Origin of the sequence: Corynebacterium sp. HMSC056F09, from assembly GCF_001815785.1 — a bacterium.
Taxonomy (GTDB): Bacteria; Actinomycetota; Actinomycetes; order Mycobacteriales; family Mycobacteriaceae; genus Corynebacterium; species Corynebacterium hiratae.
This window is the reverse complement of the sequence record NZ_KV821896.1, coordinates 1-54106: the sequence shown is the minus strand read 5'-3', so window position 1 is coordinate 54106 and position 54106 is coordinate 1. Positions and strand designations below refer to the sequence as shown.

Genomic DNA, 54106 nt, shown 5'->3' with positions numbered 1-54106 from the left:
GTGATGCGCTACCAACTGCGCTACATCCGCGTGGCAAGCCGGAGCTTGCCACGGAGCCCGCAAGGAACTCCTTGTGCGCGATACTGGGATTGAACCAGTGACCTCTTCCGTGTCAGGGAAGCGCTCTCCCACTGAGCTAATCGCGCATATGTATTTATCAAGACCCTCCACTCACTTATGCCAAAAAGTTTGGCGTCAAGAAAGTCTCGGAGCGGATGACGAGACTCGAACTCGCGACCCTCACCTTGGCAAGGTGATGCGCTACCAACTGCGCTACATCCGCATTCGAAACCAGGCCCGGTTTCTAGGACAAAGTCCTTGTGCGCGATACTGGGATTGAACCAGTGACCTCTTCCGTGTCAGGGAAGCGCTCTCCCGCTGAGCTAAACGCGCTCGCAGCGCCCTGTTTGGGCGCCAGCATTTGAGGTGGAAACGGGAATCGAACCCGTGTGCACGGTTTTGCAGACCGTTGCCTCACCACTCGGCCATTCCACCGTGGCGATACCGCCTCACACACTACATGTGCCGGAGCGGATGACGAGACTCGAACTCGCGACCCTCACCTTGGCAAGGTGATGCGCTACCAACTGCGCTACATCCGCATTGCACGTTCCCGGCCGGTATGCCGTGGTGCGAGAAGAAACTTTATCGTGCGCCGCCGTAGTTTCCAAATCCGCAGCCCACGGCACTAATCCCCAGACTCCCCAAAGCCTGCGGATTACATCAGTGTGATTGAGACTGCGGTTACAGCGAGCGGCAGCGATGGCAACAGGAAGCCCTGGACCGACTCCACCACGACACTAACACCCACACATACAGCTTAAAGCGCGTTTGAGCTGGACGATTAGGGGGTTACTACACGCGCGGTGTACCTTAAGTGCTGCACCGAGGTTCTATAGCTCAGTGGGAGAGCGTTCCGTTCACACCGGAAAGGTCGCTGGTTCAATCCCAGCTAGAACCACCATCATAACTGCAGGTCAGAGACCTGCAGCATGTGGCACAAGCCTTCGCGTGGATACTATGTGGATTATAAATCTACATTAATGGTTTCTCGCGGGGGCGTTTTCTCATTGTGCCTCATCTTGGCCACAAGGGCTAGACGAAAACCTCGACGCGTTGGGGACACGGCACGGTTACACAAGACTGCATGACATTGAACCTGTCCCCCTCGCACACTTATCCGATTGCTCCATAAGGGTTCGATAGCAACAAGTGCAGGAATAGGGTGATTTTATGCGGTTGCCAAAGTGCGGCCCGGCCTGGGCCGGTGCCTTGATGGGTACCTCGATTGCATCGACTTTGTCGGGGTTGCATGGTTTAGGCGTAGCGCAGTTCGTCTTCGCTTTTATCGCAGCGGTGCTGCTGGTGATTGTTACCGCGGGGACGAAGAATGAGCCTCCCCGGCACCAGAACATGGCGGCGTGGGGCATGTACACGATGGGGCTGCTGGCGTGCGGCTCGGCATGGACCGCGCTTACCGGAAGCGATGCCTTCCAGTTGGCAAGTTGGTGGATTGGTGCACCGCTATCGGTGGTGGTCTGTTTGTGGCAGCTATGGGGGTTGTTCAAACAGCCGCACCTCTACGACAAGCCCGCTTTTCCTTGGGGCCTGGCACTTGTTTCTCCCATGGTGGCGGCGACCTCCGCAGGTCAGTTGGCTATGAACCACGGGCAGTTCTACCACTTTGCCGGCGAGCTATGCTTCTTCCTCACGTTCATCACCGCAATTCCACTATTCGCCTACTGTTACTGGTCCCTTGTACAACGCCGAGAAAGGCCGCGCGGGGCAGCTGCAGGTACAGCGTGGATCCCGCTCGGCGTGGTTGGACAGTCAACGGCAGCCTCGACACTGCTTTTTGACGCCCACCTCTACGGCATCATCATGTTCACCATTGGAGCACCCTGCGTCGCATTCGCAATGTACTGCTTCTACCGAGCGGTCTTCGAGTGGACTCCCTACAGCCCCGGCTGGTGGGGCTCGACCTTCCCGGTCGGAACACTGTGCCTAGGTTCATGGAATGAAGGCTGGCACCGGTTGTCCTTCGTTCTCTTGGTGCTCTTATTGCTCCATTGGGGAGCCTGCGCGCTGCGCTTCGGCACATGGCGGCTCCAGCGCGCCTAATGGCATGAGATCCACCTCCCCAGGCGGTAACCGCCCTTTGAGGTACCGTGGGGCGCCATGAGTGAGACTGCGCTGACAGAACGCCTACTGGGGCCAGACCGAGAAGGAATCCGCTTGATTGCGGTGAGTACGCTCCACGGCTCCGCCACCATCGATGGCACTTCCGGCCCCATGGGTAACGACACTGACGCCGAGCTCTTCGCGGCTTTACGCGAGTGGGCCGATATTGCCGTCGTCGGCTCAGCCACGGTGAAGGCGGAGGAATATGGGCCGTCGACAAGCACGCGCCTCGCCGTGCTTAGCCACTCCCTCGAATTTGCCGGTTTCGAGGATTTCATTGCCGCAGGCCCCATCGTGCTTACCCCGGCAGAGCGCGCGTCTTCGCCCGAGGCACAGCGCTTGGCCGACGCCGGCGCCGAAGTCATCAGCACAGGTACCGGAACCATGAGCGAGGCTGTTTCAGCTCTTCACGCTCTAGGCGCGCGCCGCATCAGTTGCGAAGGTGGCCCATCCGTTTATTCCGCCTTTATCGCAGAGAGCCTCGTCGACCAGCTTTATCTGACGCTCGATCCGCACCTTTCCCCTTCCGTCGAAAAGCCCGTCGTCGACGGCGAGGCCACCTCCCCCGCACTCAAGCTCGAGCTGGAGAACGTCGACACCGTCGACAGCACGGTGTTTCTGCGCTACCGGCGCGCACAAACCCCGTAAACTTTGCTGCCGTGACTTCTCCGGCTCCCTCATTCCCAGCTTCCGCGCGACTGTGGACGGCCGCCGCCTGGCCCGCCGCCATCGTCTTAGTCCTTCACCGCGTGTTCGTGCTCGCTGTTAACGGCTCGGTGACTGATGACTTCGGCACCGTCTACCACGCGATCCGGAGGTTGTGGGAAGGCAACCCGGTTTATGAACAGAACTATTCCTTCGTGGAACCGCTCTACCTGTATAACCCAGGGGCCACCGTCCTGCTATCTCCCTTAGGGCTCGTGTCTGAGGAACACGCGCGCATCGCCTTCATTCTGGCCAACGCCGCTGCCATCGTCGCTGCCTTGGCTCTGCTGACCCGCTTCGTAGGTCACAGCCTGCGGGGCCCGCTGTTACCGGTGAGCATCGCCGCTGCCTTCGCTACCGAATCAGTCATCAACACGTTGGTCTTTACCAACATCAATGGCTTGTTGCTGCTCGCGATGGTGGCGTTTCTGGTCTTGTTGGACAAGCACGGATGGGCCGCCGGGCTGTGCATCGGTCTGGCAATTCTGGTCAAGCCACAATTTGCCCCGCTGCTCTTCCTCGCCTTGGTGCGCAAACGCTGGCTCACCTTAGGTCTGGGTGTAGCTGTACCGCTGGTAGCCAACCTTGCAGCTTGGCCGTTCGTCCCCGGCGTGGAGGGCTTCCGCGCCAACCTTCTTCCTTACCTGTCCACCACGCGCGACTACGCCAACGCCTCATGGCCGGGCGTGCGCGCTTACTTCGATCTCCCCGGCGTCATCTACTACCCCATCTGGATCCTTTTCGCGGCGCTAGCCGCAGTGGCGATCCTCGGTCTGCTGCGCTGGCGCGACAGCGAGCCGACCTTCTGGGCGCTGAGCACCAGTGGCGCCATCATGGTCGGCATCTTCTTCCTTTCCTCCTTGGGACAGCAGTACTACTCCATGTGGCTTATCCCAATGCTGTTTACGGTGGTGCTGGGCCGCTCGGTCTTCCACACGTGGGGAGCATGGTTGGCCGCATTTTTATTCTTGGCGCCGCTCGAGTGGACGTCGTCCAGCATGCCCACCGCCGCGCACTGGATGAGCGTGTTCATCGCCACCATCGGGTGGGGCCTGCTCATCGTCGTGACCGCTGCCTCCGTGGCCGGCTGGTGGAGCGCGGAGCGAGGGGCTAGCCGGCAAGCTCAGTCGAGCGATAAGATTCCCGCATGACTGATTACAAGCTCATTGCCGATACCGAATGGCGCAAGCGCCTGAGCCCTGAGGAGTACCACGTCCTGCGCGAGGCCGGCACCGAGGCACCGCACGTCGGTGAATACACCAACACCACTACCGAAGGCGTGTACTCCTGTCGAGCCTGCGGCGCCGAGCTCTTCCGCTCCACCGAAAAGTTTGAATCGCACTGTGGCTGGCCGTCCTTCTTCTCCCCCTTGGCTGGCAACGCCGTCATTGAGCGCGAAGATAATTCACTGGGCATGCGCCGCATCGAAGTGCTGTGCGCCAACTGCGAATCCCACCTTGGCCACGTCTTCGAAGGCGAGGGCTACGATACACCGACGGACCTGCGCTACTGCATTAACTCCATCTGCCTCAACCTAGAAGAAAAGCCGGTCGAGGACTAAACCTTCAACCGGCTTCCGGCGCTATCGCGACTCTTTAGGGCAAAATCGCGATGAGCTCAGCCACGTCCTTCACGCGGCGTCCTGTGTGGAAGGGGATCTCCTCGCGCACGTGGTGACGGGCCTCGGTGTAGCGCATGAGGTACATCAGGTCCACGATGCGGTGCAGTTCCGGAGCCTCAAAGGCCAGAATCCACTCGTAGTCACCCAGTGCGAAGGCCGGCACAGTGTTGGCGCGGACATCCGGGTAGTCGCGCGCCTGCATGCCATGCTCCATGAGGATGCGGCGGCGCTTTTCTTCATCCATGGTGTACCAGTCGTAAGAACGCACGAAGGGGTAGACAGAAATCCACTCTCCGGGCTCCTCGCCCATAATGAAGGACGGCAGGTGGGACTTGTTGAACTCCGCCGGGCGGTGCAGTGCATTGCCCACCCAGGTCACCTCGGAGACCTGGCCCAGGACGGTCTCGCGGCGGAAGTCCGCGAAGGCCTTCTGGATGTCGGCGAATTCCTCAGCGTGCCACCAGATCATGAAGTCAGCGCTCTCCCGCATTCCGGACAGATCGTAGATACCGCGCACGGTAACCACGCCTGCTTCCTCGAGCTCAGAGAAGAACTTCTGCGCCTGCGCGACGATCTCCTCGCGCTCAGTGCCCAGCGCCCCCGGGATGACCTGGAACACCGCGTGCTGCGAGTAGCGCTGGACCTTGTTGAGCTCGGCGAAGTTGACCTTCGACATGCCTCTCTCCTTTTTTCAACCGACAAAGTTTCTTATCCATCATAAGTTGGAGACGCCCTCGCGCGCCACTAGCCTTTCGGCGCGCCTTCCACCGCCACACGGGCGGAGCTTATACCTTGATCCCCGTGAGCAATTCCGACGTTTCTTCGCGCAACCTTGCAGGGGCACCGACCAACCTGCACGATCGCGCCGCCGCCTCTCCCGCCGAATCGCGCCCCGCAGAACCGAGCACTCCGGCTGCCTTCACGGAGGCCGTCGAGTCCCTCCACGCTGCGCAGCTGCGCCCAGAAATCACCTTGGGCACCATCCGACCCCCGCAGCGACTGGCCCCGTTCAGCCATGCCATTGGCCTGGAGGTTGAGCGTCACGAGCAGGAGGAGGCTATCCCCACCGACTCTGAGGGTGATGCCTTCGGCCGCCTTATCCTGTTGCACGACCCAGGCGCTGAGGAAGCCTGGGAAGGTGCGATGCGCCTGGTGGCCTACATCCAGGCAGACTTGGAGGATGCCGTAGCCGGAGACCCGCTTCTTCCCGACGTCGCCTGGGAGTGGCTCACCGAATCCCTCGACGTGCGCGAGGCAACACACACCAACCTCGGAGGTACTGTCACCTCGACTGCTTCGGTGCGCTTCGGCGAGATCGGAGGCCCGCCGCGAGCCTATCAGTTGGAAATGCGCGCGTCCTGGACTGCAGCCGACCTGGATCTTGCCCCACACGTCGAGGCTTTTGCACAGGTGCTTTCTCTCGTCGCAGGCCTGCCGCCCGAGGGCGTCACCGAGCTCGGGCGCTAACATGAGCGAACTGCGCCAGGTCCCCGCCGACGGCACGCCAAAAGTCCTGCTTTCTCCCCGTGAGTTCCAGGCGGGTGCTGCGCGCCTGGCCGCGGGGACTGGACCCTTCGCAATTGATACCGAACGCGCGTCGGCCTACCGCTTCGATGACCGCGCCTTTCTAGTGCAAATTCGCCGGGAAGGCGCAGGCACGCTTTTGTTTGCCCCGGAGAATCGTCGGCATGAACTGAGTTCCGCGCTAGCGCCGGTGCTCAACGGCCAGGACTGGGTAGTCCACGCCGCCCCTTCCGATCTCCCCTGTCTGGCCTGGCTGGGGCTACACCCCGGAACACTGTTCGATACCGAGCTTGCCGCCCGCTTCGCCGGTTTTGCGCATCCCAACCTGGGGGCGATGGTGCTGGAGCTGTTCGACGTCGAACTGGAAAAGGGTTACGGCGATTCCGATTGGTCCCAAACACCCATTCCCCGGACATGGCGCAACTACGCGGCGCTCGACGTGGAGCTGCTCAACGAACTTGCTGTGACGTTGCGAGACATCCTTGCGGAAGAAGACAAACTCGACTGGGCCTTTGAAGAATTCGACCGGATCGTCGACGAGCATGCCGGGATTACCGGCCCTGAGCCTCGAACGTGGCGGGAGCTGAAAGGTGTGTCTTCGCTACGCACACGCGAACAGCTCGCCGTGGCTCGCGAGTTGTGGCAACGCCGCGAATCCATCGCACGTTCCCAGGACATCGCCCCCAACCGGGTGCTGCCGCACCGCGTGCTCGTGGACATAGCGCGCCGCGTGCCTCGCACCCCGCACGACATCAATCAGATTAAAGGTTTCCCCCGCCGCCGCGGTGGGGCTACGTTGCGCTGGCTCGATGCCGTCACGACTGCGCTGGATAGCCCGCGCCAGGAGTGGCCAAAGCCGCTGCGCAGCCCCCGCCCGGTGCCCTCCAAATCAGTATTTAACCGGGATTTTCCCGAGCTGTGGCAGCTCTACTGCGAGATCCGCCATGACTTCGAGGACCTCGGTGACGAACTGCGCATGAGCTACGAGCTGATCCTCAAACCCAGTCTGATACGTACAGCGGTGTGGGCAGCGTTCGGGCCCGAAGGCGGCGTCGCGGGGGAGATCGCAAAAGATGCCGATATCCCCGATTTCCTGCGCTCCCAGGGCGCGCGCGACTGGCAAGTCGAGCTGGCCACGCCGCTCCTGCAGCGCGGGTTAGCCCGGATGCGCCCTACTCCCCCGCGCTCTTAGCAGACTCCTCAGCATCGCGTGCAGCTACCCACTCACGTACTGAGTTCGCGATGCCTTCCGGGGTCAAGCCAAAGTCCTCGAGGATTTCTCCACGGCTGGCATGCTTGGGGAAGCAGCCGGGTACGCCGAGCCTGTGTACTGGAGTGTCCACATCGGCGGCGTCGAGGGCCTCGGCCACCATGGACCCCACACCGCCCCGCAGGATGCCATCCTCCACCGTCACCACGAGATCGTGATCGGCCGCCAACGCGATGATGGATTGCGGTACCGGTACCGGCCAGCGCGGGTCCACGACGGTCACGTTGAAGCCTTGGGCTTCGAGCAGCTCAGCTGCACCCAGGGAACGCGCGCTCATGGCACCGATGGCGACGATAAGCACATCAGTAGCCTCCTCCGTAGCGGCAGCAGCATCGGAATAGCTCAGGATGTCTACCCCGTCATCGAGCCGCTTGAGTTCGTCGCGGTCATCAAGGAGGTTGCCCTTGGGGAAGCGCACCACGGTCGGGCCATCCTCGATTGCGATGGCTTCTTTAAAGAGTTCCCGCAGGCGGGCACCATCGCGCGGGGCGGCGATGCGCATGCCGGGGACGATGCTCATGAGCGCCATATCCCACACACCGTTGTGTGAAGCACCATCAGAGCCCGTGACACCGGCGCGGTCGAGGACAATGGTCACTGGCAGCTTGAGCAGCGCAATGTCCATGATGACTTGGTCCACCGCACGGTTGAGGAACGTAGAGTACACCGCCACCACCGGGTGCATCCCGGCCAGCGCCAGACCGGATGCAGAAGCCATGGCATGCTGCTCAGCGATGCCGACATCAAAGAAGCGCTCCGGGAACTCCTCTTGGAAGGGAGTTAGCCCCGTCGGCCCAGCCATGGCGGCAGTAATGGCGACGATGTCCTCGCGGGCGTGGCCGGCCTTGATCAATTCTTCCGAGAACGCCGCAGTCCACCCCGGTTGCTTCTGTCCCTTGGATACACCGGTGACCGGGTCGATGGCGCCGGTGGAGTGCATCTGGTCCTTCGGCTCGTTGACCGCAGGAGCAAAGCCATGCCCCTTCTCGGTGACCGTGTGCACGATGATAGGACCGTCATAGTCGCGGGCGTAGCTCAGCGCCCGCACAACTGCCTCAATGTCGTGGCCGTTAATCGGGCCAATGTACTTGATGCCCAGCTCCGGGAACATCTCCGTCGGCATGACGGTCGACTTCACACCCTCCTTGACCGCGTGCAATGCATCAAAGGTGCGCTCGCCTACCCAGCCCATGGACTTGAGGCGCTTCTTGCCCAGCGCCATGAACTCGTCGTATCCGTGCTGCGCACGAATGCGCCCCAGATTCTCTGAGAGGCCGCCGATCGTCGGCGAATAGGAACGCCCGTTGTCATTAACGATGATGACAACGTTGCGGTCCTTATCGGCAGAAATGTTGTTGAGGGCTTCCCAGCACATGCCGCCGGTAAGGGCGCCATCGCCCACGACCGCCACGGCATTGCGGTGGGATTCACCCCGAATCTTGAAAGCCTTGGAGAGCCCGTCCACCGTGGATAGCGCTGCCGAGGCGTGGGAGGATTCGGTCCAGTCGTGTTCTGACTCTGCGCGGTCCGTGTAGCCGGACAAACCGCCTTTCTGACGCAGCGTATCGAATTGGGAGGCGCGGCCCGTGAGCATTTTGTGCACGTAGGACTGGTGTGACGTGTCGAAGACGATGGGATCCCGCGGGGAATCGAAGACGCGATGGATCGCCACCGTGAGCTCCACGACGCCCAGGTTAGGGCCTAGGTGGCCGCCTGTAGCGGACACCTTCTCAATAAGGCGCTGACGGATTTCCGCCGCGAGCTCAACCAGTTGCGTCTTGCTCAGGGCTTTAAGATCGCCTGGTGATTGAATGGAATCCAGAATGCCCATAGAGCTTGCCTTAAACCCCTTCATCGATCGTTTTCTTCTTTACCACCGTACCCGTTGACACGCGTGACGCGTCAATCATTGCCCGACCACTCCCGCGGCGCCCCCTGTGCGCCCTAGGCCAGTGGAACCAGGAGTGCCAGGGTTTCAAAGTGATGCGTTCCGGGGAAAGCATTCACCATGGCGAGGCGCTTCGCGCGGTAACCATGCTCCGACCAAGCAGCCAAGTCCCGGGCGAACGTAGCGGGATCGCAACCGATATGCAGGATGCGTTGCGGCTTTGCCGCGGCGACAGCGGCCACCACGTCGTTGCCAGCACCGGTACGCGGCGGATCCAAAATCACCGACGCCGGCTGCGGAAGCTGGCTGGCCACCTGCTCCACCTTGGCGGTGCGGAAGTGCACGTCAATGCCTGCGAGCCCCGGCTGCGGCGCCGCTGCTGCGGGCGAATAATCGACGGAATACACGGCCGTGTGCCCGCCCTGGGGTGTGGTGACATCTGCGAGCGCGGGAACGAACAGACCAACGCCGCCATACAGATCCCAGGCCACTGCATGTACAGCGGGCTCGTCCGCTGCCTCAGGTTCACCGCCGTTCCCGTGGCCTTCTGCGCCGAGCCACTCGCGTGCAAGGCTGGTGTAAACGTCCGGTGCTCCGACGTGCGCCTGCCAAAAAGCGGTGGGCGGGAAGCGGAACTCGTGGCCGTCAGCACGCTGCACCACATTCTCAGTTGGCGCCTCGATGACCTCTCGAATGGTCTCGATTCGCCGCCCCCGCGGCGCCTTCCGGGTTTCCACGACGTGCCTATTGCCGTCGCTATCCATGACCGCGATTACCTCTGCACCTGGATTAAAGGTACGGGCATCAGGCCCCACTAGGCCGTCGACGAGCCCCGGAATCAGCTGGCTGCACGCAACGTCGGTGACGAGCTCCGTGGAGCCACGCTTGCGCAGACCAGCACGGCCCTGCTTGTCGACGCCCAACCGCACCCGCGTACGCCACCCGCGATGCGGTGCCACATCGATGGTCTCGACGTCGGGAGCATCCTCGATGTGAGCCACGCGGCGCAGCTGATCGAGCAAGACTGCGACCTTGATGTCTGGCTCCGCCGCGGGATCGAGCTCAGCGAAGTCACAACAGCCGGCGCCACGCTGCGCGGCCGGGCACGCAGATTCGACACGGTAGGGCCCAGGTTGTACGACGGAACTCAGCGCGGCTTCCACAAAGGACTTCTTCACCTTGGTCGCAGTTACCGTGACATGGTCGCCGGGGAAGGCACCCGGGACGAAGCACACGCGCCCGTCGGGGGCCGCCCCGATTCCGACACCGCCGTGCCCCATACGTTCGATGGTGGTGTCGAATGACTGCCCTTTGCACAGGCTTCCGGCAGCGGCGCTCTGATCTTTCGCAAAGTTGTGATCAGTCGCGGTCATGGATCTTCTCCTTAGAGTTGTCGCCGCCCTGCGACGTAGTGTCGCCGCCCTGCGCTTCCTCCACGGCGGCATTCGCGCGGCGCACCATCCAGATAGTGAGGAGGGTGACGATACCCGTTAACGGCCAGCCCATGAGAATGCGGACGATACCAAGCGTTGTGGTGGCATCGGCATCGTAGAGCGCGCGTTGCACCGCAAAACGGGCGATGAACACCGTCGCCCATCCGGCGGTGGCATAGGCATAGGAGCGTCGCGCCCGTGGCACTGTGCGCCACCCCATGTCCTCACCGTTGAGGCCTTTCCATACCACGCCGACAAGCGGCCAGCGCAGAATAATGGAAACGATCGCGACGATGAACAGCACGAGCGACATCCAAATTCCGTAGAGGAAATAGCCTTTGGCATCCCCGGTAAACCACGCGATTCCGGCGCAGATGGCCACGCCCAGCAGACCAGAAAAAGCTGGTTGCAGGGTTTCCTTGCGGGCCAGGCGCCACAGGCTGATAGCCAGCGCCACGCCCAGTGCCGCAACAAGCGCCGGCCCCAACCCCCAGACGTTGTTGACCGGGATGAGAACCAGCACGGGCAGGGTCGCAGACACCAGCCCGGTCAGCCCACCCATCTGGTCGAGCAACGACGGCTCCGGATCAGCTTCTGGCGACACCGTCGCTTGTTCCGCCGCCATGTCGGCGCCAGGATTCGAGGATGGCTCAGGGGCAGGTTCAGTAGCGCGCTCGGCGCTATCGTGGTCATGCGCAGACGCCGGGGTGCGGTAAGGCTCGCGCTCTTCGGGAGTAGGGCTGGTCACGTGCTTAAGGGGTCCTTTTCGGTAGTGCCGGAGGGGTCTGGCCGGCAGGCTGAAGTGCGCTACTTGTTCTCGTTGTCTTCGAGGTCGCGCAACTGCTCGCGGGCCTGGGACTCCGCGGTCTTCTCTGTATCCGTGGCCGTGTCCGCTGGCGCTGCACTATCCGCGCTGTCTGCCTGCGCGGCCTGCTGCTGGCGTTCCTTCAGCGCCTGCTGAACTTGCTCAGCCAGCTGCTGCGGAAGCGTGACAGGCAGGGAGCTGCCAGCCAGGATGGGATCCTCACCGCGGTAGACAAAGGTGCGGGCAACGACTTCGCGCCCTAGCTGCGCCAATTCCTCTTCCTTGCCGGCAGGTGCAGCCAGGGTCAAGCGGTACATCCACCGCGGCCCCTCCACACCGATAATGCGTATGCCGCCTTTCTCGCTGCTGCCGACGATCTCAGAACCCCACGGGCCATCCTCCGGGTGGGCAGCAAAACCATCGGCTTCCAAGCCTTTGATGATGTCCTCCGCAGACTCCGCCCACTGCCCCGGCGTGCGCGGCGCGGCAAAGGCCACTGGGGTCATGCGGCCGTGTGGGGTGAGAATGTGGAGCATGCGCGGGCCTTCCTGACCCATCTCCACCTGGACCTGTGAGCCCTTCGGCAGCGGGATGCGCAGTGAGCCCAGATCTAACAGGCCTACGGAGAAGTCCTCAAAGTTAAACTCAGCGATGTCGACATTATCCCCATCGTAGGGACCCATGTCGCCGTTGATGGCATCGTGAGCCACAGCCTTCACGGCTAGAGAAGCTTGAGCATCATCTTCATCCTCACGGACAAGACCAGTGGTTGGCTCGGGAGCGGCCTCAGTGGCGCCATCGTTTGCGTTCTCCGCTGCCGGGTTCACTGTGGTGGTGTCCTCGGCCACGGCCTCGGTAGCCGCCTCTTCCTGGTGGACGGCAGAGTTCTTCTTCTTTTTTCCAAAGGGCCACATCGCCATAGTTTAAGCCTTCCTCATTCCGTGTCTGCTTTGTTGAACTTAGTTAACGCCGGTTGATCCATACCCGCCGTCGCCACGAGCGGTGTCATCAAGTTCCTCGACTTCCTGGAAGCCCACCAGCTCCACGCGTTGGACAATCAACTGCGCGATACGCATTCCCCGCGTGACCTCAAAGGTCTCCTCTGGGTCGTGATTAATGAGGCATACTTTAATCTCACCGCGATACTCGGCGTCGATGGTGCCGGGGGTATTCACGACGGAGATGCCGTGCTTGGCCGCCAGGCCCGAGCGCGGGTGGACCAAGCCTACCGTGCCCATCGGCAGGGCAAGGGCAATGCCCGTACCGACAAGAGCGCGCTCGCCGGGCCGCAAAGTAACGTCGTGAGCAGCGTAGAGATCCGCGCCCGCATCGCCGCCGTGAGCGCGATGCGGTAGCGGAAGCTCCTTATCAAGGCGCTTGACCTGAATGTCGCCGAAGGGACTAACTGGATCTACGAGAGGGTGTTGCTCATTCACGCGGCCCAGCCTACCTTGTCCCCTCCATCCCCAACCGTCAGGGCTGGAAGCCGCGTCAGCCTGGCAGCCGCGCCTACTCTGCGTGTTGGGCTCTCCCCTTCCCCGACGGCTAGACTCGAAGGTCATGACTTCGAGTTCTTCGTCTGCTTCCCCCTCGGCACCAGCCGCTTCCCCAGTGATCCTCTACCGTGAGCGCCAATGGGTGCCGTGGTACTGGTGGCTGATGACGGCCTTTGTTGTAGCGATCTCCACCGCCACAGTCAGCCTCAACCGTGGAATCATGTGGGTCATCGTCCCCGCCATCCTGCTCAGTGCCATCGCCGCGTGGGTCCTGCTGACATGGTCCAACACGGTGGTGCAGGTGGAACAGGATGCCGACGGCACACGGTGGCTCACCGTCAAGGACGCGCAGCTGCCGAACGATGTTGTCGCCCGCAGTACCGCGGTGCCGGCCACTGCACGCCGCAACGCGCTCGGTCCACAGCTCGATCCGGCTGCCTTCCTCGTCACACACGGCTGGGTACCCGAACACGTCATGCTCGTCCTCGATGACCCCGAAGATCCAACGCCCTACTGGCTCATCGGATCCACCAACCCCGAAAAACTCCTCGCAGCCTTTGTCCCCGAGCAGGCCGCAGCAGCTACAAGGCGCAGCAATTAAGGCTTGAATTAAGGCCTCAGCCACGCCTCGGTGAAACTGGCCTACTAGGCGCAGTCCATGCAGATTGGCTCGCCGTCCTCTTCATGGTCAAGGCGCTTGTTGGACTGCACCAAGAAACATACAGAGCAGGTGAACTCGTTTTCTTTGCGCGGAACGACGGTGACGTTGAGCTCTTCACCGGTCAGGTCCACTGACGGCGGTTCGAAGGCCTCGACGATTTCTCCATCGTCATCCATGCCATTGTTATCGCTTTCAGCCGCCTTCAGGCCCTCGAGGGAATCGGCCTCGAGGTCGTCTTCAGCGCGGCGACGCGGTGCGTCATAATCCGTGGCCATAATGCTTGCCCCTGTGAGTCAGATCGATAGGTATGTGTATTTATCGACGGCATCCTAAACCAGACTGGCCTCTGTGTCACACTCGCCCCGCCGCGGGGGCACCAAACCCTGCACTATCCTACCCCCTATTACTCCTCCTTCACCCCTGTGACCTGCTGATTCCAGCTCTATAGCGGGCCGCAAGAATTTCATCACAGTCTGTGCTTACCGCCAGCCCAAAAAGCGCGTCACGCACCGCAAACCGCACGGCACTACCGCTACTGCCCTTTTCATCCCTCGGATCATGCCGCATCATCGCGCGGGCCCACATAGACTGTCGGTATGACCGCCCATGAATCACAGCACCAGGACACGAAACCGAGCCCGCAGCACGAAGGCCACGCCTTCGGCATCGATGTTGGAGGCTCTGGCATCAAGGGTGCCGAAGTCGACCTCGCAACGGGAGAGTTCGTTGGTGACCGCCTCAAGATTGCTACTCCCCAGCCCGCAACGCCGGACGCCGTCGCCAAGGTGATTGCCCAGATCATCGAAGAGAAGAACTGGGACGGTCCCGTCGGCATTACCATGCCAGCGGTGGTAAAGGACCAGGTAATCCGCAGCGCGGCAAACATTGATAAATCCTGGATCGGCACGGATGCACAGGAATTGTTGAGCTCATACCTCGACGTTCCTTTTACCGTGCTTAACGACGCCGACGCGGCCGGCCTCGCCGAGGTGGCTTATGGCGACGAGATTGCGCGCTCCGGCCCCGTCATCTTCCTCACTTTGGGCACTGGTATTGGTTCCGCTTTCCTGCTAGATGGCCAGCTTTTCCCCAATACGGAGATTGGGCACCTCATCGTTGGCGAGAAGGAGGCGGAGCACCAAGCTTCTTCAGCCGTCAAGGACCGCGAGGGGCTCAAAACCAAGCAGTGGGCGAAGCGCGTCAACCGCGTACTCCACGAGTATGAGGCCCTGTTTAACCCTTCAGCCTTCGTCATCGGCGGAGGAATTTCCCGCAAGTTTGACAAGTGGGGAGAGCACCTCCGCATCGAAACGCCCGTCGTTGCAGCTCAGCTTCGCAATCGCGCCGGTATAGTAGGCGCAGCCATGGCAGCACAAGAAGGTATTCGCCCATAAGGCAACCGGGGGCCAGCATTTCCGAGTTGACCCCAGTCACCGCCTAGTGCAAGAAATGATCTATACTGGGCTGTCGATTATCCAATATCCAGCGGCGCGCCTCCCCTGCTCATCTCGGAGGCGGGCTAGCATCGGGGACTAGTCGCGACTAACTTGCGCGTCCCCATAGTTTCCACTCAGAGAGCAAGTCGAAAGGGCGTACGTGGCAGCCACTGATTCTTCAGACCAGGTACTCGGCGCGGGCGAGAGCACCTCCGAGGCATCTGCACCTGCACAGAAGACCGCCAAAAAGACGGCAAAAAAGACCGCTAAGAAAACGGCCAAGAAAACCGCGAAAAAGACAGCCAAAAAGACAGCCAAGAAAACGGCTAAAAAGACGGCCAAGAAGGCAACAAAGAAGACCACCCGCAAGTCTGCACAAAAGGCCACAAAAAAGGCGGCCAAGAAGACTGTGCGTAAGTCAGCAGCCACAAAGGCAACGTCGCCTGAAGCTGCCAAGTCTTCCGAGGATCTCGCCGAGGATCAGACCGACGAGTTGGACGCCGACACCACTGACGATGCCGATATCGATTTCGATCCGGACAACGCCGAGATGGATGATGAAGACGAGTTCGGCGACGACGATGATGACCTCGAGGGCGACGACGCTGATGAGGACGAGGACGATGGTTCCTCGGTCTGGGACGAGGATGAGTCCGCAGCCCTGCGCCAAGCCCGCAAAGATGCGGAGCTGACCGCGTCGGCAGACTCTGTCCGCGCCTACCTGAAGCAAATCGGTAAGGTCGCCCTGCTCAATGCCGAGCAAGAGGTCTCCCTCGCCAAGCGAATCGAGGCTGGCCTCTACGCTCAGTACCGCATGGATGAGATGGAAAAGGCCCGTGCCGAAGGCGACAAGGCCGCCAAGCTTTCCCCCATGGAAAAGCGTGACATGCGTGCCATCGCTCGTGATGGCCGCAAGGCGAAGAACCACCTTCTCGAGGCAAACCTGCGTCTCGTGGTGTCCTTGGCCAAGCGCTACACCGGCCGCGGCATGGCCTTCTTGGATCTCATCCAGGAAGGCAACTTGGGTCTCATCCGCGCTGTTGAGAAGTTTGACTACACCAAGGGCTACAAGTTCTCCACGTATGCCACCTGGTGGATCCGTCAGGCTATTACCCGCGCGATGGCAGACCAAGCACGCACCATCCGCATTCCTGTGCACATGGTCGAGGTCATCAACAAGCTGGGCCGCATCCAGCGAGAGCTGCTGCAGGATTTGGGCCGCGAGCCCACGCCGCTGGAGCTGGCGAAGGAAATGGACATCACCGAGGAAAAGGTGCTGGAAATCCAGCAGTACGCTCGTGAACCCATCTCCTTGGACCAGACCATCGGTGATGAGGGTGACTCCCAGCTGGGTGACTTCATCGAGGACTCCGAGGCCGTCATTGCTGTCGACGCGGTCTCCTTCACCTTGCTGCAAGACCAGCTGCAGGACGTGCTCACGACCCTGTCTGAACGTGAGGCGGGCGTGGTTCGTCTGCGCTTCGGCCTCACCGATGGCATGCCGCGCACTTTAGACGAAATCGGCCAAGTCTATGGTGTCACCCGCGAACGTATTCGCCAGATCGAGTCCAAGACCATGTCCAAGCTGCGCCACCCTTCGCGCTCCCAGGTGCTGCGGGACTATCTCGACTAAGCCCGCGGACACGACAGTGGCGGCGAGGAAAGATTTCCTCGCCGCCACTTTTCTTTATGTATCAGGGCTCTGGGTTTCCTAGCAGCTCTAGGGATTGAGTCCCATGACCACCATCATGGCCATGGGAACGAACGGTGCGATACAACTCCAACAGAATCCGATGATCATCCCGGACACTGTGATGCCGGTTCGCCTATGCTCCGGGCTTCGCCCTGATCCGAGGATGAGCGCCACGATCCCCAGCCCCACCGCGCACCATCCGGTAAAGATCGTCAGCATCGACGACAAGAATCCCACTGCACCCCACAAGAGTGTCAGTACGATGATGAAGAGTGGCGGAAGCACCGCCAGCCCCAGTACCCACGGCGCGAGGGGGTTCGGCGTGGAAGGGTGTTCTATCGGAGACGTGTACGACCCCGCAGAGGAGTAAGGGGAAGTATTCGGATAAGCCTGTACGTAATCGGGCTGGTTCATGGATTCCCCGCTTTCAAGAGAACTCAACTAGGACGCTGCCTTTACCTTATTCGAAGGCATTGGAAGCGTCCTTTCATGCGGGGGACGGTGCCCGCACGCCGCACCATTCGGGGCACGCTTCTAACCGTCGAGCCCCAGCTCGATGGCCGTGGCAATCCGGTCGATGACTTCCTTATCGGAGATATCTCCGCTAATGGTCACCGATGCGCCCTGGCAAGCACCGAGCGACATCAGCATCATCGCGGAGTCTGCCTCTACTGCCTCACCGTTATAGGTAAGGACGATATCGCCCTCTGCTTCAGCCGCCATTTCAGCGATCTTGGACGCGGGACGAGCATGTAGTCCTGCTTCATCGGCAATGGTCACAGTCAGCGAGTATCGATGTGGATCTTCCTCTTGGTCTTGCTCGCGCACAGTCCCGGGATCAGCAGGCTGCTGAGGAGTGAAAGCCTCGATAGCTCGTCTAGCGGCGTCAGCAACTGCCCCCAGATCATCGCCTTGCTGGGCGGCGGTTGCCGCAGCGATAGTGGCCTCGACCAGTGGGGCATCAACGAACAGTGCTTGCTCTTCGTCCAGAAACTCCAGAACCGATTCGACGGTCATCGTTGCCGAGCCCAAGTCCGTGAGCACAACAACGCTGAGACCTTGACCTATGGCGTGGCTGATAGCGCCTTCGATGAAGTCATAGGACGTTCCGATACTGCCGTCTTCCAAGCCACCTGCAGGAAGGATGGTGACATCAGCGGCCATCTGGGCGGCGAGCTCAGCCAATCCTTCTGCGAGCTTCGCGGAATGCGAAACGAGAACGAGTCCAACGCGCGGCTGTGCCATGCTCTACGCCCCCTTCCCAGTAGTGTCGGCGGCGTCAGCAGCCGCAGCGAGGAAAAGCGCCGAGGAGGCGGCACCCGGATCCTTGTGCCCGGCAGAACGCTCGCCCAGGTAGGAAGCGCGTCCCTTAGTCGCAACCATCGGGATAGTAGCGTCCGCGCCGGCTGCGGCCGCGTCGGCAGCCGCGCGCAAGACCTCGGCGGGGCTCTGTGCGGCATCGGCGGCGTCGCGGGCAGCGCGCGCCGCTGGCGCCCAAGCATCGACCATGGTCTTCTCCCCTTCCGTTGCTTTGCCGCGGGTCATGATTCCCTCGAGGGCGGCCTCAATAAGCGCAGCCGTCGTAGAAGCATCAATGTCACCGGTGCCGGCGGCCTTCGCCGCACGCAAGAAGGCGGTGCCCAACAATGGGCCGGAGGCTCCGCCGACGGTGGACATGAGAGTCTTCGCGGTTAGTTTGAGTACATCAGCGACCGTTGAGTCATCCGAAGAGATATCCGCAGCAACCTTGTCGACGACGGCGCGGAAACCACGGTCGACGTTTTCTCCATGGTCGCTATCGCCGATGGCACGGTCGAGCTCGATGAGCTCCTCACGGTGTTCACGCGCGGCTTCGGCACAGCTTTTCATCCATTCCTGTGCCCACGCGCTTGAAAGAGTTTCAGAATTCGTCATAGTTAGATTGTTACATTCCTTGGCGTAGTGCGGAGGTGTGGCAGGGAGCGTCGAAAAGCGCGAGGTCCTCGTCGTCCGCTCGCATGACGGTAACAGAGCACCCAGCCATGTCCAGGCTGGTGACGAAGTTACCCACGAGGGAGCGCTCAATGGCGATGCCAGCCTGCTGGAGACGCTGGGCCACGCGGCGGTAGACCACGTACAGCTCAGAGGCCGGGGTGGCGCCCATGCCATTGACGACGACGATGGTGCGCTCCCCCTCGCTCAGCTTAAGATCTGCCAAGACGGGGTCGAGTAGGTGATCAGTAACGTCATCGGCAGAAACCAGTGGAATTTCCTTGCGGCCCGGCTCGCCATGGATACCCACGCCGAGTTCGACTTCGTCTTCCCCAAGGTCGAAGGAGGGCTTGCCCACGTGCGGCACCGTGCAGGCGCTCAGTGCCGCGCCCATGGTCGCGGTATTCTCCACTACCTTCTTAGCCACCGCTGTCACCGCAGCAAGATCATCGCCGCGCTCGGCTGCGGCACCTGCCAGCTTCTCTACCAACAAGGTTCCTGCCACGCCGCGGCGTCCGGCGGTAAACGTAGAATCCTCCACCGCGACATCATCGTCGACGATGACCTGGCTGACCTCAATATCATCGAAGTCAGCCAGCTCGGCTGCCGTATCAAAGTTGAGAACATCGCCGGTATAGTTCTTGACGATGTAAAGAACGCCCGCCCCAGCACTTACCGCTTCGGTGGCTGCTTGGATTGCATCCGGTGTAGGCGACGTAAACATGGCGCCCGGCACCGCCGCGTCCAGCATGCCGTAGCCAACGAAACCCGCGTGCAAAGGCTCGTGCCCAGAACCACCACCGGAGACAATAGCCACCTTGCCGTGTTCTTTCTTCTGTGCGCGGGCAACAAACAGCGGTTCCGTGTTGCGAGTCACAATGTCACCGTGGGCTAACGCGAAGCCTTCTACTGATTCGGCTACTACGTTGTCCGGCGAGTTGATGAGCTTTTTCATCATCCATCTCCTTAGGTTGTCTTTGGCCTAGAGCACTCTTCTCACAATGCTGCCGAGCCTACCCTTCGCTGCTGGATGTTTCGCTGAAACCGTTGCGCCAACACCGTGGGCTACGCCCCCCTTGCTTAGCCCTGCGCTGCTTTGCGGACTTGCAACGCACCAATAAAACCGAGCCCTAAGAACGCAACTGCGGTCAGCAATGACCAACGCGCTGCATCACTCATACCGTCGCTGAGTGCTCGGACCAACACGGCAGTCTCCTCTCCGAAGGGACTGGCGGCACCCTGCGCACGCAGCCCAGCGATACTCGACCCAGCCGATTGACGCGCTGCTTCCGCTATTCCTTCCGCAGCCGGACCATCGAAGCCAATGGTATTAAGCGCCTTCGGCAGAGACAGCGCTAGCGAGACGGAAAAGACCGAACCGGAAATCGCGGTTCCCAGGGAAGAACCAATTTGACGAACTGTGCTCTGTGTCGCGGAAGCTTGGCCTGAGTTTTCCACGGGGATGTCACGCAAGACGGTTCCGGTTAACTGCGCAGAAGCGAATCCTAGGCCCACTCCATAGATCACAAGCGGCAGCGCGATGAGCCATCCGCTGGTGTCGGGACCGAGAATTAACGCGAGTATGAGAGCACCGACGACCTCGAGGCTCAGGCCGATGAGTACGGTGCCAGGGGCGCCGAAGCGCCCAGCGACGTGGCGTGCAGCTGCACCTGAAATGAAGGCTCCGACGGCCATCGCCGCGAGCACAAGGCCGGCAGACATTACGCTTAAGCCCAACGCATTAATGAGGTATATCGGCAAGACGAAGATGATGGCGAACTCCCCGATGGCTACCGCACCGGCGGTGGTATTTCCCCACGAAAACGTAGAGTAGGAAAAGAGTCCTAGGTCCAGCAATGCGGAACGCTGCACTCTCTCGCGGTGCTTCTCCCAACGGATAAACAAAGTGAATCCGACCGCGGCGATGAGCAGCGCCACCGGCACAGCGGATACCGGCGCGGTGGTAGGCCACGTCCACCCGAACACAGTCAGCTCCGCTTGCGGCGTCCACCAGCCAAGGCTGGGCCCCTCGATGACGGCGAAAACAAGGGCCCCAAAGGCAATCGCGCTCAACTGTGCGCCGTCGACGTCGACTCCAGGGCGAGTCTCTGGGCTGCGGGTTTCCCGGACGGTAAGGACAGCTCCACCGGCCACGATAAGGCCGATGGGGACGTTGACTAGAAAGATCCAGTGCCAGGACACCCACTGAGTAAGCGCGCCGCCGGCTAGAGGGCCTACGGCAGCAGCGCCTGAGATGACGGCGCCCCAGACGCCGAATGCGGCCGCACGATACTTCCCGCGGAATACGGCGTTCACGGTGGACAGGGTGGAGGGCATGATAAAAGCCGCGCCCACTGCCTGCACGGCACGTGCCGAGATGAGAATTCCCGCTGTTTCGGAGAAACCAGCCCACACGCTGCCTGCTACGAATACGGCGAGGCCGAGAAGGAAAGCTCGTTTGCGGCCCCAACTATCCGCGATTTTTCCTGTGGACAGTAGCAGTGCGGCAAGCACCACCGCGTAGAGGCTGTTGACCCACTGTGCCTGGGTAATATCCAGGTTGAGGTCCGTGATGATGGCGGGCAATGCCACGCCGACGATGGTGCCGTCGAGGACGATGAGGCCCAGACCTACCGATAAAACCGCAAGGCTTATCCAGTCACGGCGGGTTGGTGCCACCGTGCTGGATTCTGTTGTAGCCGCGGGCATAGCTAGGCGCTCACAGAAGTTGCGGCGGCAGGGTTAGCGGGCTCGTTCAATGCGCGGCCAAGTGCGACGAGGAAGAGTGCCAGACCCACCGTGATGAAGATGTGTCCGAGGCCGGCGATTCCGGCGATCATCGCGGTCGATTCCTCCCCCAGCACAGTTAAGCTACCGTGCCAGATGAGCATTCCAACGGTAAGCACAACGCCAATGTTGTAGAACCAGAAGAAGGAGTTAAAAAGCTTCGTGTTGCGGGACACGGCGAAGACCTTGTCCACCACAAGGAAGATGAGGAACATCATGAACCCCAGCGCCAAGAGGTGGGTATGGGCCACTCCTAGCTGGGTGAACTGTCCCTCCGGGAAATCGTTCGCGCGCGTGAACTCGCGGTAGAACACGCCGGCGCTCAACCCCATGACAAGGTAGAAGATGGCTGCTCTATAGAGGGACTGCATTGTGTGTTCCTTCCTAGCCACGCTGCTGTGGCGATTGCGTCGAGGATGGTGATTGGCCTTTAGACCATCTGCTATCCATCCTGCTTCGCGCTCACAGCGTTTCCATCGCGTAGCCGGTTGAGTTTCTCATCAACCAACTAGTTGATAGCGTGGCCGCGCCGGCTACCACTTGCGCAGGTAATCGATGCGCTCCCGCAGCTGCTCGGCGTCGCACAACGCAGTCGGCGGGCCACCGCAGGCCTTGCGCGCTTCGGTGTGGATGGCTCCATGCGGGCGCCCGGTGCGTTGGGCGGTAATAGACACCACCGTGTTGAGTTCTTTGCGCAGCGCGGAAATCTCATCCACCACACCTGGCTGGGAACCAGCACCGCTTGCCGACGCCTCTGCCCCACGCTTGGGTGCATGTGGGGTGCCGTAGAGCTTGCGGCGTTGTTCCTCTGCTGCTTCCGCAGCCCGGCGCGCCTTCTCTTCTGCCTCGCGGCGGTCCAACTCTTCGGACTGCTTTTTGCGCAAAAGGTCCTTGACCTGGTCGGCGTCGAGAAGCCCGGGAATTCCAAGGAAGTCTTCCTCTTCGTCCGTGATATTGCCCGTCGTGAACTGCGAGCCGTTATAAAGCAGCCCGGAAAACTCTGCCTCCGCGCCTAAGGATTCATAGGAAGGCTCGAGCATGTCCGGTTCGGACTTCTTCTTATTGGCGTCCTCGAGCAGCTCATCGTCCCAGCCATCCTTGTCGGGGTTTTTCTCCCCTCCCAGGACGTGGTCGCGCTGCTTTTCCATGTTCTCGGCAAGGCCCAAGAGCACCGGCACGGAGGGCAGGAAGACGGAGGCCGTCTCGCCGGGCATGCGGGAGCGCACGAAACGCCCGATGGCCTGAGCGAAAAACAGCGGGGTCGAGGCAGAGGTGGCGTACACGCCCACGGCGAGGCGGGGAACGTCGACGCCCTCCGACACCATGCGCACGGCCACCATCCACTCGTCGGTGGATTCAGAGAACTCCGCAATGCGCGCGGAGGAGCCTGGATCATCGGAGAGGATGACGGAGACGGGAGTATTGGAGATCTGCTTGAGGATCTTGGCGTAGGCGCGCGCGGTTGTCGTGTCGGTAGCAAGTACCAGACCGCCGGCATCCGGCATGTTGCGGCGCATCTGCATCAGCCGCGTGTGCGCCGCCTGCAAGACGGTGGGGATCCACTCGCCTTTCGGGTCGAGGGCCGTGCGCCAGGCGCGGGCTGTCTGCTCCGGATTGAGGATATCGCCGAGACGGGCCGCATGTTCCTCACCGGCGCTGTCGCGCCAGCGGGATTCGCCGGAGTAGCTGAGGAAGACCACGGGGCGCACGACACCGTCGGCAAGCGCATCGCCATAGCCATACGTGTGATCAGAGCGGGATACGAGGTGGCCTTCCCCGTCCTCCTCATAGCGCACGAAGGGGATCTGCGAGTCATCGGAGCGGAAGGGCGTACCAGTCAGTGCGAGGCGGTGCTCCGCATCATCATAGGCTTCCCGCACGCCATCGCCCCAGCTCTTGGCATCTCCGGCGTGGTGAATCTCATCAAGGATCACCAGGGTGCGCCGCGCTGAGGCAACCGCGCGGTGCTTGTACGGGTGCATGCCCACCTGCGCATAGGTCACCACGACACCGTCCATCGCGGGGTTGACTCCCGAGGAGTTTGTGAACTTGGGGTCAAGCGCTAGCCCTACGCGGGAGGCGGATTCCGACCACTGCACTTTGAGGTGCTCGGTGGGCACCACCACGATGACGCGCTCTACGGTGCGGTCCGCCATGAGCTCTGTGGCTACCCGCAGGGCGAAGGTGGTCTTACCTGCGCCTGGCGTTGCCACCGCCATGAAATCCTTCGGCTTGGTGGCTAGGAACTTATCCAAAGCCGCGCGTTGCCATACGCGCAGCGAACCGTTATTGGCAAATCTCTGTGCTGGAGTCTGAGTAGACACGGTCAGCGACTTTCCCCCTCTAGTTATCCCAACATCCCGCTCTTGTGAAGTTTTTCGTACGCTTCGGTTTACGCCGACGCAGGATGAGCGTCGACGTCAGACTTAACGGCGGCGCAAGCTCTTATATATGCGCTCGCAGTCTGGGCACACGGGTGAGCCGGGCTTCGCTTGCTTGGTCACCGGGAAGGTCTCTCCACACAGGGCAACGACGTACTTGCCGTTGACCGCGGAATCGAGGATCTGGTTCTTCTTCACGTAGTGGAAGAACTTCGGGGTGTCGTCGTTGGTCGACGTATCCTCGCGGACATCAGGGCGTTCAATAGTCTTAGTCGTCGTACTCACGCCCCCTATCATGCCGCATCGGTATCGAAGTTGGCGAGTCCTGCAGCTACGCTAGTAGGCATGACCCCTTCGAACTCGCGCGATAACCCCCGCCATACCCCACGTTCAGGGCAGCGGCGCGGGCGCGGATTCGGCCGCGAGACGCACCTCATCACGACTGCCAAGCTCGCCCCCGGTCAAGACCGGCATCGCCGCGAGATCATCTACTCAATACTGCAGTTTTTGCGCGTTCCATCCCTCCTGATAGCCGGGGCCATGGTTTATGTTTGGCAGTGGTGGATCCCCGCTGCCCTCGTCGTGGCCGTCACCTTCCCACTGCCCTGGATCGCTGTGGTCATTGGCAATGGTCGGGGTCAAAAGAAAGACAAGCGCGAGAAGGCTGTTTATAAGCCCGCTATGGCCCGGCAAATGGCGCAGGCCCAGCGCGAGCAACTGACAAGCCGGTCCCATGGAGCGCTTCCCGGCGCGCCGTCATCACACGACGATACGGCGAAGCAAAACACCATCGACCACGAAGACTAGACATTTACCGTTTACCTCCCGAAGCAATGTAAGGACACTTTTGTGAGCACACAACAGCCTTCTCCTTTTGGCCCGGAGATGAACCCAGAGCACCCCGTCGCGGATGTCGCGGCCGACCTCGCCCGTGTCTTTGCTGACGCGGGATTCACCGCGGACGGCATCGCGGGACACTTAGGGCCGGAGTACACCGAAGCCCTACATCGCGGGGAGCCCGAGGCCGTGGCGCTGGGTGCTAGCGGCGACTCCCGTCTCGACCGCCTCATCCGCATCTTTGTGTTGCACGAGCACGTGCCGGCCACGCTGCTTTCCGACGTCCTCGGTGCCCGCCTAGCCACCCAATTGCTTGACAGCGGTGTCGCGCTTACCGACGATCACGGCACTGTCTACGTGGCATACGACATTCGGCCGCACGTCATCGTGGGCAAGAATCGCGTGGTGTTTTCCGATGTTGATGCTTCCCTCGTGGACCACGTTCCTGGTCCCGAGCACGTCTTGGGTGTCGGCTCTGCCAGCCTTTCCCTACTTCATTCGACTCCCACTACTCCGGTGTCATCGGTGCTGGATCTGGGCACAGGCTCTGGCGTGCAAGTCCTGGGGCAGCTGGATTCTGCAGAGCGCATCGTCGCTACTGATGTCCATGAGCGAGCCCTCGAGCTCGCCCGCGCTACCGTTGCTGCAGCGGACGCAAAGGAACGGGTCGAACTGCGCCAGGGTTCGTGGTTCGAGCCGGTACAACACGAGCGCTTCGACCGCATCGTGGCCAATCCTCCATTCGTGGTGGGCCTTCCTGAGGTCGGCCATGTGTACCGAGATTCCGGACTCAACCTCGATGGTGCTAGTGAGCTCGTGGTGTCCCAAGCCGTGGAACACCTCACCCCTGGAGGAACCGCGCACGTGCTCGCCGCGTGGGTTCATCAAGGCGAGGAGTCCTGGCAACAGCGGGTTGCCTCGTGGTTACCGGACACCGGTGTAGCCGCATGGATCATTCAACGCGACGTGGCAGATCCTGCTCTGTATGTGTCCACCTGGTTAAGCGATGAGTCCGTGGATGTTCGCAGCCCTGAGGGAAGGGAGCGTTCGCGCCGCTGGCTCGAACACTTCCGCGAGCACGAGGTCACTGGCATCGGATTTGGTTTCGTAGCCATCCAGCGTATTGGGGACGACGAGCCCTCGGACATTCTGGCGGAGACAATGTCACAGCCGCTCATTGATCCACTCGGACCAGAAGTAGAAGAGTATTTTGCGCGCGTCGAATGGCTGCGCGCTTTGGTGCCGGGAGAACTGGAGACCAAGCACGTTCAGCTGCGCCCCAGTGTTGCTCGGGAGGACGTGGCCCTGCCAGATGCTGAGCTTGGCATGGGCTTTGAGCGCGCAGCGCTCCGATTGAGCCGGACCGACGGTCCGCGCTGGCAGCATGATGTCGACGAGCACCTCGCGGCTATCGTCGCCGGGCTTAATCCGCATGGGTTGAGCATCGGCGAAACCATCGAGCTTTACGCCGCCGCACAAGGCTTTGATGAGACCGCACTGGTGAGTGCTGCGCTTCCTGCCATCGTGGATCTCATCCGCCATGGTCTGCTGATCCCCACGGAGCTGCTAGCTTTTAGCAACACCGAGTAGACCAAGTAGTTCGCGTTAGCTGTATCCCCAGGAGCCTCATTGCGTACTGAAAACTTCTCCACAAGAAAGGTTGTGTATCCCCGTCCATGCGTGCTGTTCTCACCCGCGTTTCTGAAGCTTCCGTCACGGTAGAAGGCGACGTTGTCGGTTCCATCAGCTGTCCCGACACCGGCGGCATCCTAGCGCTCATTGGTGTATCTCGTGACGATGTCACGGCAGGCGCCGAAGCTGGTCCTGCCGACGGGCCATCCTTGGAGGAGCGGATGGACACGATGGCACGCAAGATCGCCGAGCTGCGCATTCTCGAGGGCGAAACCAGCGTGGTTGACAGTGGAGCTCCAGTGCTAGTGGTAAGCCAGTTCACTCTCTACGGGCGAACGGCGAAGGGCCGCCGGCCATCGTGGTCAGATGCCGCACCCGGGGACGCGGCGGAACCGGTGATCCAAGGGGTTGTCGCTCGCCTGCGGAAGCGCGGGATCACCGTGGAGGAAGGTCGCTTCGGAGCCATGATGCAGGTCTCCTCCGTCAATGAAGGGCCGTTTACCGTGCTCGTTGAGGTGTAGCCTCGGCGCGCCTCCCCCAAAATGGCCTAAAACCCACCTCGCAGACCGGGGTGCGTGAACATTTTTCAAACCGTGGGAACTATCTGCGCCGAAGGTCCGTTGTAGGAGATGAACCAAGCCGCAACTTAGGAGGCATGAGATGGCCACATCATCCGCTGCTAGCGTCCAGGACGAGGACGGACAGGAAGTTGACCGCGGCTCACGCCGTAACCAGACTAATGACAATCCCTCCGCGGACTTGGTCCGCGTTTACCTCAACGGAATCGGCAAGACTGCGTTGTTGAGCGCCGAAGACGAAGTTGAGCTCGCACAGGCAATCGAGGTGGGCCTGTACGCCGAGTACAAGCTCGCCAATGCCGAGAAGCTGACCCGCGCCGAGAAGCGCGACCTCAAGATTCTCGCCCGCGAAGGCAAGAAGGCACGCTCCCACCTCCTCGAGGCTAACCTGCGCCTCGTGGTCTCCCTGGCTAAGCGTTATACCGGCCGCGGCATGCCGCTGCTGGACCTCATCCAGGAAGGAAACCTGGGCCTGATTCGCGCAATGGAGAAGTTTGACTATGCCAAGGGCTTCAAGTTCTCCACGTACGCCACGTGGTGGATCCGCCAGGCCATTACCCGCGGCATGGCTGACCAGTCCCGCACCATCCGCCTCCCGGTGCACCTGGTAGAGCAGGTCAATAAGCTTTCCCGCATCAAGCGCGAGATGTATCAGTCCTTGGGCCGCGAGGCTACGAATGAGGAGCTGGCCGAGGAATCCGGCATCGAAGAGTCCAAGATCGAAATGCTGCTGCGCCAGTCTCGCGATCCCGTCTCCCTGGATATGCCTGTGGGCACCGATGAAGAAGCACCGTTGGGTGACTTCATTGAGGATGCCGAGGCAACCGATGCGGAAACCGCCGTGGTGGCATCCATGCGCCACTCTGATATCCGCTCCGTCATCGGCTCCCTCGAGGAGCGTGAGCAGGATGTCATCCGCCTGCGCTATGGCTTGGACGACGGTGTTCCGCGCACCCTCGATCAGATTGGACGCAAGTTCGGTCTCTCCCGCGAGCGTGTTCGCCAGATTGAGCGCGAGGTCATGGCCAAGCTGCGGGAGGGCAACCGCGCCGATCGTCTCCGCGAATACGCGCTTTAAGTTCTGTTTCATAGCTTGGCGCTAGCCATCGAGGTTCATCCCTCCTGCCCACCTAAATTGTTGGCTGGGCTCGGGGAGGTCGATGCTCGGTGGCTTTCGTCATTTCTCGAGGGCCGTGAATCTCTTTGTCCATATCTTCCTATTCACCCCGCGCAGCGTGCAGCGCTGCGTGCGCTAAGCCCTGAAAAAATACGCTATTGTTTAAGATATTCTCTTAATACACTCCTATTACCGCGCCTAAACCTATGTGGCTACGGACCGCCGACAACGCAGAAAGGTAAGCCCACGTGAGGGATCTAGTTGACACCACGGAAATGTATCTGCGAACCATTTATGAGCTCGAAGAGGAAGGAATTACCCCACTGCGTGCTCGCATTGCAGAGCGCCTAGAGCAATCTGGGCCGACTGTGTCCCAGACTGTGGCTCGCATGGAGCGCGATGGCCTGCTCCACGTGCGCACGGACCGCAGCCTCGACCTCACCCAGCAAGGTCGCGAACTGGCCACCAATGTCATGCGCAAGCACCGCCTCGCTGAGCGCTTGCTCACGGACGTCCTGGGCCTCGATATTCACAAGGTTCATGATGAGGCCTGCCGTTGGGAGCACGTCATGAGCGAAGAGGTAGAGAAGCGAGTCATAGCCGTTCTTGAGGATTCTTCCCGCTCCCCCTTCGGCAACCCCATCCCAGGTTTGGCGCAGCTTGGCATGACCCCCGCGGAACTCGACCTGGGGACTCGCGCCATCGATCTTCCCACCGGGCAAAAGACTGCAGCCACCATCGTCCAGATCAACGAGGTTTTGCAGGCGGATAACTCGACTTTCCACGAGCTTTACTCGTGCGGTATTCAGGTTGGTTCGAAGGTTACCGTGGTCAATGAAAGCGGAACGATTACGCTGACCACGGAGTCGGGCCACACCGTCGAGCTTGTCGACGACCTCGCGCACGCTATCCGAGTCAAGGAGGACTAAGGCGATGAAGCTACTTGTTACTGGCGGTGCCGGCTATGTCGGCAGCGTGTGCGCGGCCGTCCTCGTGGAGAAGGGGCACGACGTCACCATCATCGATAACTTTTCCACCGGCAACCGCGAAGCTATCCCAGAGCAGGCCCGCCTCGTCGAGGGTGACGTGGCCGATGTCGCTCGTGAAGTGCTATCTGAAGGAGGCTTCGACGGCGTTGTGCATTTTGCCGCTCGCTCCCTCGTTGGCGAATCCGTTGAGGCTCCGGCTGACTATTGGCAGCACAATGTCGTCACGACGCTGCAGTTGCTCAACGCCATGCGCGAATTCGGAGTCACCAATCTTGTGTTTTCTTCGACCGCGGCAACGTACGGCGAGCCTGCACAGGTTCCGATCACAGAGACGATGCCTACGAAGCCGACGAATCCTTATGGCGCATCCAAGCTCGCAATCGACTACATGATCACCTCATATGCCCAGGCCTACGGCTTGGGGGCGACGTCGTTGCGCTACTTTAACGTCGCCGGTGCCTACGGCAGCATTGGCGAGAACCGCGAGGTGGAAACCCACCTCATTCCGCTTGTATTGCAGGTAGCACTTGGCCATCGCGACAAGATCTTCATTTTCGGCGATGACTACGACACTGCCGACGGCACCGCCGTCCGCGATTACATCCACATCCGTGACCTGGCCGACGCTCATGTGCTCGCGCTTGAAAGCAACGCTGCGGGTACACACCGCATCTATAACCTCGGCTCCGGAGACGGTTACTCTGTCAAGCAGGTCATTGAGGCCTGCCGCGAAGTCACCGGACACCCCATCCCCGCTGAGCTGGCGCCCCGCCGCGCAGGAGATCCCGCAACCCTCGTGGCCTCCTCGGACAAGATTAAGTCCGAGCTCGGATGGGATCCGAGCCGCACCGACTTGACCACCATCGTGACGGATGCGTGGAACTTTACCCAGCAGCTCGGCGAGCGGGCGCACTCCGCTCAGCGTTAGCATCACCCTCCTGGGCCGCATCCCCTACCGCGTTGTCAAAAGCTTTGCGCGCGCCCGTGTGGATCGAAGCGCGTATCTTTTCGTGCAACCCGTGGCGATAAGCCTGGCACAACAACGATCCTAAGCGGTGACTAGGGAACTCTTCCGTGACGAGCTGCAGTGCCGGTCCAGCCAGGATGTCCCACTCCTGTTCCATGTGTGCCAGGGCAAACAGGGTCAGAGCATTCGCCCGTAATTCTTCGCCGAATGTGCGCGCTGCTGCTAGGAGAAGGTACGCACCGGTTTCGCCAGCCTCCGCGCAGATGCCCACCACGAGGTCGCGCGTCCACGTCGTCGACAGCCACACGGCGCATGATGCCAACAGCTCTACATCTTCTTCGGCTTCCTCCACAGACGCCACCTGGTGAAGCGCCCACTGAGCATCATCCACAAAGTGCTCAAGGAGTTCCTTGCGCTTCTTCCCTTTCGCCGCGGCCACCTGGGCGCGAAACTGAGTCGCGGTATCGCGTGCTTGCCGGCTCAGGGCTTCGGCTTCGGCAGAATCGAGGTGTGGGTTTCCCGGCGCGAAAATGGCAAAGAATTCTTCCCTATTGAGCTCTGGAACAACATTGTGATTGACGCAGGAGCGCATCGAGGAGGCGTCGGTAAGCGCCGGTATAGTGCCTTCTACCCACTTTTTCATCGGCCCGCTCCCATCTGCGTTGACGGTTCCGTGCAACAGAACGTAGGGCTCATGTTTGGTGATTTCCTTGGCGTACCAGGCCGCGTCAATCTCCAACCCGTCACAGGAACGATCCAGGCCGTAGAGCCAGTGGGTCACCTCCCGTAATTCAGTAAGCGGGCGCTGCGAAATGAGGAAGGCGAAGACGCCTTCGCGGGCATTCTCTGCCAGCATCGCCGCGATGTCTGGCAGGGCTCCGGCGGCATCGGGGATATCGACGCGGGCGAGCGGACCCATGGCCGGGCCGCGCGGGGTGGTGTCAATGGCCATGAATACCACCGATTCGGTGGGATAGAAGCCAAGGAGTCCGGGGATGTTAGCAAGGAGATGACCAGGTGTCGTAATCGGTGGGGTGTTATCTGTGTGCGTTGAGAATGTGCTCATACTTGTACCCTGAACCAGGGCTGCCACAGGACGCTAGGGGGATCACGCCACACACGGAGAATCTGTGGATAACTAGTCCGGACTGGTCTGCAATCCGAGGGAAAGAGCCAAGTTATTCACACCCACCCACTCGACATGCTGGCACAACGGATGGCCATGTGGCATGCTTGAACGATCATCACCAGTGCCCATGATCAATCCCAGCTCGGCTTGGCAAGGAACGCACAATCGCAGCTGGGAATAGGTAGTAGCCCTACAGCGTTGCAAGGCACAGAACGCTGATTAGGTCCGTACGCTTCTAAAGAAGCGCACGGATAGAAGGAGGAGTCACAATCATGCAGGAAGAACAGGGCCGCATGTATGAGCTGGAGTATCCCGCACCAGTGGTCAAGGACGATTCCGCCCCAGGCAATGGCCCTACGATGATCGTGGCCATGAATGGCTATGCCGATGCGGGCCAGGCCGTCGAAGCCAGTGCTGATCACCTCAAAGCCGCGTTGGAGAACCGCCAGCTGGCTTCGTTTAATAATGACGAGCTTATTGACTACCGCTCTCGCCGCCCCGCCGTCACCATTGACCACGACCGCACGGTAGAAATTGAGAACACCGATCTGGGCATCAAGGTGCTCCGGGATAACTCCGGCACACCTTTCCTGCTGCTTTCTGGACCGGAACCGGACTTGCGCTGGGAGGCATTTACGGACGCGGTGGTGAACTTGGTGGAAAAGTTCGATATCAAGAACACCATCATGCTGTACTCGGCCCCTATGCCGGTGCCGCACACCCGCCCCACCGTGGTCACGGCGCACGGCAATGAGCCGGAGCTCCTTAACTCCATGGTGCGCATGGAATCCACCATGATGGTCCCGGGCGCCGCCGCCCTGTATATTGAGCGAGCCTTGGATAAGAAGGGCCGCCGCGTTGCTGGATACACCGCTCATGTTCCGCACTACCTTGCGGCGTCTCCTTACCCGGCCGCCACGCTACGGCTGTTAGATTCGGTCGCCTCGGCGGTTGACCTCAACATTCCGCTGGGCAGCCTGGAAGCGGACGTTGCTCGCATCAACCAGCAGTTGGAGGAGCAGGTTACCGATTCTGAGGAGATCGCTGGCGTCGTACGTCAGCTAGAAGAGCAGTACGATGCCTACATGGAGCGCTACCGCTCCCGCCACCCGCAGGCCATCATGCCAGGTGAGGAGCACATGCCCACTGGCGAGGAGATCGGTGCGGACTTTGAGGCCTTTCTTGCTGGCCTCGATGACAGCTCGGACATCCTGTCCGAAGATATCGATGACCGCGAAGACAACTACGGCCGCGATGAAGGCCCCGGCTTAGACATGGATGACGACGTCTAAGCATATCTTGCCCAGCCGCACAATTAGAGGCAGGGCAGTGAAGTTGGGGCGCAGGGCCGACGCTCTGGTTAATAGAGCTTTTCGCCTAAGGTGGGACGGGTGAACCTTTCTCAGATGTTGCCCGATCTCGCCGAAGTCCCCGAGTCGATGGTTGATGAGGCCATCTGGGACACATTTTTGTCCTGGACTTCCGGCCGCGGTATCTCGCTTTACCCGGCGCAGGAAGAGGCCTCCCTTGGTGTTCTCGCCGGGGATAACGTCATCTTGGCCACCCCCACCGGATCTGGTAAGTCCATGGTGGCCAACGCCGCCCACTTCACTGCTTTAGCACGCGGCCAGCGCAGCTTCTACACCGCTCCCATCAAGGCCTTGGTGAGCGAAAGGTTCTTCGCTCTCTGCGAGATTTTCGGCCCCGAGAACGTCGGCATGATGACCGGCGATGCCACGGTCAATGGCTCCGCCCCGATTATCGCCGCCACCGCTGAGATCGTGGCCAATATTGCGCTACGCGATGGCGCAGAAGCCGCCATCGATCAAGTGATCATGGACGAGTTCCACTACTACTCCGAACCCGATCGCGGCTGGGCCTGGCAGGTACCGCTCCTGGAGCTACCGAAGGCCCAGTTCCTGCTCATGTCCGCCACCCTGGGTGATACCGCCTGGCTGGAGAAGGATTTGACGGAGCGTACCGGCCGCACGACGACTCTGGTAGCGGGAACAACTCGCCCAGTGCCCCTCGACTTCTCTTATGTCTTTTCCGCGGTCCACGAAACAATCGAAGAATTGCTCGCCGATGGCAAAGCCCCTGTCTATGTCGTCCACTTCTCCCAACGCGAAGCCTCAGAGCGTGCGCAGGCGCTCACTTCGCTGTCGAAGATCATCACCGCAGAGGAGAAGGAGGCCATTGCCGCGGAGCTCGCGGGCTTCCGCTTCACCACGACGTTTGGCAAAGACCTCTCTAAGCTTCTGCGTAAGGGAATCGGTGTCCACCACGCTGGCATGCTGCCGAAGTACCGGCGCTTGGTTGAGCGCCTGGCCCAGAAGGGCCTTCTCAAGATTATTTGCGGCACCGATACTTTGGGTGTGGGCATCAACGTCCCCATCCGTACAGTGCTGATGACGGGTTTGGCCAAGTATGACGGGACCCGCCAGCGCATTCTGAAATCCCGTGAGTTTCACCAGATTGCCGGCCGCGCTGGCCGCGCCGGTTATGACACGGAAGGCACCGTCGTAGTGCAGGCGCCGGAGTATGAGATTGAGAACGCCAAAGCGCGGCGCCGTGTGGGCGATGACCCGGCCCGCCTCAAGAAGCTGAAGAAGAAGTCTGCGCGCGACGGTGAAGTGTCGTGGTCGGAGCAGACTTACGCCCGGCTTATCGACGCCGAGCCGGAGCAATTGACGTCCCAGTTCCGAGTGTCCAACTCCATGTTGCTCAACGTGCTCGCCCGCCACGGCAACGGCTACGAGCACCTTAAGCACCTGCTCCGCACGAGCCACAACACGCGCGCCCGCCAGAACGAGGACATCCTCACAGCGTTGAGTCTGTTCCGAGGCCTCCTCAATTCGGGCGTGGTGCAAAAGTCTACGAAGGGGCTCGATATCTACGGCCGCCCCTACCACGTGGTCCGTGAGATGCCGCGCGATTTCGCCCTCAACCAGCCTTTAGGCCCCTTCGCGCTAGCGGCACTCACCTTGCTGGATCCCGAGTCCGAGACCTATGCCCTCGATGTCATCTCTGTCTTTGAATCGGTGCTGGATGATCCACGCCAGGTGCTTATTGCTCAACAGAAGCAGCGGCGCGGTGAGGAGATAGCAGCTCTCAAAGCGGAGGGCGTGGACTATACCGAGCGCATGGCCATCGTGGAAGACATCACGTGGCCAAAGCCCCTGGAAGAACTCCTCGAACAATCCTATGAGACCTTCTGCCAGACCAACCCATGGGCTAAGGAGTTCGAGCTGCGGCCTAAGTCTGTAGTGCGCGACATGCTGGAGAGCGCCATGACTTTTTCCGATCTCGTCGCCACCTACGGTCTTGCCCGCTCGGAAGGCGTCATTTTGCGCTACCTGACGGATGCCTGGCGCACGCTCAAGCAGTCGATTCCCGCGGAGTTCCTCACAGAAGAACTCGAGGACATCATCGTCTGGCTCGGGGAGCTTATCCGCCAAGTAGATTCTTCGCTTGTCGACGAGTGGGCTGAGATGGCTGGCGAGGACTCCCCCATTTCCCAGGAGGATATGGACCGCGAGTTGGCCTTTGGAGTTGAGGATCCCACTGCCTTGACCGCGAATCAGCGGGCTTTCAGCATCATGGTGCGCAACTACTTCTTCCGCCTTGCTCAGCTCTTTGCCTTGGAGAAGGAAGAGCGCTTGGCAAACCTATTGGATTACTTGGAGGAGATCCCCGACTTCAGCCGCGCCCTCGATGACTACTTCGATGATTACGATGACATCGACACTGGGCCAGCGGCTAGGGGGCAGGAATATTTTGTCTTGGATAAGGGTGACACGGGCTCGGGCGCTCGTGGAGTTGGCGGCTCGCGGTCGTGGACCGTGCGTCAGATCCTTAAGGACCCAGAGGGTGATAACTCCTATCAGCTCGTTGGCATCGTAGATCTCGATGCCTCCGATGAAGCCGGGGAAGTACGGCTTTCTGAGCTGCGCGTGGAGTACTAGGGCGCATAAGCAGGGACTATTAATACCCCCTTTTCTGAATTAATATTTTCCGTTCATCGCATATTATTCGTATGATTGGAGAATGAGCACGGCACAACAGATAGACGAACGCAAGCTTTCCCCAATTCCTCACGCCAGCGCAGCCCCCGCGGCCGAGCGCCTCACACCCGGTTCCTTCACCATGAAGGTCCTCAACGGCATCTCCATCGCCGTCGTGGTGTCGCTGGTTCCGCAAGCTCTACTGGGCGAACTGGCCAAGGCTCTGCTGCCCTTCTGGTCTGGCGCCGCCACCGTCATGGCCCTCACCGGTTTGGCCGCTAGCCTTTTGCCCGTCATGATCGGTGTCCTCATTGGCATCGAATTCAAGATGACACCCATCCAAACCGCCGCGGTGGGTATTGCCTCCTTCTGCGGCTCCGGCGTGGCCACAGTGAATCCCGAGGGCGGCTTCTTCCTCAAAGGTACTGGCCTTGTGATTAACTCAGGACTTACCGCAGCCATCGCGGTGGGACTGCTTCTTTTCATCGGCGATAAACTCAAGAACTACTCAATCTTGCTGCTCTCCACCATTGTGACTCTGGTCGCGGGCACGATTGGATGGGTAGTCACTTACCCCGTTGTTAAGGTCTTCACCCTGTGGTTGGGCAACTTGGTCAACGGCGCAACCACTTTGCAGCCGGTCCTTATGGGCGTGGTCCTCGCTATCCTCTTCGCCATCATGATTGTCTCCCCAGTCTCCACCGTTGGCATTGCCACTGCCATCTTCATTGACGGTGTTGCCTCCGGTACCGCCAACCTGGGTGCCGTGGCCGCCGGATTTACCCTTCTGGTTGCTGGTTGGCGCGTCAACGGCTTCGCCACCTCCATCCTGCACGTCCTCGGTTCCCCCAAGGTGCAGATGGCCAATATGCTGTCCAAGCCAGTGACCTTCCTCCCGGTAATTTGTTCCGCGGCCGTCTTGGGCGGCGTCGGCGGCGCCCTAGGGATTTCCGGTACCCCGATTTCCGCTGGCTTCGGCATCTCCGGCCTCATGGGCCCCTTGGCCGCCCTCAACTACGAAGGCTGGGGCTGGAGCGCTGGCAACGTAATGATCATCACCTTTGTATACCTCGTCCTGCCACTCGCCCTTGCGCTGCTCTTTTGCTGGCTCTTCGAGAAGGTCCTGCATCTCACCAAATCTGAATACTTTTCTCTCGATTTCAAGTAGTGGCATGGGGAGTACAGTGGGTGGCGCTATGAATACTCCAGACTCCCCAGCCACCAGTATTCGCCTCGCAGGCGTTCACTTTGAAACGCAGGATGACGCCGTCACGGTCCACTGGCTTCTCGGAGGCCTTCCCCACCACCGTGACGTCGTGTTTAAGCTACACACCCTCGATCTTCAACTCATCATCCACTTTGAGCAAGACCAGCTCGCCTCCATGGAAATCGCTTCCTTTGGTGAGGACACCAGGGATGCCCACCGGCCCGTCGATTATCACTACATCTACACCCCCGAAGAGCTCGTAGTCACCGTGCCAACGGCTCATTTTGAACTCACCGACCAGGTTTTCACCATGGGTCTGTCTGTGGACGGCGCGCCGTGCGGCGAGTGGACTGGAACTATTACCTAAGCCTCCACTTTCCCACTTGAGCTAAGCCTACACACGCTTTACAGGACGTTGACCAGCAACAATACTGGAGAATAGAAAGTTCTCTAGACAATTGCGAGAGCCCTAGAGCACGATGCGGACACCCTAGACTTCGAGGAGCTGGCAATGCCCCACCATGGCAACGAACCCCACGGATCTTCGCACAACGCACGTCTCAACTCTTTGCGGGCAGGCGTTCTCGGCGCCAACGACGGTATCGTCTCCGTCGCCGCGCTTCTACTCGGAGTGGTGGGCTCGGGGGCGTCGGCAAGCGCCATCCTCACCGCAGGCTTGGCTGCTACCGTGTCCGGTGCCGCCTCCATGGCGCTCGGAGAATACGTCTCGGTGTCCGCGCAGCGCGACTCCGAGCGGATGATGATCGACAAGGAGACCCGCGAGCTGGCGGAAATCCCCGAACAAGAGCATGCCGAGCTCGTTTCCATGCTCGCCAGCTACGGCATGCACACCGAAACCGCGGACACTGCCGCCCGTGAGATCGCTGCCGAGGATAGACTTCTCGAAGCACACCTCCGGCTTGAAATGGGCATCGACGGCGAAGACCTGACAAATCCATGGCACGCGGCGTTCTGGTCGGCCATATCTTTCCTCGCCGGCGCCGCACTCCCCCTGTTGTCGATCTTCCTCGCCCCCATGAGCATGGCTGCAGCAACAGTCGCCATCGTTACCTTGGTCGCTCTTGCCATCACAGGCTACGTCTCCGCCCGCCTCGCCGACACGAACACTGGGCGTTCCGTGCTCCGCCTCGTCATCGGTGGTGCACTGGGCCTGGCCGTCACTTATGGCATCGGCGTCGCGTTCGGCGGGGTCGTCGGCTAAAGGCAGGAAGAGAGCTGTCCCACGCGCCCTCTGCGCACCGACGCCCCTCCCCGACGGGCCCCAAAACAGAAAGTCCCACCTCCCGCCAAATGCGGGCAGTGGGACTCTACGTTTAGCTAGGAAAGTGCTAGCTGGCTTTACTCAGCGGTGCGCACAGCCTCGGCCTGCAGCGCCTGGGCCACGGCCTCGATGACGCCAGCTACCTTGATGCCTTCCCAGATCTGCTCCTTGGTCACGCCTTCCTCGAGGAGAGTATTAGCGTGTGCGGACAGGCAGTGCTCGCAGCCGTTGATGGCGGAGACAACGGTGCTCCACAGCTCAAACGTGGCCTTTTCCACGCCGGGCTTAGCAATGATATTCATGCGCAGACCAAACTTGACCTGGGCAAAATCATCGCCCAACCAGCTCTTTGCACGGTAGGCCACGTTGTTCATAGCCATCACCGTGGCGGAGCCAAGAGCTGCGTCAATTGCTTCCTCACTGAGGTGCTCGCGGGCTTCCTCGAGAATCTCCGACAGCACCAGATCATTGCGGGTCGCAGCGGCAGCAGCGACCAAGCTACCCCACAGCTGCTCCTCATTCAGCTCGGTGGTGCGTGTAAGGGAACCAATGTTGAGCTTCTGATCCTTAGCATATGCCGGAAGCGCGGACTTCAGGTTTTCGATAGACACTGATGTAACTCCTTTAAGGTTGGGCGGTTGTGCTTACTGCTGGTTTACAGAGCGGACTGAACAACCTCGAGCTTGTCGATGTTCTTCGTCGGGTCGTTAGCCTCCCAGTTGCAGGCGCAGACCTCTTCGGACTGCAGCGCGTCCAGCACACGCAGAACCTCATCCACGTTGCGGCCGACAGCATCCGGAGTCACGGACACGAACTGGATAACACCGTCCGGATCGATGATGAAAGTAGCGCGGTCAGCAACACCGTCGGCATTCTCCACACCGAGGGCACGGATCAGGTCGTGGCGAATATCAGAGAACATCGGGAACGGAACTTCCTTCAGCTCTGGGTGGGTTGCACGCCAGTTGAAGTGTGCGAACTCGTTATCGGTGGAGCCGCCAAGGACCTGGGTATCGCGGTCCAAGAACTCCTCATTCAGCTTGCCGAAGGCCGCAATTTCAGTCGGGCAGACGAAGGTGAAGTCCTTCGGGTAGAAGAACACAACCTTCCACATTCCCTGGTACTTGTCCAGAGATACCTGCTCGAAGTAGTCCTCCGGTTGGTTAGCGTTGACGTCGTGGAGGTCGCCACCCTTCAGCGCGGTCAGATCGAACTCCGGGAACTTCTCGCCAACAGTCAAAATAGGCATAGAAGACTCATCTCCTTCAATAGTCACAACAATGCTCAAAAGTGATGCAGATCTCTACGACCGCACACCACTTTGCCTTTTAGCTGGTACGCAGCCGTACGCCTGTTAAGTATGCCACGAAAGATTTCGCGCGTCAATAGGCTCCGCGAATTATAGGTGTTAGAGTTATAGGCATGAACAATAAGGAGTATCGTCCGACCCTCGCCCAGTTGCGCACCTTCGTCACGATCGCAGAGAACAAGCACTTTGGCTCCGCGGCCGCCAAGCTCGATATCTCCCAGCCTTCGCTCTCCCAAGCCCTCGTCGCGCTCGAGCAAGGACTGGGAGTGCAGCTCATTGAACGCTCTACCCGCAAGGTCATCGTGACGTCCACCGGCGAGATGCTCCTGCCCTATGCAAAGGCGGCCCTCGAAGCCTCCGATGCCTTCCTGAGCCAAGCCCGCGGCGCCAACGGCACACTCACCGGTCCCCTCACCATCGGCATCATCCCGACCATCGCGCCCTATATCTTGCCGGGTCTGTTGCGATCCATCGATGATGCTTACCCCGATTTGGAGCCCCGCTTCGTCGAGGAGCAAACCCAGCATCTTCTGGATAAGCTGCGCGAAGGAAACCTTGACTTAGCCGTTGCTGCACTACCCACTGAGGCTCCCGGCATGGTGGAGATCCCTCTCTACACCGAGGCCTTCACCGCAGTAACTCCAGCGGCGCATCCACTCGCAGGGCGCGATGACCTCACGCTGTCGGAGCTCGAGCATCTCGATTTGCTCTTGCTTGATGACGGCCACTGCCTCCGCGACCAAGTCCTCGACCTGTGCCGCCGCGCGAAAGTGAACCCCTCCGAGGCCACCAACGCCGTCACGCGCGCCTCGTCATTGACCACTATTTTGCAGCTTGTCATGGGAAACCTCGGCGCCACACTCGTACCTGAATCCGCACTCGTTACGGAATGCCAGAACCCGCAGCTTGCCGTTGCTCGCTTTGCCCCTTCGGTAACAGCAGAGCGCCAGGTGGGGCTCGTTTTTCGCTCCTCTGCCGCCCGCGCCGATGAATACCGCACTTTCGGGACACTGGTCACCAGCGCATTTGAGGACGCCGTCGAGCGCTCTCGGGACCTCTTTTCGTCTCCCTAGTCAGCTCCCTCTGATCAACACGCGTGCCCCAGCGCGACACTCAAAACGCCAAAGCCGCCACTGACCGGCCTCCTTGTCTAGGCCCTCCTCTGTGAAAGGGCTATCCGAAGAGGACAGTCAGGGCGGCGGCGCGCGTTAAATGCGCTACGTGTGGCCTTTAGTGTTTAGGCTGCGGGGGCATAACGCCCTTGACACTGGCGGCACAGGTGCGCGGTTGCCAGCTGCATAGCCGGTGCGATGACTACCAGCGCCAAGCCCAACGTGATGAAGGACGCGGCAAACATGAGAGCCGTAAGAACGATGAACAGCAGGATGTGGCTGTAATTCTGTTTGCCTAGCTTGAGCCCCTGCGAGAACGCCTCACCGATTGAGGAGGTATCCGCTGCCAACCAGGGCATGAGGGTAAAGAAGGGCTGGATGAATAGCCCGATCAGCATGAGCACGGCGAGAATACCGAAGATGGAACCGACGAGCGCGAGAATCTCCCCGTCTCCGAGGTTCTCGACGTTCTGCATATCCATTGCAGAGGCCCCGCCGAAGCCCACAGCAAACACAATGACGACAACAATCACGAGGGCTATAGCGCCAAGAATACCCAGGACCAGGTTCACCACAAGCGGCGACACCCAGCGAACACCTTGGAAAAGAGTGCCCCACGTGGGGCTTGGCTTATCGATCTCGCGATAGGCCAAGCGGTACACAATCAAAGAGATAACGATGGAGAGTATAGACACGGCAAAGGAGAAGAAGCTCACCATGACGCTCGCGCCCGTACCATCGGCGTTCTGCTCGCCAACGCTGATGCCAATTTGTGGAATAACCTGAATAAAGAACACCACGACAGCACCCAGCACCCACAGCATCGCATTACCCAGCGCAGCCTTGAAGCCCCATTTGATCGCCTCTAGGGCGCTGACTGGGCCCGTGTAGGCAGGGCCGGCGCCCGGACCAGGGCCCTCATATCCGGAATCGCCTCCGTAGCTTGCCCCGGCGTATCCCGGCTGACCGGCGTTGTAGGCGCCATAGGAATTGCCACCATAGGGCTGAGCGCCGTAGGACTCGCCACCGTAATTGCCATAACTGCCGGACTGGCCGAAGCCAGCCTGATCCTCTGGGTGCGTGGTGGGTTCATACCGCGGCAGGCCGCCATTGTTTCCCGAGGAGTTATTGGCGTTGTTTCCCGGATTGTTGCCGAACCCGCCGTGGGAGCCGTTGTCATCCGGTTTCGGATCAAAAGGATTGGTCATACACTTCTGCCCTTCTTTAATCTCTTTTCACACGGTCACCACGAGAGTACCAATTTCTCCACCTCGACCTGTGAGCGAAAAGCACTTCCGAGTAGACTTCTAGGTCGATTATGACTGCTACTCGCGAAGACCTCTACAACGCCCTCACGACAGTTTCCTCGAGTGATGAGCGTGCTTTCCGCCGCCGCCTCCGCAAGGCTCGCTCCCCCAAAGCGCTTGCAGCTATCGGGGCTGATATTGCATCTGCCCAGGAAAAAGTGAGCGCCATCGACGTAAACGTGCCGTCGATTTCCTACCCCGAGCAGCTTCCCGTTACCGGACGGCGGGACGATATCGCCGAGGCCATCGAGAATAATCAGGTGGTCATCATCGCCGGTGAGACTGGGTCGGGCAAGACCACTCAAATTCCCAAAATTTGTCTAGAGCTCGGCCGTGGACGCCGGGGTCTCATCGGCCATACCCAGCCGCGACGACTCGCAGCACGGACCGTCGCCGAGCGCATTGCGGAGGAACTCGGCCAATCAATCGGGGACTCCGTTGGCTACGCCATCAGGTTCGATGACCGTGTCTCCTCGACCACAGCCGTGAAGCTCATGACCGACGGCATCCTGCTGGCGGAAATGCAACGCGACCGCTTCCTCAACGCCTACGACACGATCATTATTGATGAGGCCCACGAGCGGTCCCTCAATATCGATTTTCTCCTCGGCTATCTCAAGAGGCTGCTTCCCAAGCGTCCGGATCTCAAGGTCATTATCACCTCCGCGACGATCGATCCGGAGCGTTTCGCCGAACACTTCGCTGACGCTGAAGGGAAGCCCGCGCCGATCATCGAAGTGTCCGGGCGCACCTACCCGGTAGAAATCCGCTACCGTCCCCTCGAAGTCGAGTCAGGGGGAAAGACCATTGACCTCGATCCACTGGACGCCCTGTGTGAAGCCATCGAGGAGCTCATGGCGGAAGGCGAAGGAGATATCCTGTGCTTCTTCCCAGGCGAGCGCGATATCCGCGATGCAATGGAAGCGATTGAGGGGCGTCATTGGCGCAACGTGGAAGTCACTCCGCTCTTTGGGCGCCTGTCCAACCAGGAGCAGCATCGCGTTTTCCGCTCACACAAGGGGCGCCGCATCGTGCTCTCCACCAACATCGCCGAAACCTCCCTGACGGTGCCGGGCATTCGCTATGTCGTGGATACCGGAACCGCACGTATCTCGCGCTACTCCACCCGCACTAAGGTGCAGCGATTGCCCATCGAGCCGATTTCCCAAGCCAGCGCTAACCAGCGTTCAGGGCGGTGTGGTCGCGTGGCCGATGGCATTGCTATCCGTCTGTATAGCGAGCAGGATTTCCTCTCCCGGCCGGAGTTTACCGACCCTGAGATTCTGCGCACTAACCTAGCCAGCGTTATTCTCCAAATGATTTCGCTGCGCCTCGGCGACATCGCTGATTTCCCCTTCGTCCAGGCCCCAGAGCCCAAAGCCGTGCGTGACGGCCTGCTCCTCCTCCACGAGCTGGGCGCACTCGAGGGCAAGGAGAAAGACGGGCTACCGGTGCTGACACGCATTGGGCGGGATCTTGCCCGCATCCCGGTAGATCCGCGCATGGCTCGCATGCTCGTTGAAGCCAACACCTCCGGATGCCTCCACGACGTCATGGTCATCGTTGCCGCCATGACAATCCAGGATGTGCGTGAGCGCCCCATCGACAAACAGGCCCAAGCCGACCAGGCCCATGCTCGCTTTAAGGACAAGTCCTCAGACTTTATGGCGATGCTCAACCTGTGGGACTTTGTCCAAGAAGCTCGCGATGAGATGAGCGGCAATGCTTTCCGTAAGCGGATGAAGGCTGACTTCTTGCATTACATGCGCATCCGCGAGTGGTTTGATCTGGTTCGACAACTCAGGGATGTCGCTAAGCAGCTCGGGTGGACGACCCAGGAGAGCACCGAGCGCCGCGCGGATGACATCCACATGTCCCTGCTGTCTGGCTTGCTGTCCAATATCGGCGCACGCGATGGAAACTCTAAGGAGTTCATTGGCGCACGAAATACCCGCTTCCTCATCTTCCCCGGATCAGCACTAGCAAAGAAACCGCCAGAGTTTCTCATGGCGGCCGAGCTGGTGGAGACCTCACGTTTGTGGGCCCGCGACGTAGCGGCCATCGACCCCGCTTGGGTAGAAAAGCTGGCCAAGGACCTGCTCAAGCACAACTATTCGGACCCGACATGGTCGCGCAAGCGAGGCTCTGCGGTAGTCACCCAGCGCTCGACCCTCTACGGTGTCACTGTGGTGGCCGATCGAACCGTTCCCTACCATCGCGTCGATCCCGTTGCGGCACGTGACATGTTCATCCACAATGCGCTTGTCGACGGCGACTGGACCACCCACCATAACTTCTTCCACGACAACAAGCGCAAGCTTGCCGAGGCTTCCGAATACGAAGAAAAAGCACGGCGCCGCGGTCTCGTTGTAGACGAGGACACGCTTTTCGACTTCTACGATCAGCGCATCCCGGAATCTGTGACCACTGCCCGACACTTCGACTCGTGGTGGAAGAAACAGAAAAACAAGCATTCTCTGGACTTCGACCCAGAAGCACTCCTCGAGGATGACCACGATGTCACTGAGGACGCCTTCCCGGATCGGTGGTTGAAGGGAAGCATCGATTACGACCTGTCCTATAAGTTCGAGCCAGGTGACCCGCTTGACGGCGTCACGCTCAGGGTTCCCGTTCCACTGCTGGCCGGATTGGATACTGAGGGATTCGACTGGCTCGTGCCGGGCCTGCGTCTAGAGCTTGTCACTGAGCTGATCCGCTCGCTACCGAAAGCGCTGCGCCGTACTGTGGTTCCGGCCCCCGAGTTCGCTGAGCGGGCCTTGCCCAAGCTCCTTCCCTATGAAGGAGCGCTCATCGACCAGCTCGCAGCTGTGTTACGGGACATGGGCGGCCAGGGCATCAACGCGGCTGACTTCCGCCCTGATCAGCTCCCGCCCCATTTGCGCATGAACTATGCCGCAGTGGACAAGCGGGGCAAGATCATCGATTCCGATCGCGATTTGAAGGCGCTCGTGCAACGCCAAGCCGGGCATATCTCGTCCTCCGTGTCGCGCGTCGGCCGCGCCGCCGAATCCGCTTCCGTCAAGGAATGGTCGGAAGACACGCTGGGCGCTATCGATGAGGAAGTGACCACGGTGGTTGATGGGCATGAGGTCACCGCTTATCCTGCACTTGTCGCTACGAAGGAGGGCGTGGCGCTGAAGGTGCATCCAACCAAGGCGGCTGCCGACGCCTCCATGATCACCACCACCCTGACGCTGCTACTCCGAGAGATTTCCGTAAACACGCAGCATATGGTCAAGGGCCTGCCCCTGCAGCAGCGGGTTGCTGTCGACGCCTACCCGCACGGCGGGGCCGAAGGTCTCGTCAACGATGCTCGGGTCGCCGCAGTACGCGACATCATGATGGAGAAGGGCGGGCCGGTACGAAGTCCTGGTGAATTCACCACTCTTCTCAACGCGGTTAAACCGGAGGTGCCAGGCCGCGTCCGCCAGGCGGTGGTCGCGATCGCCCCAGGCTTGGCAGAGTATTCGAACCTCAACGCTGAGCTCAATCAGTGGGAGGGGCCGGCAATCGATGATATTCGCGGTCAGCTGAAGTTCTTGTTGCCCCCGAATGCGATCACTATGCACGGCATGCAGCACCTTCGCCACCTGCCGCGTTATATCCAAGCCGCGCGCATCAGGCTCGAGGACATGAATCTAGACACGGATCGGGATGCCGACCGCCAAGCCGATGTCGACGAAGCGAAGGCATATCTGAACAATCGTTTACGCACGCTGCCCGCCGGCCGCGAGAAGACCCGTGAGGTCAAGGACATCTACTGGATGATCGAGGAGTTGCGCGTATCGCTCTTCGCACAACGCCTGGGTACCGCGCATGCGGTGTCCGTGCGGAGAATCCAAAAAGCCGCGGACAAGCTGCGCTAAAACGTTAGAAGCTGTCGCGGTCGCGCCGGCGCATGAGGCGAATTTCGGATTCAAAGTCGTCGGCGCTCTCAAAAGACTTGTATACCGAGGCGAAGCGAAGATAGGCCACCTCATCGAGGTCACGCAGGGGTTCCAAGATAGCGAGGCCGATATCGTTGGCGTTGACTTGTGACGATCCGTGACTGCGCACGGTTTCCTCGACCTCTTGCGCAAGCTTTTTCAAGGCATCATCGCTAACATCCCGCCCCTGGCACGCGCGCTTCACGCCGCGGATTAGCTTGTCCCGGCTGAAAGGCTCGGCCAAGCCATTACGTTTGACCACCGACAAGACAGCCTTCTCGATGGTGGTAAACCGGCCTTGGCACGCAGCACACTCGCGACGTCGGCGAATTGACGTTCCACTGTCGATCACTCGGGAGTCAATCACTCGTGACTGTTCGTTGTGACAGAACGGGCAATACACTGTGCCGTATCCTTCCTCTCGACCGCTGCGCAGACGCCTTCCGGCCCCTCGGGAAGTCTAGCGCGAAGAAACAACCGCTGTGGCTGATGCACCGCTAGCGCTAGGGGCCTCACCATCAATACTAAGACCACCCCACACGGTGCCGATAAATACCGCTGCACCGAAAACTGCTCCAAGAACATAGTTACCTACGTTCGAGCCGCTACGGCGAGGTAGGGACGCAGCACGCTGGTATGAAACTGAGGAATCCCCTATTCGATCTGTGCGCCCCTGTGTTCTATCTCTCGGCTCGAGCGTTCGAACACGCGACAAACCACTTTCACGCGTTAACGCGAACGAGTGACACCGCTCAGGTTCCCACACGGCCGCGGGCGGGACGAGCACAGGACCCTTTCCGGACTTCTCGGGAGTTACTCCATGCAGAGCAGAGCTGGTATTAAGTGCAATGGCCATGACAGTTCCTTTCCAGGACTTCTTCTTCATTGTGGTGATGCCTGAAGTGTAAGAGCGAGGTTCGACATCGTCGAACACTTCCATCGACCAACCGTTCGATTTGGTCTGTATGTTCGATTTATAGCAGGCGCTCGAAAGTTTGTCCACATCCAAGCGGCGTTAGTCGAACATTTTTTCTTTACGTGCTAAAAAGGAAACGGAAACACCAATACGGCGCACGCCACGATGAGCAACCAACGAGACGTCACCGCGATGCCCACCAGCGTCCTGCACGCCTCAACCCGACGCGCTGTTTTGCGCACACCGATAGCCCTAGGAGTAAGAATGCCCCGCAAGCCGAAGCGAAGCGACCAACCTACCCTCGACTCACTTTCCGCCCGTCAGCGCCGCATCTTGGAAGTCATCCATGACGCTGTCATGCTGCGCGGGTACCCGCCAAGCATTCGAGAAATCGGCGATGCAACAGGCCTACAGTCCACGTCTTCCGTGGCCTATCAGTTGAAGCAACTAGAGGAGAAGGGCTTTCTTCGCCGCGATCCAAACAAGCCGCGCGCCGTTGATGTGCGCCACTTCCCCGGCGCCGACGATCCAAAGAAGCCGGGCCGCAAAGCCGGGCAGGCCAACACCACAGCAGGGCAGTCCACTCCCGACGTCCCCGAGGATGCAGCAACGCCGAACTACATCCCAGTAGTCGGCCGCATCGCCGCGGGCTCTCCTATCACCGCCGAAGAAAACATCGACGGCTACTTCCCCATGCCAGGTGAGATCCTGGGAAGCGGCGAGCTTTACATGCTGCAGGTCGTCGGCGACTCTATGCAGGACGCCGGAATCCTCAATGGCGATTGGGTTATTATCCGCTCCCAGTCCGTCGCCGAAGAAGGCGAATTCGTCGCTGCACTCCTCGAAGGCGAAGAAGCAACTGTAAAGGAGTTCCACCGCGATTCTTCTGGAGTGTGGCTCCTCCCCCACAACGACGCCTACGCTCCCATCAAGGGCGATGAGGCCGAAATCATGGGCAAGGTTGTATCGGTGTTCCGCAAGCTTTAGGCACCCCTAAGCCACAACTATCCCTCCCCCAACCGGTTGCCCACGCCACCGCTTATTTCCACTCGGTGCGGGCGAACTGGAGGGAGGGATTTTTTCTTTTTACCCCCTTGTGTGTGTACATGTCCGAATCGCGCCGTTTAAGCGTCCGACATCACACATTTGCAAACATGCAGTATAAACATTGTTTTTCTCGCACGTTTGCCGCCAGCAATGTGAGCTTTTATTTGTTTGGTTCCGTTTTGTTCGCATTCAGTGGGACAATAGAAGCATCGCCGCAACATTCGTTGCTCTCTTCGCTCACATGCCCCGGCCCCACTTATTATCACCGCCGGGCGCAGCGACTACCACAGGCAAACTTCACTGGGAGGAACTATGTACGCAGAAGAGCGTCGCCGACAAATTGCGTCATTGACCGCCGTCGAAGGCCGAGTCAATGTCACTGAGCTTTCCGAACGCTTCGATGTTACCGCTGAGACGATTCGCCGCGACCTCGCGGTCTTAGACCGGGAAGGAGTTGTCCACCGCGTTCATGGCGGTGCGGTTGCTTCCCAATCGTTCCAGACTGCAGAATTTACACTCGATACTCGTCAGCGTTCCGCCACGGGCGCGAAAATGGCTATCGCCCGCGCCGCACTAGAGCAGCTTCCCGACGGGGGCAGTATCTTCATCGACGCTGGAACTACCACCAACGCCCTCGCTGACCTCATCGGACAGCGCTATTCTGCTGGCCAGTTCAGCATTGTGTCGAATAGCCTACCGATCGCCCTCTCGTTGGCCAGCAATGGTGTTTCCGAGGTGCAGCTCCTAGGCGGCACGGTGCGCGCGATCACCCAAGCCGTCGTCGGCGATACCGCCCTTCGCACCATGGCGCTGATGCGCGCAGATGTTGCTTTCATCGGCACCAACGCCCTGACCATCGACCATGGGCTATCCACGGCGGACTCACAGGAAGCAGCTATCAAGTCGGCCTTTGTTACCAACGCGCATCGCGTCGTCGTCTTGTGTGACTCGTCGAAGCTCGGCAATGACTATCTGGTCAGCTTTGCCTCGCTCGATGAGATTGATGTCGTCATTACGGACGCCGCTGCTCCAGCCGCCTACGTCGAAGCCCTGCGCGAGCACGGCATCGACGTGATTATCGCTTCGGAGAAATAGGCGGTTTCATCCCACGACCGCGTAAGGGAGGTGTGGTTCCCCGAGGGGCCTCTCGGGGAACCACACCTCCCTGTTTCAGCAGCGGCCTAAACCAAGCTAGAGCTACGAGGCAGTCTGGTATTCCTCCAGCAGCGCAATCACTGCGGATCGCGCATCTGCTGGGCTTTCGGCGTTGATAGCCGCCTCCGCCATCTTCTGGCACTGCTCGAGTGTGAGCTCAGCCAGCTGTGCACCAACGCCCGCAACTGCGGTCGACGCTGCGGACAGTGAGGTGACTCCAAGGCCAGTCAGCACGCAAGCGAGCATGGGATCGGCGGCGGCCTCACCACAGACACCAACCGGCACATTGTTATCGCGACCCACCACGCACGTGTGCTGGATCAAACGCAGCACGGCCGGCTGCCACGGATCGGTCAGGTAGGCCAGCTGCGGCGACAGGCGGTCCGCGGCCATCGTGTACTGAGTCAAGTCATTGGTACCGATGGACACGAAGTCGAGGTGCGGCATGATGGTATCGGCCATCAGGGCCGCTGCAGGCACCTCAATCATCGCGCCGGCGATGAGCCCGCGCTCACGACACAGTTCAGCAAACCACTTCGCCTCTACTGCCGTGGCCACCATGGGCGCCATGACCCAAGTGGTAGCGCCATCAGCACGCTTTTCCGCGGCCTGTGCGATGGCGTCGAGCTGACGGGTGAGAAGCGCCTCGTTGTTTCGGGCGATGCGCAGGCCGCGCACACCCAAGGCCGGGTTCTCCTCAGAGTCCAACGTGGCGTAGGAAATCGGCTTATCCGATCCGGCGTCGAGCGTTCGAACGACGACCTTGGATTCGGGGAAAGCGTTGAAAACCTTGCCGTAGATGCGTGCCTGCTCCTCCACGGTCGGTTCTTCGCTGGCAGAGAGGAAGGAAAGCTCCGTGCGGTACAGGCCGATCCCCTCTGCCTGCGAATCCGAGGCGATGCGAGCTGCGTTCCCGTCGGCCACGTTGGCCAACAGCTGCACGCGGTGACCGTCCTTGGTCTGGGCAGGGCCACGCCACTCGGCCACTCGCGCTGCCTTCTCGCGGTATTCCTCAACTGCCTTAAGTGAGGTGTCACGATCCGCGCCAAGGGACACCGTTCCCACGGAACCATCGACGAAGATCTGGGTTCCCGCTTCAATCGAGCGGAGATCAGCGCCAACTGCGACGATGCACGGAAGGTCCAGCTGGCGGGCGATGATTGCAGTATGGCTCGTCGGCCCGCCGAGCTCGGTGACCAGTGCCTTGATATGCGCAATGTCCAAGGTAGCGGTATCCGCTGGAGCGAGGTCATCCGCCAGCAGTACCGCCTCGCCTTCGACCATGGGCAGGCCCGGTTCCTGTTCACCGCGTAGCTGTGCAATCACGCGATCGCGCACATCCTTAAGGTCGGTTGTGCGCTCTGCCATCACGCCGCCGGCGGCCTCAAACATGGTGACGAACCTGTCCGTTGCGCCAACGACCGCATACTCAGCGTTCTTGCCGCTACGAATACCCTTGCGTACAGCCTTGTGCCAGCCTCGGTCCTTCACCATTCCGGCGGTAGCACCGAGAACCTCAGCAGCCTGGCCTTCGGCCCCAGCTGCCCGCTGCTCAAGGCGGCTGGCAACAATGTCCGCCGCTTCGAGGAAGCGATCGTACTCAGCATCACGCTGCTCCTCCGGCACGGTTTCTCCCGCCGTGGGCAGTTCTGGGCGTGGGCGGACCCACACCGCCTCAGCGTATGCAACGCCGGCGACGACGCCGGTGCCTTTAATGGTGGATGGGGATGCGTTTTCCATGACACATATCCTTACGGAGACGATGTTTTCTCTATCCAGATCATCACAAGTCGGTCAAAAATGCAACGAAAACCACAGTGATTCCGTTGACATTCGGGCACATACGGGCAATAATCAACATTAAGCAACATTAGTTTCACGCTGACCACGGGCAATCTGCACCGAAGTTCTTGTTCGAGCCGCCGCGGCGCTTTTGCCCCAATATACGCACTCCGCGAAAGGGGACATTGTCCACGATGATCCTTACTTTGACCCCCAACCCGAGCATCGACGCCACGGTGCGCCTGAACGAAGAGCTCCAGCCCGGCGCTGTGCATCGCGCCGAGTCTGTCTCCAGCGTTGCTGGCGGTAAAGGCGTCAACGTTACGCATGCCGTAACGCTCGCCAACGTCGACAGCTTGGCGCTGCTTCCCGCCGCCCCCGCTGATCCTTTCTTGGCCCTTGCTGATGACGCGTCCATCCCCGTACATGCAGTACACACGGCCGGCGCGGTGCGCACCAATACCACTCTGACCGAGCCAGACGGCCGGACGACCAAACTCAACGGTCCCGGCCCCACGCTCGATGAGTCAGTTCAGCAAGACGTGGCACAGGCCGTTGCTGAACACTGCGCCAACGCCGAGTGGATCGTCATGGCAGGCTCCCTGCCCAAGGGGGTTCCCACCGACTGGTACACGCAGCTCATCACTGTCGCTCGCGAGGCGAACCCCAACATCCGTGTAGCCGTCGACACCTCCGATGCCCCTATGGTGGCTCTCGGGGAGAACCTCGAGGTAGCCAGCCCCGATCTCATCAAGCCCAATGGCCTTGAGCTTGGCCAGCTAGCCAACGTTGATGGCCAGGCCCTCGAAGCTGCCGCAGAGAACGGTGATTTCAGCGGTGTGGTCGAGGCCGCGAGGGTCGTCGTCAAGCGCGGCATTCCCGAGGTTCTCGTCACCCTAGGTGGCGCTGGCGCAGTCCTGGTCACCGCCGATGAAGCGTGGGCCGCTACTCCCCCGCCCATTACCCTGCGCTCCACCGTGGGTGCCGGTGATTCTTCGCTCTCCGGCTATATCCTCGCCCGCCGCAGCGGTGCCTCCTACCCCGAAGCGTTGCGCCAGGCCGTGGCCTACGGCTCGGCTGCCGCAGCGCTCCCAGGAACCCAAATACCAACCCCTGAAGAACTCGATATTGAACACACGACGGTTCAGGCCGTCACCGACCTTTAGCAGTACTGAGGAGTACGTACCCGATGTCATCAGAACTCATCACCACCGATCTTGTGGCGCTCGACGCCGACTTCGGTGGCAGCATCGAATCAGTCATTACCAACCTGGCCACGCTTGTCCATGACACTGGCCGCGCCACGTCCGTCGAGGAGCTGGCCGGCCCCGCCATCGAGCGTGAAGCTAAGGCCGGCACCGGTGTTCCCGGCGGCGTTGCCATTCCGCACTGCCGCTCCGCCGCAGTGTCTGAACCCACCTTGGCCTTCGCCCGGCTCTCGCGCGGCGTGGACTTTTCCGGCCCCGATGGTGACGCCCACCTGGTATTCCTCATTGCTGCCCCGGAAGGTGGCGGTAAAGCACACCTGAAGATCCTCTCCAAGCTGGCTCGCGCGCTGGTAAAGAAGGACTTCTTGGAGGCTCTGCGCACCGCGCAGACCAAGGAGGAAATCGTCTCCCTAGTACTCGACGTGGTTAACGCCGAAAAGCCGAAGAAGAAGGCGGCGTCCAGTGAATCGGCACCTGCCGCTGCGGCTGCAGCGCCTGCCTCGACCAAGGCTGTGGACTCAAAGAAGACCCGCATCGTCGCCGTCACCGCGTGCCCGACCGGCATTGCCCACACATACATGGCGGCCGACGCCCTCACCCAGACCGCCGAGGAGCGCGACGATGTCGAGCTCACCGTAGAGACCCAGGGTTCCTCCAACAACACCGCTGTTTCGGCAGACACCATCGCGGCTGCCGACGCCGTCATTTTCGCCACCGACGTCGGCGTTCGCGACCGGGAGCGCTTCGCCGGCAAGCCCGTCATCGAATCGGGCGTTAAGCGCGCCATCAACGAACCGGGCGTGATGCTCGATGAGGCCATCGCCGCGTCGAAGAATCCCAATGCGCACAAGGTGGCAGGCACGGCAGGCGCAGCCTCCTCTAGTTCCGCGGAAGAAGGCGAAGGACTGGGCTGGGGCAAGCGCATTCAGCAGGCCATCATGACCGGCGTGTCCTACATGGTGCCCTTCGTCGCCGCCGGCGGCCTCCTCTTGGCCTTGGGCTTCCTCTTCGGCGGTTACGACATGGCCAACGGATGGCAGGCCATCACTACTGATTACTCCCTGACCAACCTGCCGGGCCATGACGTCATGGTTGATGGCGAAATGATGACCTTCCAGAAGGCAGGATTCGCCCTATACATCGGCGCCGTGCTCTTCGCGATTGGTCAAGCATCGATGGGATTCATCGTCGCAGCGCTCTCCGGCTACATCGCCTTCGCACTGGCAGGCCGCCCGGGCATCGCGCCGGGCTTCGCCGGCGGTGCTATTGCTGTTACCTTGGGCGCCGGCTTCATCGGTGGTCTGGTCACCGGTCTCATCGCTGGCTTCGTTGCGATGTGGATTGGCAAGTGGAAGGTCCCGCGCTGGATCGGCTCCCTCATGCCTGTGGTCATCATCCCGCTGCTCGCCACGATGATTACTGGCCTGCTCATGTATCTGCTTCTCGGTGCCCCGCTGGCCGCCATCATGAACGGTCTGCAGAACTGGCTGGCCTCCATGTCTGGCTCCTCAGCAGTGCTTCTGGGCATCATCCTCGGTCTCATGATGTGCTCCGACCTGGGTGGCCCAGTCAACAAGGCTGCTTACCTCTTCGCTACTGCTGGCCTGTCCACGGGTGATGAGGCTTCCATGAAAATCATGGCCGCCGTTATGGCCTCCGGCATGGTTCCGCCGATTGCGCTGTCCATCGCTACCTTCGTACGCAAGAACCTGTTCACGCCCGCGGAGCAGGAGAACGGCAAGTCGGCCTGGCTGCTGGGTCTGTCCTTCGTTTCCGAGGGCGCTATCCCGTTCGCTGCTGCCGACCCGCTGCGTGTCATCCCTTCGATGATGCTCGGTGGCGCAGTAACTGGTGCGCTGTCGATGTCCCTGGACGTCATGTCTCGCGCCCCGCACGGCGGAATCTTCGTTATCTTCGCTATCGAACCTGCGTGGGCCTACTTTGTGGCTATCCTTGCCGGCGTCATCGTCTCCGCCATTGCAGTCATCGCGATGAAGCAATTCTGGCCGAACAAGGCTGCTGAAGAAGCTGCTGCGAAGGCAGACAAAGCCAAGGCTGCCGCCTAGCGCTTAAGCCGCGTACACTTGTAAGCACGAAACACCGTAATTCGAAAGGATTATCATCATGGCTTCTAAGACCGTCAAGGTTGGCTCCTCCGTCGGACTGCACGCACGTCCGGCCTCCATCATCGCTGACGCCGCCGCTGAGTTCGATGAGGACATCTTCCTCACCCTCGTTGGCGATGAGGACGAGGATGAGACCGATGCCGCTTCTTCCCTCATGATCATGGCTCTCGGCGCCGAGCAGGGCGACGAAGTCACCGTGACCTCCGAGAACGAGGCCGCTGTGGAGAAGATCGCCGGTCTCATCGAGCAGGACCTCGACGCTTCCTAAACGGCATCCTGCCGCTTAAGGCCCACGCTCCCGCTTCCCTCTTTGCTGAGGGTAGCGGGAGCTTTCTGTTGCTTGGTTGTCTAGCACAAGGTTCCAGTCATCAGGCTCTACTCAAACGGTTCTGTTGGGGGCAAGGAAACCAAATAGAGGTGCCTAGAAGGTTCATTTGACCTCAGAAGAACCTTCTGACCCAAACCGTTTGAATGGAACCATGTGTATGCGCGTCTTCATACCGCAGAGGGACCGAAGTAAAAGCACCTTATGCAGATTCCTGCACGAATTCACCTGGGGCTTTCTAAATCAAACGGCGCCTGCCTTTGAGTTGTGAACATCCC

48 protein-coding genes and 6 tRNA genes are annotated in these 54106 nt (G+C 60.4%); 29 read left to right on the top strand and 25 right to left on the bottom strand.

All coding sequences use genetic code 11. The annotated features are described in order from the left end of the window. Nucleotides 1-74 precede the first annotated feature (74 nt). The 5 genes from HMPREF3056_RS01920 to HMPREF3056_RS01900 form a co-directional block, all read right to left on the bottom strand. Nucleotides 75-146, bottom strand: a tRNA-Val gene (locus HMPREF3056_RS01920). Between the two features lie 64 nt (nucleotides 147-210). After that, a tRNA-Gly gene (locus HMPREF3056_RS01915) sits at nucleotides 211-283 on the bottom strand. Between the two features lie 38 nt (nucleotides 284-321). Continuing rightward, nucleotides 322-393 (bottom strand) — tRNA-Val (locus HMPREF3056_RS01910). A gap of 31 nt (nucleotides 394-424) precedes the next feature. Then, nucleotides 425-495 (bottom strand) — tRNA-Cys (locus tag HMPREF3056_RS01905). Nucleotides 496-529: 34 nt separating this feature from the next. After that, nucleotides 530-602, bottom strand: a tRNA-Gly gene (locus tag HMPREF3056_RS01900). 287 nt (nucleotides 603-889) lie between these two features. Here HMPREF3056_RS01900 and HMPREF3056_RS01895 point away from each other — a divergent pair. The 5 genes from HMPREF3056_RS01895 (at nucleotide 890) to msrB (ending at nucleotide 4447) form a co-directional block, all read left to right on the top strand. Further along, a tRNA-Val gene (locus HMPREF3056_RS01895) sits at nucleotides 890-964 on the top strand. 269 nt (nucleotides 965-1233) lie between these two features. Beyond that, nucleotides 1234-2121 carry a TDT family transporter gene (locus tag HMPREF3056_RS01890; protein ID WP_046648168.1) on the top strand — a complete coding sequence of 296 codons (888 nt, stop codon included), beginning with the start codon at nucleotides 1234-1236 and terminating at the stop codon, nucleotides 2119-2121. 57 nt (nucleotides 2122-2178) lie between these two features. After that, nucleotides 2179-2829: a dihydrofolate reductase family protein gene (locus HMPREF3056_RS01885; protein WP_070754007.1), complete on the top strand. Its 651-nt coding sequence runs from the start codon at nucleotides 2179-2181 to the stop codon at nucleotides 2827-2829. Nucleotides 2830-2840: 11 nt separating this feature from the next. Next, complete coding sequence (locus HMPREF3056_RS01880) at nucleotides 2841-4037, top strand: glycosyltransferase family 87 protein (protein WP_070754006.1); 1197 nt, start codon at nucleotides 2841-2843, stop codon at nucleotides 4035-4037. Continuing rightward, nucleotides 4034-4447, top strand: a complete 414-nt coding sequence (msrB, locus tag HMPREF3056_RS01875; RefSeq protein ID WP_046648170.1) for a peptide-methionine (R)-S-oxide reductase MsrB — start codon at nucleotides 4034-4036, stop codon at nucleotides 4445-4447. The genes HMPREF3056_RS01880 and msrB overlap by 4 nt, the downstream gene beginning before the upstream one ends. 34 nt (nucleotides 4448-4481) lie before the next feature. Here the strand turns inward: msrB and hemQ are convergent, their stop codons facing one another. Further along, a complete protein-coding gene (gene hemQ / locus HMPREF3056_RS01870; RefSeq protein ID WP_046648171.1) occupies nucleotides 4482-5183 on the bottom strand; it encodes a hydrogen peroxide-dependent heme synthase in 702 nt (233 codons plus the stop codon). Between the two features lie 125 nt (nucleotides 5184-5308). Between hemQ and HMPREF3056_RS01865 the strand changes: the two genes are divergently transcribed. Further along, entirely contained in the window at nucleotides 5309-5974 is a 666-nt protein-coding gene (locus tag HMPREF3056_RS01865) for a DUF3000 domain-containing protein (protein ID WP_175973075.1), read from the top strand. Between the two features lies 1 nt (nucleotide 5975). After that, the gene (locus HMPREF3056_RS01860) at nucleotides 5976-7223 is read left to right on the top strand and encodes an HRDC domain-containing protein (RefSeq protein WP_070754005.1); all 1248 of its coding nucleotides are present in this window, start codon (nucleotides 5976-5978) and stop codon (nucleotides 7221-7223) included. Here the strand turns inward: HMPREF3056_RS01860 and dxs are convergent. The 5 genes from dxs to dut all read right to left on the bottom strand — a co-directional run bounded on the left by dxs (nucleotide 7204) and on the right by dut (nucleotide 12863). Next, on the bottom strand, nucleotides 7204-9132 hold the full coding sequence (gene dxs / locus HMPREF3056_RS01855; RefSeq protein ID WP_070754004.1) for a 1-deoxy-D-xylulose-5-phosphate synthase: 1929 nt from the start codon (nucleotides 9130-9132) through the stop codon (nucleotides 7204-7206). The genes HMPREF3056_RS01860 and dxs overlap by 20 nt on opposite strands. Nucleotides 9133-9245: 113 nt before the next feature. Then, on the bottom strand, nucleotides 9246-10562 hold the full coding sequence (locus tag HMPREF3056_RS01850) for a class I SAM-dependent RNA methyltransferase (RefSeq protein WP_070754003.1): 1317 nt from the start codon (nucleotides 10560-10562) through the stop codon (nucleotides 9246-9248). After that, the gene (locus HMPREF3056_RS01845; protein ID WP_118783626.1) at nucleotides 10549-11247 is read right to left on the bottom strand and encodes a DUF3159 domain-containing protein; all 699 of its coding nucleotides are present in this window, start codon (nucleotides 11245-11247) and stop codon (nucleotides 10549-10551) included. The genes HMPREF3056_RS01850 and HMPREF3056_RS01845 overlap by 14 nt, the downstream gene beginning before the upstream one ends. A 182-nt stretch (nucleotides 11248-11429) precedes the next feature. After that, nucleotides 11430-12347, bottom strand: a complete 918-nt coding sequence (locus HMPREF3056_RS01840; protein ID WP_070754002.1) for a DUF3710 domain-containing protein — start codon at nucleotides 12345-12347, stop codon at nucleotides 11430-11432. Nucleotides 12348-12386: 39 nt separating this feature from the next. After that, the gene (gene dut / locus HMPREF3056_RS01835; protein WP_070516901.1) at nucleotides 12387-12863 is read right to left on the bottom strand and encodes a dUTP diphosphatase; all 477 of its coding nucleotides are present in this window, start codon (nucleotides 12861-12863) and stop codon (nucleotides 12387-12389) included. A 124-nt stretch (nucleotides 12864-12987) separates the two neighbouring features. Here dut and HMPREF3056_RS01830 point away from each other — a divergent pair, with 124 nt between their 5' ends. Then, nucleotides 12988-13524, top strand: a complete 537-nt coding sequence (locus tag HMPREF3056_RS01830; RefSeq protein ID WP_070513157.1) for a DUF3093 domain-containing protein — start codon at nucleotides 12988-12990, stop codon at nucleotides 13522-13524. A 44-nt stretch (nucleotides 13525-13568) separates the two neighbouring features. Here HMPREF3056_RS01830 and HMPREF3056_RS01825 read toward each other — a convergent pair whose 3' ends face one another. Continuing rightward, nucleotides 13569-13859: a DUF4193 domain-containing protein gene (locus HMPREF3056_RS01825; protein WP_070513154.1), complete on the bottom strand. Its 291-nt coding sequence runs from the start codon at nucleotides 13857-13859 to the stop codon at nucleotides 13569-13571. Nucleotides 13860-14180: 321 nt separating this feature from the next. Between HMPREF3056_RS01825 and ppgK the strand changes: the two genes are divergently transcribed. The 3 genes from ppgK to HMPREF3056_RS01810 all read left to right on the top strand — a co-directional run bounded on the left by ppgK (nucleotide 14181) and on the right by HMPREF3056_RS01810 (nucleotide 17083). Then, nucleotides 14181-14978 (top strand): polyphosphate--glucose phosphotransferase, encoded by a 798-nt coding sequence (gene ppgK / locus HMPREF3056_RS01820; protein WP_046648180.1) that lies wholly within the window; start codon nucleotides 14181-14183, stop codon nucleotides 14976-14978. A 202-nt stretch (nucleotides 14979-15180) separates the two neighbouring features. After that, nucleotides 15181-16653: an RNA polymerase sigma factor gene (locus tag HMPREF3056_RS01815; protein WP_070513148.1), complete on the top strand. Its 1473-nt coding sequence runs from the start codon at nucleotides 15181-15183 to the stop codon at nucleotides 16651-16653. A 103-nt stretch (nucleotides 16654-16756) separates the two neighbouring features. Beyond that, the gene (locus HMPREF3056_RS01810) at nucleotides 16757-17083 is read left to right on the top strand and encodes a hypothetical protein (protein ID WP_070679687.1); all 327 of its coding nucleotides are present in this window, start codon (nucleotides 16757-16759) and stop codon (nucleotides 17081-17083) included. Nucleotides 17084-17247: 164 nt separating this feature from the next. On the opposite strand, the gene dhaM is transcribed toward HMPREF3056_RS01810, so the two are convergent. The 7 genes from dhaM to HMPREF3056_RS01775 all read right to left on the bottom strand — a co-directional run bounded on the left by dhaM (nucleotide 17248) and on the right by HMPREF3056_RS01775 (nucleotide 24149). Beyond that, nucleotides 17248-17958: a dihydroxyacetone kinase phosphoryl donor subunit DhaM gene (dhaM, locus tag HMPREF3056_RS01805; protein WP_070679684.1), complete on the bottom strand. Its 711-nt coding sequence runs from the start codon at nucleotides 17956-17958 to the stop codon at nucleotides 17248-17250. Between the two features lie 3 nt (nucleotides 17959-17961). Next, nucleotides 17962-18627: a dihydroxyacetone kinase subunit DhaL gene (gene dhaL, locus HMPREF3056_RS01800; protein ID WP_070513139.1), complete on the bottom strand. Its 666-nt coding sequence runs from the start codon at nucleotides 18625-18627 to the stop codon at nucleotides 17962-17964. 10 nt (nucleotides 18628-18637) lie between these two features. Continuing rightward, entirely contained in the window at nucleotides 18638-19639 is a 1002-nt protein-coding gene (dhaK, locus tag HMPREF3056_RS01795) for a dihydroxyacetone kinase subunit DhaK (RefSeq protein WP_070754001.1), read from the bottom strand. A 125-nt stretch (nucleotides 19640-19764) separates the two neighbouring features. Next, complete coding sequence (locus HMPREF3056_RS01790; protein ID WP_070754000.1) at nucleotides 19765-21393, bottom strand: MFS transporter; 1629 nt, start codon at nucleotides 21391-21393, stop codon at nucleotides 19765-19767. A 2-nt stretch (nucleotides 21394-21395) separates the two neighbouring features. Continuing rightward, entirely contained in the window at nucleotides 21396-21842 is a 447-nt protein-coding gene (locus HMPREF3056_RS01785) for a DUF2871 domain-containing protein (protein ID WP_070513130.1), read from the bottom strand. A gap of 162 nt (nucleotides 21843-22004) precedes the next feature. Then, nucleotides 22005-23795, bottom strand: coding sequence for a DEAD/DEAH box helicase (locus HMPREF3056_RS01780; RefSeq protein ID WP_070700456.1), 1791 nt, complete (start codon nucleotides 23793-23795; stop codon nucleotides 22005-22007). A 102-nt stretch (nucleotides 23796-23897) separates the two neighbouring features. After that, the gene (locus HMPREF3056_RS01775) at nucleotides 23898-24149 is read right to left on the bottom strand and encodes a DUF3039 domain-containing protein (protein ID WP_046648196.1); all 252 of its coding nucleotides are present in this window, start codon (nucleotides 24147-24149) and stop codon (nucleotides 23898-23900) included. 48 nt (nucleotides 24150-24197) lie between these two features. Here HMPREF3056_RS01775 and HMPREF3056_RS01770 point away from each other — a divergent pair, with 48 nt between their 5' ends. The 6 genes from HMPREF3056_RS01770 (at nucleotide 24198) to galE (ending at nucleotide 29933) form a co-directional block, all read left to right on the top strand. Further along, nucleotides 24198-24659, top strand: a complete 462-nt coding sequence (locus HMPREF3056_RS01770; RefSeq protein ID WP_141759832.1) for a DUF3099 domain-containing protein — start codon at nucleotides 24198-24200, stop codon at nucleotides 24657-24659. Between the two features lie 78 nt (nucleotides 24660-24737). Continuing rightward, nucleotides 24738-26279, top strand: coding sequence for a DUF7782 domain-containing protein (locus HMPREF3056_RS01765; protein ID WP_210401769.1), 1542 nt, complete (start codon nucleotides 24738-24740; stop codon nucleotides 26277-26279). Between the two features lie 86 nt (nucleotides 26280-26365). Further along, on the top strand, nucleotides 26366-26842 hold the full coding sequence (gene dtd, locus HMPREF3056_RS01760; RefSeq protein WP_070753998.1) for a D-aminoacyl-tRNA deacylase: 477 nt from the start codon (nucleotides 26366-26368) through the stop codon (nucleotides 26840-26842). Nucleotides 26843-26981: 139 nt separating this feature from the next. Continuing rightward, nucleotides 26982-27977 carry a sigma-70 family RNA polymerase sigma factor gene (locus tag HMPREF3056_RS01755; protein ID WP_046648202.1) on the top strand — a complete coding sequence of 332 codons (996 nt, stop codon included), beginning with the start codon at nucleotides 26982-26984 and terminating at the stop codon, nucleotides 27975-27977. Nucleotides 27978-28264: 287 nt separating this feature from the next. Further along, a complete protein-coding gene (locus HMPREF3056_RS01750) occupies nucleotides 28265-28945 on the top strand; it encodes a metal-dependent transcriptional regulator (protein ID WP_046648203.1) in 681 nt (226 codons plus the stop codon). A gap of 4 nt (nucleotides 28946-28949) precedes the next feature. Next, entirely contained in the window at nucleotides 28950-29933 is a 984-nt protein-coding gene (galE, locus tag HMPREF3056_RS01745; RefSeq protein WP_070516899.1) for a UDP-glucose 4-epimerase GalE, read from the top strand. Here galE and HMPREF3056_RS01740 read toward each other — a convergent pair. After that, nucleotides 29890-31038, bottom strand: coding sequence for a DUF4192 domain-containing protein (locus HMPREF3056_RS01740; protein ID WP_070516897.1), 1149 nt, complete (start codon nucleotides 31036-31038; stop codon nucleotides 29890-29892). The genes galE and HMPREF3056_RS01740 overlap by 44 nt on opposite strands. 335 nt (nucleotides 31039-31373) lie before the next feature. On the opposite strand from HMPREF3056_RS01740, the gene HMPREF3056_RS01735 reads away from it, so the two are divergent. The 5 genes from HMPREF3056_RS01735 to HMPREF3056_RS01715 all read left to right on the top strand — a co-directional run bounded on the left by HMPREF3056_RS01735 (nucleotide 31374) and on the right by HMPREF3056_RS01715 (nucleotide 37534). Then, a complete protein-coding gene (locus HMPREF3056_RS01735) occupies nucleotides 31374-32393 on the top strand; it encodes a PAC2 family protein (protein ID WP_070513116.1) in 1020 nt (339 codons plus the stop codon). A 99-nt stretch (nucleotides 32394-32492) separates the two neighbouring features. Beyond that, a complete protein-coding gene (locus HMPREF3056_RS01730) occupies nucleotides 32493-35066 on the top strand; it encodes a DEAD/DEAH box helicase (protein ID WP_070753997.1) in 2574 nt (857 codons plus the stop codon). 181 nt (nucleotides 35067-35247) lie between these two features. Beyond that, nucleotides 35248-36273, top strand: coding sequence for a PTS sugar transporter subunit IIC (locus HMPREF3056_RS01725; protein WP_371326148.1), 1026 nt, complete (start codon nucleotides 35248-35250; stop codon nucleotides 36271-36273). A gap of 28 nt (nucleotides 36274-36301) precedes the next feature. Next, complete coding sequence (locus HMPREF3056_RS01720) at nucleotides 36302-36679, top strand: hypothetical protein (protein WP_049157524.1); 378 nt, start codon at nucleotides 36302-36304, stop codon at nucleotides 36677-36679. A 144-nt stretch (nucleotides 36680-36823) separates the two neighbouring features. Then, a complete protein-coding gene (locus HMPREF3056_RS01715; RefSeq protein ID WP_070753996.1) occupies nucleotides 36824-37534 on the top strand; it encodes a VIT1/CCC1 transporter family protein in 711 nt (236 codons plus the stop codon). 137 nt (nucleotides 37535-37671) lie between these two features. On the opposite strand, the gene HMPREF3056_RS01710 is transcribed toward HMPREF3056_RS01715, so the two are convergent. Beyond that, nucleotides 37672-38205, bottom strand: coding sequence for an alkylhydroperoxidase, AhpD family (locus tag HMPREF3056_RS01710; RefSeq protein WP_070547103.1), 534 nt, complete (start codon nucleotides 38203-38205; stop codon nucleotides 37672-37674). A gap of 44 nt (nucleotides 38206-38249) precedes the next feature. Further along, on the bottom strand, nucleotides 38250-38843 hold the full coding sequence (locus tag HMPREF3056_RS01705; protein WP_070753995.1) for a peroxiredoxin: 594 nt from the start codon (nucleotides 38841-38843) through the stop codon (nucleotides 38250-38252). 173 nt (nucleotides 38844-39016) lie between these two features. On the opposite strand from HMPREF3056_RS01705, the gene HMPREF3056_RS01700 reads away from it, so the two are divergent. Then, nucleotides 39017-39976 carry a hydrogen peroxide-inducible genes activator gene (locus tag HMPREF3056_RS01700; protein WP_070516885.1) on the top strand — a complete coding sequence of 320 codons (960 nt, stop codon included), beginning with the start codon at nucleotides 39017-39019 and terminating at the stop codon, nucleotides 39974-39976. 164 nt (nucleotides 39977-40140) lie between these two features. Here HMPREF3056_RS01700 and HMPREF3056_RS01695 read toward each other — a convergent pair whose 3' ends face one another. Next, nucleotides 40141-41223: a hypothetical protein gene (locus HMPREF3056_RS01695; protein ID WP_049157529.1), complete on the bottom strand. Its 1083-nt coding sequence runs from the start codon at nucleotides 41221-41223 to the stop codon at nucleotides 40141-40143. Nucleotides 41224-41333: 110 nt separating this feature from the next. Here HMPREF3056_RS01695 and hrpA point away from each other — a divergent pair, with 110 nt between their 5' ends. Then, nucleotides 41334-45209, top strand: coding sequence for an ATP-dependent RNA helicase HrpA (hrpA, locus tag HMPREF3056_RS01690; protein ID WP_070753994.1), 3876 nt, complete (start codon nucleotides 41334-41336; stop codon nucleotides 45207-45209). A 4-nt stretch (nucleotides 45210-45213) separates the two neighbouring features. Here the strand turns inward: hrpA and nrdR are convergent, their stop codons facing one another. Beyond that, on the bottom strand, nucleotides 45214-45672 hold the full coding sequence (nrdR, locus tag HMPREF3056_RS01685) for a transcriptional regulator NrdR (protein ID WP_070753993.1): 459 nt from the start codon (nucleotides 45670-45672) through the stop codon (nucleotides 45214-45216). Nucleotides 45673-46449: 777 nt separating this feature from the next. Between nrdR and lexA the strand changes: the two genes are divergently transcribed. Then, on the top strand, nucleotides 46450-47172 hold the full coding sequence (gene lexA / locus HMPREF3056_RS01680) for a transcriptional repressor LexA (RefSeq protein WP_046648227.1): 723 nt from the start codon (nucleotides 46450-46452) through the stop codon (nucleotides 47170-47172). A gap of 372 nt (nucleotides 47173-47544) precedes the next feature. Next, nucleotides 47545-48327, top strand: coding sequence for a DeoR/GlpR family DNA-binding transcription regulator (locus tag HMPREF3056_RS01675; RefSeq protein ID WP_046648229.1), 783 nt, complete (start codon nucleotides 47545-47547; stop codon nucleotides 48325-48327). 102 nt (nucleotides 48328-48429) lie between these two features. Here the strand turns inward: HMPREF3056_RS01675 and ptsP are convergent, their stop codons facing one another. After that, the gene (gene ptsP / locus HMPREF3056_RS01670; RefSeq protein ID WP_070753992.1) at nucleotides 48430-50127 is read right to left on the bottom strand and encodes a phosphoenolpyruvate--protein phosphotransferase; all 1698 of its coding nucleotides are present in this window, start codon (nucleotides 50125-50127) and stop codon (nucleotides 48430-48432) included. 236 nt (nucleotides 50128-50363) lie between these two features. Here ptsP and pfkB point away from each other — a divergent pair, with 236 nt between their 5' ends. Genes pfkB through HMPREF3056_RS01655 form a run of 3 tightly spaced genes read left to right on the top strand, consistent with a single transcriptional unit; the run spans nucleotide 50364 to nucleotide 53771 of the window. Next, entirely contained in the window at nucleotides 50364-51335 is a 972-nt protein-coding gene (gene pfkB / locus HMPREF3056_RS01665; protein ID WP_070753991.1) for a 1-phosphofructokinase, read from the top strand. 23 nt (nucleotides 51336-51358) lie between these two features. Continuing rightward, nucleotides 51359-53443 carry a PTS fructose transporter subunit IIABC gene (locus HMPREF3056_RS01660; RefSeq protein WP_070753990.1) on the top strand — a complete coding sequence of 695 codons (2085 nt, stop codon included), beginning with the start codon at nucleotides 51359-51361 and terminating at the stop codon, nucleotides 53441-53443. Between the two features lie 58 nt (nucleotides 53444-53501). Beyond that, a complete protein-coding gene (locus HMPREF3056_RS01655) occupies nucleotides 53502-53771 on the top strand; it encodes an HPr family phosphocarrier protein (RefSeq protein ID WP_010190265.1) in 270 nt (89 codons plus the stop codon). Nucleotides 53772-54106: the final 335 nt, after the last annotated feature.

Excerpts from the sequence above, each read along its gene's own strand:
- HMPREF3056_RS01890 (WP_046648168.1), top strand. The coding sequence starts at position 1,234 with ATGCGGTTGCCAAAGTGCGGCCCGGCCTGGGCCGGTGCCTTGATGGGT.
- HMPREF3056_RS01885 (WP_070754007.1), top strand. The coding sequence starts at position 2,179 with ATGAGTGAGACTGCGCTGACAGAACGCCTACTGGGGCCAGACCGAGAA.
- msrB (WP_046648170.1), top strand. The coding sequence starts at position 4,034 with ATGACTGATTACAAGCTCATTGCCGATACCGAATGGCGCAAGCGCCTG.
- hemQ (WP_046648171.1), bottom strand. The coding sequence starts at position 5,183 with ATGTCGAAGGTCAACTTCGCCGAGCTCAACAAGGTCCAGCGCTACTCG.
- HMPREF3056_RS01860 (WP_070754005.1), top strand. The coding sequence starts at position 5,976 with ATGAGCGAACTGCGCCAGGTCCCCGCCGACGGCACGCCAAAAGTCCTG.
- dxs (WP_070754004.1), bottom strand. The coding sequence starts at position 9,132 with ATGGGCATTCTGGATTCCATTCAATCACCAGGCGATCTTAAAGCCCTG.
- HMPREF3056_RS01850 (WP_070754003.1), bottom strand. The coding sequence starts at position 10,562 with ATGACCGCGACTGATCACAACTTTGCGAAAGATCAGAGCGCCGCTGCC.
- HMPREF3056_RS01845 (WP_118783626.1), bottom strand. The coding sequence starts at position 11,247 with ATGGCGGCGGAACAAGCGACGGTGTCGCCAGAAGCTGATCCGGAGCCG.
- HMPREF3056_RS01840 (WP_070754002.1), bottom strand. The coding sequence starts at position 12,347 with ATGGCGATGTGGCCCTTTGGAAAAAAGAAGAAGAACTCTGCCGTCCAC.
- HMPREF3056_RS01830 (WP_070513157.1), top strand. The coding sequence starts at position 12,988 with ATGACTTCGAGTTCTTCGTCTGCTTCCCCCTCGGCACCAGCCGCTTCC.
- HMPREF3056_RS01825 (WP_070513154.1), bottom strand. The coding sequence starts at position 13,859 with ATGGCCACGGATTATGACGCACCGCGTCGCCGCGCTGAAGACGACCTC.
- ppgK (WP_046648180.1), top strand. The coding sequence starts at position 14,181 with ATGACCGCCCATGAATCACAGCACCAGGACACGAAACCGAGCCCGCAG.
- HMPREF3056_RS01810 (WP_070679687.1), top strand. The coding sequence starts at position 16,757 with ATGACCACCATCATGGCCATGGGAACGAACGGTGCGATACAACTCCAA.
- dhaM (WP_070679684.1), bottom strand. The coding sequence starts at position 17,958 with ATGGCACAGCCGCGCGTTGGACTCGTTCTCGTTTCGCATTCCGCGAAG.
- dhaL (WP_070513139.1), bottom strand. The coding sequence starts at position 18,627 with ATGACGAATTCTGAAACTCTTTCAAGCGCGTGGGCACAGGAATGGATG.
- dhaK (WP_070754001.1), bottom strand. The coding sequence starts at position 19,639 with ATGAAAAAGCTCATCAACTCGCCGGACAACGTAGTAGCCGAATCAGTA.
- HMPREF3056_RS01790 (WP_070754000.1), bottom strand. The coding sequence starts at position 21,393 with ATGCCCGCGGCTACAACAGAATCCAGCACGGTGGCACCAACCCGCCGT.
- HMPREF3056_RS01785 (WP_070513130.1), bottom strand. The coding sequence starts at position 21,842 with ATGCAGTCCCTCTATAGAGCAGCCATCTTCTACCTTGTCATGGGGTTG.
- HMPREF3056_RS01775 (WP_046648196.1), bottom strand. The coding sequence starts at position 24,149 with ATGATAGGGGGCGTGAGTACGACGACTAAGACTATTGAACGCCCTGAT.
- HMPREF3056_RS01770 (WP_141759832.1), top strand. The coding sequence starts at position 24,198 with ATGACCCCTTCGAACTCGCGCGATAACCCCCGCCATACCCCACGTTCA.
- HMPREF3056_RS01765 (WP_210401769.1), top strand. The coding sequence starts at position 24,738 with ATGAACCCAGAGCACCCCGTCGCGGATGTCGCGGCCGACCTCGCCCGT.
- dtd (WP_070753998.1), top strand. The coding sequence starts at position 26,366 with ATGCGTGCTGTTCTCACCCGCGTTTCTGAAGCTTCCGTCACGGTAGAA.
- HMPREF3056_RS01755 (WP_046648202.1), top strand. The coding sequence starts at position 26,982 with ATGGCCACATCATCCGCTGCTAGCGTCCAGGACGAGGACGGACAGGAA.
- galE (WP_070516899.1), top strand. The coding sequence starts at position 28,950 with ATGAAGCTACTTGTTACTGGCGGTGCCGGCTATGTCGGCAGCGTGTGC.
- HMPREF3056_RS01740 (WP_070516897.1), bottom strand. The coding sequence starts at position 31,038 with ATGAGCACATTCTCAACGCACACAGATAACACCCCACCGATTACGACA.
- HMPREF3056_RS01735 (WP_070513116.1), top strand. The coding sequence starts at position 31,374 with ATGCAGGAAGAACAGGGCCGCATGTATGAGCTGGAGTATCCCGCACCA.
- HMPREF3056_RS01725 (WP_371326148.1), top strand. The coding sequence starts at position 35,248 with ATGAAGGTCCTCAACGGCATCTCCATCGCCGTCGTGGTGTCGCTGGTT.
- HMPREF3056_RS01720 (WP_049157524.1), top strand. The coding sequence starts at position 36,302 with ATGAATACTCCAGACTCCCCAGCCACCAGTATTCGCCTCGCAGGCGTT.
- HMPREF3056_RS01715 (WP_070753996.1), top strand. The coding sequence starts at position 36,824 with ATGCCCCACCATGGCAACGAACCCCACGGATCTTCGCACAACGCACGT.
- HMPREF3056_RS01705 (WP_070753995.1), bottom strand. The coding sequence starts at position 38,843 with ATGCCTATTTTGACTGTTGGCGAGAAGTTCCCGGAGTTCGATCTGACC.
- HMPREF3056_RS01700 (WP_070516885.1), top strand. The coding sequence starts at position 39,017 with ATGAACAATAAGGAGTATCGTCCGACCCTCGCCCAGTTGCGCACCTTC.
- HMPREF3056_RS01695 (WP_049157529.1), bottom strand. The coding sequence starts at position 41,223 with ATGACCAATCCTTTTGATCCGAAACCGGATGACAACGGCTCCCACGGC.
- hrpA (WP_070753994.1), top strand. The coding sequence starts at position 41,334 with ATGACTGCTACTCGCGAAGACCTCTACAACGCCCTCACGACAGTTTCC.
- lexA (WP_046648227.1), top strand. The coding sequence starts at position 46,450 with ATGCCCCGCAAGCCGAAGCGAAGCGACCAACCTACCCTCGACTCACTT.
- HMPREF3056_RS01675 (WP_046648229.1), top strand. The coding sequence starts at position 47,545 with ATGTACGCAGAAGAGCGTCGCCGACAAATTGCGTCATTGACCGCCGTC.
- ptsP (WP_070753992.1), bottom strand. The coding sequence starts at position 50,127 with ATGGAAAACGCATCCCCATCCACCATTAAAGGCACCGGCGTCGTCGCC.
- pfkB (WP_070753991.1), top strand. The coding sequence starts at position 50,364 with ATGATCCTTACTTTGACCCCCAACCCGAGCATCGACGCCACGGTGCGC.
- HMPREF3056_RS01660 (WP_070753990.1), top strand. The coding sequence starts at position 51,359 with ATGTCATCAGAACTCATCACCACCGATCTTGTGGCGCTCGACGCCGAC.
- HMPREF3056_RS01655 (WP_010190265.1), top strand. The coding sequence starts at position 53,502 with ATGGCTTCTAAGACCGTCAAGGTTGGCTCCTCCGTCGGACTGCACGCA.